General features: G+C 56.9%; 51 protein-coding genes, 1 tRNA gene and 1 riboswitch (2 of these 53 cut by a window edge). Of the genes, 40 read left to right on the top strand and 12 right to left on the bottom strand.

Translation table 11 applies throughout. The features are described 5' to 3' along the window. The 11 genes from tolR to serA all read left to right on the top strand — a co-directional run. Positions 1-140, top strand: the 3' end of a protein-coding gene (gene tolR, locus Q0915_RS27820) for a protein TolR (protein ID WP_299483169.1). It extends 313 nt beyond the left edge of the window; only the last 140 of its 453 coding nucleotides appear in the window; the start codon falls outside the window, past its left edge; it ends in the stop codon at positions 138-140. Positions 141-146: 6 nt separating this feature from the next. Beyond that, the gene (locus Q0915_RS27815) at positions 147-1097 is read left to right on the top strand and encodes a cell envelope integrity protein TolA (RefSeq protein ID WP_299483172.1); all 951 of its coding nucleotides are present in this window, start codon (positions 147-149) and stop codon (positions 1095-1097) included. Between the two features lie 44 nt (positions 1098-1141). Beyond that, complete coding sequence (gene tolB, locus Q0915_RS27810) at positions 1142-2491, top strand: Tol-Pal system beta propeller repeat protein TolB (protein ID WP_299483175.1); 1350 nt, start codon at positions 1142-1144, stop codon at positions 2489-2491. A gap of 155 nt (positions 2492-2646) precedes the next feature. Then, on the top strand, positions 2647-3132 hold the full coding sequence (gene pal / locus Q0915_RS27805; protein ID WP_299483178.1) for a peptidoglycan-associated lipoprotein Pal: 486 nt from the start codon (positions 2647-2649) through the stop codon (positions 3130-3132). 264 nt (positions 3133-3396) lie between these two features. Next, positions 3397-4368: a tol-pal system protein YbgF gene (gene ybgF / locus Q0915_RS27800; protein WP_299483181.1), complete on the top strand. Its 972-nt coding sequence runs from the start codon at positions 3397-3399 to the stop codon at positions 4366-4368. After that, entirely contained in the window at positions 4352-5728 is a 1377-nt protein-coding gene (tilS, locus tag Q0915_RS27795) for a tRNA lysidine(34) synthetase TilS (RefSeq protein WP_299483185.1), read from the top strand. Before ybgF ends, tilS begins: the two co-directional genes overlap by 17 nt. A 169-nt stretch (positions 5729-5897) precedes the next feature. Further along, the gene (gene ftsH / locus Q0915_RS27790) at positions 5898-7817 is read left to right on the top strand and encodes an ATP-dependent zinc metalloprotease FtsH (RefSeq protein ID WP_299483189.1); all 1920 of its coding nucleotides are present in this window, start codon (positions 5898-5900) and stop codon (positions 7815-7817) included. A 173-nt stretch (positions 7818-7990) separates the two neighbouring features. Beyond that, a complete protein-coding gene (gene glmM / locus Q0915_RS27785) occupies positions 7991-9334 on the top strand; it encodes a phosphoglucosamine mutase (protein WP_299483191.1) in 1344 nt (447 codons plus the stop codon). Positions 9335-9554: 220 nt separating this feature from the next. Next, the gene (locus Q0915_RS27780) at positions 9555-10370 is read left to right on the top strand and encodes an outer membrane protein (RefSeq protein WP_299483194.1); all 816 of its coding nucleotides are present in this window, start codon (positions 9555-9557) and stop codon (positions 10368-10370) included. 155 nt (positions 10371-10525) lie between these two features. Continuing rightward, a complete protein-coding gene (locus tag Q0915_RS27775) occupies positions 10526-11704 on the top strand; it encodes a phosphoserine transaminase (protein ID WP_299483197.1) in 1179 nt (392 codons plus the stop codon). 75 nt (positions 11705-11779) lie between these two features. After that, complete coding sequence (gene serA, locus Q0915_RS27770; protein ID WP_299483200.1) at positions 11780-13366, top strand: phosphoglycerate dehydrogenase; 1587 nt, start codon at positions 11780-11782, stop codon at positions 13364-13366. Between the two features lie 80 nt (positions 13367-13446). Here serA and Q0915_RS27765 read toward each other — a convergent pair whose 3' ends face one another. After that, entirely contained in the window at positions 13447-14322 is an 876-nt protein-coding gene (locus tag Q0915_RS27765; protein ID WP_299483203.1) for a DMT family transporter, read from the bottom strand. A 192-nt stretch (positions 14323-14514) separates the two neighbouring features. Between Q0915_RS27765 and Q0915_RS27760 the strand changes: the two genes are divergently transcribed. The 5 genes from Q0915_RS27760 (at position 14515) to Q0915_RS27740 (ending at position 21473) form a co-directional block, all read left to right on the top strand. Further along, complete coding sequence (locus tag Q0915_RS27760) at positions 14515-15786, top strand: MFS transporter (RefSeq protein ID WP_299483206.1); 1272 nt, start codon at positions 14515-14517, stop codon at positions 15784-15786. 196 nt (positions 15787-15982) lie between these two features. Next, the gene (locus Q0915_RS27755; RefSeq protein WP_299483208.1) at positions 15983-17275 is read left to right on the top strand and encodes an adenylosuccinate synthase; all 1293 of its coding nucleotides are present in this window, start codon (positions 15983-15985) and stop codon (positions 17273-17275) included. Between the two features lie 254 nt (positions 17276-17529). Beyond that, entirely contained in the window at positions 17530-19344 is a 1815-nt protein-coding gene (locus Q0915_RS27750) for a hypothetical protein (RefSeq protein WP_299483211.1), read from the top strand. 80 nt (positions 19345-19424) lie between these two features. Further along, positions 19425-19531, top strand: a riboswitch (TPP riboswitch). A gap of 222 nt (positions 19532-19753) precedes the next feature. Then, positions 19754-20509 carry an ABC transporter permease gene (locus Q0915_RS27745; protein WP_299483214.1) on the top strand — a complete coding sequence of 252 codons (756 nt, stop codon included), beginning with the start codon at positions 19754-19756 and terminating at the stop codon, positions 20507-20509. Between the two features lie 22 nt (positions 20510-20531). After that, complete coding sequence (locus Q0915_RS27740) at positions 20532-21473, top strand: ABC transporter substrate-binding protein (RefSeq protein ID WP_299483217.1); 942 nt, start codon at positions 20532-20534, stop codon at positions 21471-21473. 122 nt (positions 21474-21595) lie between these two features. Here Q0915_RS27740 and rpoH read toward each other — a convergent pair whose 3' ends face one another. Both rpoH and Q0915_RS27730 read right to left on the bottom strand, forming a co-directional pair. After that, the gene (rpoH, locus tag Q0915_RS27735) at positions 21596-22486 is read right to left on the bottom strand and encodes an RNA polymerase sigma factor RpoH (RefSeq protein WP_299483220.1); all 891 of its coding nucleotides are present in this window, start codon (positions 22484-22486) and stop codon (positions 21596-21598) included. Between the two features lie 178 nt (positions 22487-22664). Further along, positions 22665-23690, bottom strand: coding sequence for an RluA family pseudouridine synthase (locus Q0915_RS27730; protein WP_299483223.1), 1026 nt, complete (start codon positions 23688-23690; stop codon positions 22665-22667). On the opposite strand from Q0915_RS27730, the gene Q0915_RS27725 reads away from it, so the two are divergent. After that, a complete protein-coding gene (locus Q0915_RS27725) occupies positions 23689-24045 on the top strand; it encodes a hypothetical protein (protein WP_299483226.1) in 357 nt (118 codons plus the stop codon). The two genes, Q0915_RS27730 and Q0915_RS27725, sit on opposite strands and share 2 nt — an antisense overlap. A 161-nt stretch (positions 24046-24206) precedes the next feature. Further along, positions 24207-24282 (top strand) — tRNA-Glu (locus tag Q0915_RS27720). Between the two features lie 61 nt (positions 24283-24343). Here Q0915_RS27720 and Q0915_RS27715 read toward each other — a convergent pair. From Q0915_RS27715 to Q0915_RS27705, 3 genes are all read right to left on the bottom strand, one after another. Continuing rightward, the gene (locus Q0915_RS27715) at positions 24344-25126 is read right to left on the bottom strand and encodes a DeoR/GlpR family DNA-binding transcription regulator (protein ID WP_299483229.1); all 783 of its coding nucleotides are present in this window, start codon (positions 25124-25126) and stop codon (positions 24344-24346) included. 61 nt (positions 25127-25187) lie between these two features. Beyond that, on the bottom strand, positions 25188-26582 hold the full coding sequence (locus Q0915_RS27710) for a hypothetical protein (protein WP_299483232.1): 1395 nt from the start codon (positions 26580-26582) through the stop codon (positions 25188-25190). Between the two features lie 76 nt (positions 26583-26658). Beyond that, positions 26659-27264, bottom strand: coding sequence for a DUF1134 domain-containing protein (locus Q0915_RS27705; protein WP_299483234.1), 606 nt, complete (start codon positions 27262-27264; stop codon positions 26659-26661). A 125-nt stretch (positions 27265-27389) separates the two neighbouring features. Between Q0915_RS27705 and Q0915_RS27700 the strand changes: the two genes are divergently transcribed. The 7 genes from Q0915_RS27700 to Q0915_RS27670 all read left to right on the top strand — a co-directional run bounded on the left by Q0915_RS27700 (position 27390) and on the right by Q0915_RS27670 (position 34645). Beyond that, entirely contained in the window at positions 27390-27875 is a 486-nt protein-coding gene (locus tag Q0915_RS27700) for a YHS domain-containing (seleno)protein (protein WP_299483237.1), read from the top strand. A 181-nt stretch (positions 27876-28056) separates the two neighbouring features. Then, entirely contained in the window at positions 28057-28701 is a 645-nt protein-coding gene (gene chpT / locus Q0915_RS27695; protein WP_299483239.1) for a histidine phosphotransferase ChpT, read from the top strand. Positions 28702-28833: 132 nt separating this feature from the next. Beyond that, on the top strand, positions 28834-31632 hold the full coding sequence (locus Q0915_RS27690) for a hybrid sensor histidine kinase/response regulator (RefSeq protein WP_299483240.1): 2799 nt from the start codon (positions 28834-28836) through the stop codon (positions 31630-31632). Next, positions 31629-32126 (top strand): chemotaxis protein CheW, encoded by a 498-nt coding sequence (locus Q0915_RS27685; RefSeq protein WP_299483241.1) that lies wholly within the window; start codon positions 31629-31631, stop codon positions 32124-32126. The genes Q0915_RS27690 and Q0915_RS27685 overlap by 4 nt, the downstream gene beginning before the upstream one ends. A gap of 33 nt (positions 32127-32159) precedes the next feature. Next, positions 32160-32525: a response regulator gene (locus tag Q0915_RS27680; protein ID WP_299483244.1), complete on the top strand. Its 366-nt coding sequence runs from the start codon at positions 32160-32162 to the stop codon at positions 32523-32525. A 21-nt stretch (positions 32526-32546) separates the two neighbouring features. Further along, a complete protein-coding gene (locus Q0915_RS27675; protein ID WP_299483246.1) occupies positions 32547-33764 on the top strand; it encodes a chemotaxis response regulator protein-glutamate methylesterase in 1218 nt (405 codons plus the stop codon). Beyond that, the gene (locus Q0915_RS27670) at positions 33761-34645 is read left to right on the top strand and encodes a protein-glutamate O-methyltransferase CheR (RefSeq protein WP_299483249.1); all 885 of its coding nucleotides are present in this window, start codon (positions 33761-33763) and stop codon (positions 34643-34645) included. The genes Q0915_RS27675 and Q0915_RS27670 overlap by 4 nt, the downstream gene beginning before the upstream one ends. A 36-nt stretch (positions 34646-34681) precedes the next feature. Here Q0915_RS27670 and Q0915_RS27665 read toward each other — a convergent pair whose 3' ends face one another. Further along, positions 34682-35608 carry a LytTR family DNA-binding domain-containing protein gene (locus Q0915_RS27665; RefSeq protein ID WP_299483252.1) on the bottom strand — a complete coding sequence of 309 codons (927 nt, stop codon included), beginning with the start codon at positions 35606-35608 and terminating at the stop codon, positions 34682-34684. Positions 35609-35912: 304 nt separating this feature from the next. Between Q0915_RS27665 and Q0915_RS27660 the strand changes: the two genes are divergently transcribed. Both Q0915_RS27660 and Q0915_RS27655 read left to right on the top strand, forming a co-directional pair. After that, on the top strand, positions 35913-36881 hold the full coding sequence (locus Q0915_RS27660) for an MBL fold metallo-hydrolase (protein ID WP_299483256.1): 969 nt from the start codon (positions 35913-35915) through the stop codon (positions 36879-36881). 209 nt (positions 36882-37090) lie between these two features. After that, positions 37091-37456 (top strand): VOC family protein, encoded by a 366-nt coding sequence (locus Q0915_RS27655; protein WP_299483259.1) that lies wholly within the window; start codon positions 37091-37093, stop codon positions 37454-37456. Positions 37457-37546: 90 nt separating this feature from the next. Here Q0915_RS27655 and ctrA read toward each other — a convergent pair whose 3' ends face one another. Further along, positions 37547-38239, bottom strand: coding sequence for a response regulator transcription factor CtrA (ctrA, locus tag Q0915_RS27650; protein ID WP_299483262.1), 693 nt, complete (start codon positions 38237-38239; stop codon positions 37547-37549). Positions 38240-38610: 371 nt separating this feature from the next. Here ctrA and fliI point away from each other — a divergent pair, with 371 nt between their 5' ends. From fliI to Q0915_RS27635, 3 genes are all read left to right on the top strand, one after another. Continuing rightward, positions 38611-39936, top strand: a complete 1326-nt coding sequence (gene fliI / locus Q0915_RS27645) for a flagellar protein export ATPase FliI (protein WP_299483264.1) — start codon at positions 38611-38613, stop codon at positions 39934-39936. 28 nt (positions 39937-39964) lie between these two features. Then, positions 39965-40372, top strand: a complete 408-nt coding sequence (gene fliJ, locus Q0915_RS27640; protein WP_299483266.1) for a flagellar export protein FliJ — start codon at positions 39965-39967, stop codon at positions 40370-40372. 204 nt (positions 40373-40576) lie between these two features. Continuing rightward, a complete protein-coding gene (locus Q0915_RS27635) occupies positions 40577-41011 on the top strand; it encodes a paraquat-inducible protein A (protein ID WP_299483268.1) in 435 nt (144 codons plus the stop codon). 53 nt (positions 41012-41064) lie between these two features. On the opposite strand, the gene Q0915_RS27630 is transcribed toward Q0915_RS27635, so the two are convergent. Further along, positions 41065-42141 carry a DUF2336 domain-containing protein gene (locus Q0915_RS27630; RefSeq protein ID WP_299483270.1) on the bottom strand — a complete coding sequence of 359 codons (1077 nt, stop codon included), beginning with the start codon at positions 42139-42141 and terminating at the stop codon, positions 41065-41067. Positions 42142-42431: 290 nt separating this feature from the next. On the opposite strand from Q0915_RS27630, the gene Q0915_RS27625 reads away from it, so the two are divergent. Next, positions 42432-44717 carry a mechanosensitive ion channel domain-containing protein gene (locus tag Q0915_RS27625; RefSeq protein WP_299483272.1) on the top strand — a complete coding sequence of 762 codons (2286 nt, stop codon included), beginning with the start codon at positions 42432-42434 and terminating at the stop codon, positions 44715-44717. Between the two features lie 203 nt (positions 44718-44920). Here the strand turns inward: Q0915_RS27625 and Q0915_RS27620 are convergent, their stop codons facing one another. Beyond that, positions 44921-45589, bottom strand: coding sequence for a hypothetical protein (locus tag Q0915_RS27620; RefSeq protein ID WP_299483274.1), 669 nt, complete (start codon positions 45587-45589; stop codon positions 44921-44923). A 315-nt stretch (positions 45590-45904) separates the two neighbouring features. Between Q0915_RS27620 and Q0915_RS27615 the strand changes: the two genes are divergently transcribed. After that, positions 45905-46966, top strand: coding sequence for an N-acetylmuramoyl-L-alanine amidase (locus tag Q0915_RS27615; RefSeq protein ID WP_299483276.1), 1062 nt, complete (start codon positions 45905-45907; stop codon positions 46964-46966). A 408-nt stretch (positions 46967-47374) separates the two neighbouring features. Here Q0915_RS27615 and Q0915_RS27610 read toward each other — a convergent pair whose 3' ends face one another. Continuing rightward, positions 47375-47569, bottom strand: coding sequence for a helix-turn-helix transcriptional regulator (locus Q0915_RS27610; RefSeq protein WP_299483278.1), 195 nt, complete (start codon positions 47567-47569; stop codon positions 47375-47377). Beyond that, positions 47569-47967 carry a hypothetical protein gene (locus tag Q0915_RS27605; protein ID WP_299483280.1) on the bottom strand — a complete coding sequence of 133 codons (399 nt, stop codon included), beginning with the start codon at positions 47965-47967 and terminating at the stop codon, positions 47569-47571. Before Q0915_RS27605 ends, Q0915_RS27610 begins: the two co-directional genes overlap by 1 nt. Before the next feature lie 338 nt (positions 47968-48305). Here Q0915_RS27605 and glpD point away from each other — a divergent pair, with 338 nt between their 5' ends. From glpD to Q0915_RS27565, 8 genes are all read left to right on the top strand, one after another. After that, positions 48306-49826 (top strand): glycerol-3-phosphate dehydrogenase, encoded by a 1521-nt coding sequence (gene glpD / locus Q0915_RS27600; protein ID WP_299483282.1) that lies wholly within the window; start codon positions 48306-48308, stop codon positions 49824-49826. Positions 49827-49900: 74 nt separating this feature from the next. Continuing rightward, positions 49901-51394, top strand: a complete 1494-nt coding sequence (gene glpK, locus Q0915_RS27595; protein ID WP_299483284.1) for a glycerol kinase GlpK — start codon at positions 49901-49903, stop codon at positions 51392-51394. Between the two features lie 293 nt (positions 51395-51687). Then, entirely contained in the window at positions 51688-53292 is a 1605-nt protein-coding gene (locus tag Q0915_RS27590; protein WP_299483286.1) for an ABC transporter substrate-binding protein, read from the top strand. Between the two features lie 117 nt (positions 53293-53409). After that, positions 53410-54417: an ABC transporter permease subunit gene (locus Q0915_RS27585; RefSeq protein WP_299483288.1), complete on the top strand. Its 1008-nt coding sequence runs from the start codon at positions 53410-53412 to the stop codon at positions 54415-54417. Between the two features lie 17 nt (positions 54418-54434). Beyond that, positions 54435-55364: an ABC transporter permease subunit gene (locus tag Q0915_RS27580; protein WP_299483290.1), complete on the top strand. Its 930-nt coding sequence runs from the start codon at positions 54435-54437 to the stop codon at positions 55362-55364. A gap of 3 nt (positions 55365-55367) precedes the next feature. Beyond that, complete coding sequence (locus Q0915_RS27575) at positions 55368-56204, top strand: ABC transporter ATP-binding protein (RefSeq protein ID WP_299483292.1); 837 nt, start codon at positions 55368-55370, stop codon at positions 56202-56204. 1 nt (position 56205) lies between these two features. Further along, positions 56206-57036, top strand: coding sequence for a dipeptide ABC transporter ATP-binding protein (locus Q0915_RS27570; protein WP_299483294.1), 831 nt, complete (start codon positions 56206-56208; stop codon positions 57034-57036). A 75-nt stretch (positions 57037-57111) separates the two neighbouring features. Continuing rightward, positions 57112-57671, top strand: the 5' portion of a protein-coding gene (locus tag Q0915_RS27565; RefSeq protein WP_299483296.1) for an MFS transporter. It continues 781 nt past the right edge of the window; 560 of the gene's 1341 nt are visible here — the first part of the coding sequence; it begins with the start codon at positions 57112-57114; its stop codon lies beyond the right edge, outside the window.

Here is a 57671-nt window from a genome sequence, read left to right as displayed (position 1 = left end):
CCAACGGGTACGAAGAGCGCATTTACGTGCGCGGCGATCAGGATGCCGACTACGGAACGATGATGAAACTTATGGGCCGCATCAATGCGGCCGGCTTCAAACGCCTAGGACTTGTCACTCTGGAAGAACGGGACTCGTAACGCGTCATGCGCGCAGGTCTCATCGCGTCTCTGGCCGGTCATTCGGTCATTCTGGTCTGGGGGTTGATCGCCCTTCCGGACGCGGAGAGCTTTTCTGTGCCTCAGGTGGAGTCTCTTCCGGTGGATCTGATCCCCGTGGAGGAGTTCACGCAGCTTCGGCTCGGTGAGAGAACCGCCGAAATCAGGGATGTTGCAGCGCTGCAGCCGAGCGAAACCGAGGCGGAAGAGCCGCCGCAACCAGCCGACAAACCGGGTGAGAGCAACGTGCAACAGCCTACGCCGCCAACTCCTTCGCCTGCACCGACACCTGCGCCGGAACCCGAACCTGTTCCGGTTGCCGAGCCGGAGCCAGCGACAGAACCCGAACCTGCTCCGGCCCCGGAACCTGTGCCTGCCGAAACAGCCGAGCCCGCCCCCGCGCCTGAACCGGAACCGCAACAGGAGGCTGCGCCGGAACCGCAGCCGATCGTGACCAGCGCAACGCCCAAATCGAAGCCGAAACCACCGCAGCGCGCGCCGGAACCGCCGAAGGACGATTTCGATTCAACGCAGATCGCTGCCTTGCTCAACAAGGTCGAGCCGGCGGAACAGGAAGGCAATGCGTCTCAGCAGGACGCAGCGCTCGGATCGCGGCAGGGCGCTCAGAACGTGCGCATGAGCCAGTCGGAACTTGATGCGCTGCGCGGCCAGGTCGCGCAATGCTGGAACCCGCCTGTCGGTGCAGTCGGCGCGGAAGACCTGAAGGTCCGCGTGCGTTTCAACCTGTCCCAGAACGGCGAAGTGGCGGGCAGTCCGGAAGTCTTGAATTCCAACGGCAATCCGGCATTCGGTGCCGCCTCGAGCAGCGCGGTGCGCGCCGTCATGCGGTGTCAGCCTTATTCTCTGCCAATTGCCAAGTATGAAGCTTGGCAGGAAGTGATCATCAATTTCGACCCCAGGGAAATGCTCGGGGGCTAGCCGGGTCCTGTTCTAGGACTTTTCGAAAAGGGAGCAGAGCGCTCATGCATGGACTACTGAAAACGCTTTTCGTTCCGCAAGGTCTCAAGGCCTTCGGACTTGCCGTTCTTGTGACCATTGCCGCTATATCCGCTCCGCAACCTGCATCCGCCCTTGTCGAGATCGACATCACGCAAGGCAATATCGAGCCATTGCCCATCGCGCTCCCCTCGTTTTCGGCTGAAGGCGGCGACGGCAAACTTGCCGCCGACATGACGTCCGTGATCGCGGCAGACCTGAAGCGCTCCGGTCTTTTCAATCCGCTGGATCCGGCAAGCTTCATCCAGAAGAACATGAGTGTGAATTCCACGCCGCGCTTTGGCGACTGGCGCCAGATCAGCGCGCAGGCCCTGGTGACGGGGACGGTTACGAAACAGCCGGACGGACGCCTGCGTGCCGAATTCCGGCTCTGGGACGTCTTTGCCCAGGAGCAGATGCTCGGCCAGCAATTTTATACGACGCCGGAAAACTGGCGCCGGCTCGCCCATATCATCTCAGACGCGATCTATGAGCGCCTCACAGGTGAGAAGGGTTACTTCGACACGCGCATCGTCTTTGTCGACGAGACCGGCACGAAGGACAAACGGGTCAAACGCCTGGCAATCATGGACCAGGACGGCGCGAATGTGCGCTATCTCACGCGCGGCGATGACCTTGTGCTGACGCCCCGGTTCTCGCCGACCAGCCAGGAAATCACATACATGTCCTACGGCGGTACGGACCCGAGCGTCTATCTGCTGAATATCGAAACCGGCCAGCGCGAGATTGTAGGGAATTTTCCCGGCATGACCTTCGCGCCGCGCTTTTCTCCCGATGGCCAGAGCGTCGTCATGAGCCTGCAGCAGGGCGGCAACGCGAATATCTTCAAGATGGATTTGCGGTCGCGGAGTACAACGCGTCTGACCAATGGTGCTGCAATCGATACCAGCCCGTCCTTTTCTCCGGACGGCCGCCAGATCGTTTTCGAATCCGACAGGGGCGGCAGTCAGCAGCTCTATGTCATGAGCGCCAATGGCGGGGAAGCGCGGCGCATTTCGTTTGGTCCAGGCCGCTATTCGACGCCGGTCTGGTCGCCTCGCGGAGATTTGATCGCATTTACCAAGCAGCACCAGGGACGGTTCATGATCGGTGTCATGAAGCCGGACGGCAAAGGCGAGCGCATTCTGACCGAAGGGTATCACAATGAGGGGCCGGCATGGTCGCCGAACGGCAGAGTTCTGGTGTTCTTCCGCGATACACCAGGTGCAAACGGCGGCCCGCAGGTATGGACCGTGGATCTTACCGGATACAACGAGCAGCGGGTGGACACCCCGGCATTTGCGTCGGACCCGTCCTGGTCGCCGCTCATCAACTGAATCGGACCCGGCTGCTCCGCCGGTCGCGGACGCCGGTCATGTCCTGTTAACCAAGTTTGAAAAGACCGCCTTAACCAGGTTTGGCTACAAAGCATTTACCTAAAACCAGGCGAAGCGGATGTCAGGTTGACGGGCTGGGGATGTAGGAGACGGGAATGTTGAAAAAAGAATTTGCCGGGCAGGGGGCACGATGGATCGTCGTCTGTTTTGCGCTCTTGTTCGCGGCGGCATGTGCCCAGACAAAGCCGGATGGGCTTTCCAGTAACGTGAAGCCGGGCACGGGCCAGGATTTTGTCGTCAATGTCGGTGACCGAGTGTTCTTTGAAGAGGATCAGTCGGTTCTGAACTCTCAAGGGCAGACGACCCTCGCCGGACAGGCCAAATGGCTCAACCGGTATTCGCAATACACGATCACGGTTGAAGGGCACGCCGACGAACGCGGGACGCGCCAGTACAACATCGCACTCGGAGCAAGGCGGGCGCAGGCCGCGAGGGACTACCTGGTTTCACAGGGTGTAAGTGCATCGCGGGTCAAGACGATTTCCTATGGCAAGGAACGTCCCGTGGCCGTGTGTAACGATAGCAGCTGCTGGTCGCAGAACAGACGTGCCGTCACGGTGCTGAACAACGCGACCAACTGATTTTCGGACATCTTCTGCCGAAAGCTGAACCAGGCCGGGGTTTCCCCGGCCTTCTTGCATTTTGGATCCAAATTCAAGCTTTCTTCCGGCTGGAACGTCAATCGTCAAAATTTAGCCGAAGTCCGGGCGCTCTGTGCCCTTGAGTGCAGAGCCGGGCATGTCTAAGACTTTTATGTGCAAAGGCAGTATTGCAAGAGTGCGTATTGCCCCATTTGGGCGCGTTCCAAGTCAATGCGTTACTGGATCTGTGAACCGGAGGACTGAATGCAGACATACAAGGCACTTGCGGGAATTTTTCTGGCGTTTGTTCTGATCGCCACTGCGAGCCCTTCCGAAGCCCAGTTGTTCGGGCGGAAAAAAGACGATTCCTCGGTTAGGATCGGCCAGCTGGAAGAACGGATCCGGACACTGACCGGGCAGATCGAACAGTTGTCGTTCCAATTGCGTGAGATGCAGGACCAGATGCGCCGCATGCAGGAGGACAACGAGTATCGTTTCCAGCAGCTTGAAGGCGGCACGCCGGGCAAGAGGTCGGACTTGACGCCAGGAGGCGTTCCTGGAAGCACTGCGCCGGGGCTTGAGGCGGATGGAACGCCGCGCGGAGGCACGCTCTCTCTGCCAAGCGGCGGCACGGCAACGATCCCGGCAGACGGTTCCGGCGATGGCACGTGGGCGCAATCGGGCGGATACGAACAAGGAAACGCCCCATCAGGGCTGCCGTCCGATGGTCCGATCAATCTGGGGGACCTGGCGAGAGGGCTGCAAACCCTTCCTGGGACCGGGCAGGACATTGCCCCGGATCCCGGGTTGGCAACCGATGACGATGCGATTGCGGGCATCATTGGCAGCGGTGACCCGCGTAGCGACTACGATCAGGCCTATTCGCTCGCCGTCAACGGGGATTATGCGGGGGCGGAGCGCGGGTTCCGCAACTTCATCGAATCCTATCCGGACAGCGACCTGACCGCGAACGCCCAGTACTGGCTCGGCGAGAGCCTGCTCGCACAACAGAACTACCGCGGGGCAGCCGATGCGTTCCTGAAGACCTATACGGATCATCCGGGCAATGCAAAAAGCCCCGACAGCCTTCTCAAACTCGGTGTGTCGCTGCGGGGCCTCGGAGAAGCCGATGCAGCCTGCGCGACATTCTCAGAACTTTTGAACAAATTTCCCAATGCAGCACCGGCGGTGTTGTCACAAGCACGGGATGAACGTCTGCGTGCACAGTGTTCCTGACAAACCGGCTGAGCCCCAGGGGCTTTCCGCCGACGAAGTCGATACGCTCTTTTCTTGCCTGACGCCGTTTTCAAATCTGGCGCTCGGCGTTTCCGGCGGCGCGGATTCCCTTTGTCTTCTCGTTCTATTCAGTGAATGGCGTCTCAGAACGTCCTGGCCCGGACATGCGGAGGTTCTCGTCGTTGATCACGGCTTGAGAGCCGAAAGTGCCGAAGAGGCACGGTTTGTGTCCGGAACCGCAAGCACGCACGGGCTTTGCGCACACGTTTTGACCTGGCACGGCGAAAAACCCCTTAGAAACATCCAGGAAGCGGCCCGAAGCGCACGGTACCGCCTGATTGCCGACCACATGAAAAGCTCGGGAGCACAGGCGCTGCTGTTAGGCCATCATCTGGATGATCAGGCCGAAACGTTTCTGGACAGGCTTACGCGCGGCAGCGGTGTTTCGGGATTGAGCGCCATGTCCGGTGACGAGGCCGACGGTCCGGCCGGACTGCGTTTGTTGCGACCGCTGCTGGGAACGCCCAAGAAGCGACTGGAAGCCTGTTTGCACGCTCGGAGACTCACCTGGTGTGCAGACCCTTCAAATCACGACAGCAAATACAAGCGAAGCCGCTTGAGACGTATCTTGAACCTCCTCGAACAGGAGGGCCTTTCAGCGGAAAAGCTGGCAGCGACCGCCGGGCATATCAGGCGGTCTCGCCTGGCGCTCGAAGACACGATCGTCGAATTCGGTTCCAGGCACCTGGAACTCCACCCGGCCGGGCCGGCAAGACTGAGGCGGGTGGCCTATACCAGATTGCCTGAAGATCTGCGGTTGCGGTTTTTGAAGGAACTTGCGGGCATCGTCACAGGGAAGCGCCTGCGGCCCCGGATTTTGAAATTGCAAGCTCTGGACGCTGCCCTGAAACACCAAGACACGGTTCATCAAACGCTTTCCGGTGCGGTCTTCGAAGCTGACGATACGTTTTTGTGGTGCTGGCGCGAGCCGGGCCGCGTCCCGCCCGAAACCTTGACCGGTATTTCGGGTGACGGTGTCTGGGATGATCGCTACCGGTTCGGACCTGTTGCAGAAGGCAACACTGCTCCGGAAGTTGAGAGGTTGAACCTCGGACCGCTTATGAACGCCCCGAAAAACGCGCAGGAGATTGACTGGCCCAAGGGATGGCCCAAAGCCGCGTTCGACTGTGCGCCAGTTGTTTGGTCGGAGGATGGGCGGATTTTCGACCAATCTGTCTCAGTTAAATCAAAACTGGACAAAAATAACCATAGATCCACCTTCAGTTTGGAGAGATTGCCTATCCGGGGTAGATTGTCAGGCAGTTGGGAGTGCGATGGGGACGATTGCAGCGAAATCTAGAGTTTTCCTCGTCTCAATCTTCTGATAGAGGTCCCGGCTTAACAAATTAGTTAGCGCATATGCGCAATATGGCGCACCGCCTTGGCAGCGGGCCTCGGGCGACCTATCTACGCTCAAAGGAAATGTAACCGCGTGCAGTTAAGTCGCGTCGGGCGGTTAAGGGAACGAAATGAACGCACATTTTCGCAACTTTGCTCTTTGGGTGATCATCGCCCTTCTTCTGATCGCATTGTTTCAGCTGTTTCAAAGCCCTGCACAACAGGGTGCGACCAACGACATTGCCTACTCTGATTTCATGAGACAGGTGGACAATGGCGAAGTCAGGTCAGTGACCATACAGGAACAGAAGATCACCGGTCTCTACAACAGCGGTGGCGCTTTCCAGACATATGCGCCGGACGGCGCGCAGTATGTCGATGAGCTCCGCGGCAAGGATGTGCTGATCAAAGCCAATCCGCCGGCTGAGAACTCGCCGCTTCTCGGAGCGCTGTTCTCCTGGCTGCCGATGCTGATTATCCTGGGTATCTGGATCTTCGTGATGCGTCAGATGCAGGGTTCCGGCGGCAAGGCCATGGGTTTCGGCAAATCCAAGGCGAAACTGCTGACCGAGGCGCATGGCCGTGTGACGTTTGAAGACGTTGCCGGGATCGACGAAGCCAAGGAAGACCTTCAGGAAATCGTTGAATTCCTGCGTGACCCGCAGAAGTTCCAGCGCCTGGGTGGCCGTATTCCGCGCGGCGTGCTGCTGGTGGGCCCTCCGGGCACCGGTAAAACGCTGACTGCACGTGCGGTTGCCGGCGAAGCGAACGTCCCGTTCTTCACGATTTCAGGCTCGGACTTTGTCGAGATGTTCGTAGGTGTCGGTGCCTCCCGTGTCCGTGACATGTTCGAGCAGGCCAAGAAAAATGCGCCGTGCATCATCTTCATCGATGAAATCGACGCGGTTGGCCGTCATCGTGGCGCCGGCCTCGGCGGCGGAAACGATGAACGCGAGCAGACCCTCAACCAGCTGCTCGTCGAGATGGACGGCTTTGAGCCGAACGAAGGCATCATCATCATCGCGGCAACCAACCGTCCGGACGTTCTCGATCCGGCCCTGCTACGTCCCGGCCGTTTCGACCGGCAGATTGTCGTGCCGAACCCGGACATCACCGGCCGCGAGAAGATCCTCAAGGTGCATATGCGCAAGGTTCCCCTGGCGCCGGATGTCGACGTCAGAACGCTGGCGCGCGGAACGCCCGGCTTCTCGGGTGCGGATCTGATGAACCTCGTCAACGAGGCCGCTCTCCTTGCAGCCCGACGGTCCAAGCGCCTCGTCACAATGTCCGAGTTCGAAGACGCCAAGGACAAGGTGATGATGGGTGCCGAACGCCGCACGCTTGTGATGACGGAAGAGGAAAAGAAACTCACCGCCTACCACGAAGCCGGTCATGCGCTGGTAGCATTGCATCAGGAAGCCTCGGACCCGATCCACAAGGCGACCATTATTCCGCGCGGCCGTGCGCTGGGCATGGTGATGCGCCTGCCGGAAAAAGACCAGGTGTCGCTCACACGCGCCAAGTGCAAGGCCGATCTTGCCGTTGCGATGGGCGGGCGTGTCGCTGAAGAAATGATCTTCGGCTACGAAAAGGTCACCTCCGGTGCTTCCGGCGATATCCAGATGGCGACAAAACTTGCAAGGGCCATGGCGACCCAGTTCGGCATGTCCGACAAGCTTGGGCCGCTGCTCTACGGCGAGAACCAGGAAGAAGTGTTCCTCGGTCACTCCGTTGCCAAGAACCAGAATGTGGCCGACGAAACTCAGAAGATCGTTGATGCGGAAATCAAGTCCTTCGTCAATCAGGGCTACGAGACCGCAAACAAGATCCTGCGCGATCACGAAGATCAGCTTCACACGATTGCCAAGGGTCTCCTCGAATACGAAACGCTTTCCGGGGACGAGATCAAGGATCTTTTGGACGGCAAGCCTCCGGTTCGCGATACGGATGACGATCAACCTATCGGGCGCTCTTCGGCGGTTCCGACCGCGGGGGCAAAGCGCGGCGGGGATGAGCCGAGCGGCGGTATGGAGCCTCAGCCACAGTCCTGATTGGGTTTTGGTACAGGAAAAAATTGAAAAGCCCGGCATTGCCGGGCTTTTTTCTTGCAATGACGGTTGTGGATCGTCAGTGAATAGTAATATTTGCTCACATATTTTGAACGTCACTTCATGTCGTTTGCGCTAAAAGAGCGCAGCACAACAGTTTAGACAGGCACTTTTAGATGCGTAAGTTTTTCGGCACCGACGGCATTCGCGGCAAAGCCAATCTCTATCCCATGACTGCTGAGATGGCGCTGAAAGTGGGTATGGCAGCCGGGCTCGTGTTCAAGAACGGAGGCCATCGCCATCGTGTCGTGATCGGCAAGGACACACGTTTGTCCGGCTACATGCTCGAAACAGCGCTTGTCGCAGGCTTTACCTCCGTGGGGATGGATGTCTTTCTGCTGGGGCCGATGCCGACGCCGGCAGTTGCCATGTTGACCAGATCGCTCAGAACCGACCTCGGGGTGATGATCTCAGCGTCCCACAATGCCTATCATGACAACGGCATCAAGTTCTTCGGCCCTGACGGTTTCAAGCTCAGCGACGAGATCGAACGGCGTATTGAAGAGCTGATTGAAGGAGATCTGACGTCGAGGCTTGCCAATGCCGGTGATCTTGGCAGGGCAAAACGCATCGACGGGGCGCAGCAACGGTATATCGAATTCGCGAAACGTACCTTGCCGCGCGAAATGAGCCTCGAAGGGTTGCGCGTCGTGATCGACTGCGCGAACGGTGCAGCCTACAAGGTGGCGCCCGAGGCGCTGTGGGAGCTGGGTGCCGATGTGATTTCCATGGGCGTGACGCCGGACGGTTACAACATCAACAAGGAATGCGGTTCGACGTCAACGGACGCATTGTCCAGAAAAGTGCATGAAGTCCGGGCGGATATCGGCATTGCCCTCGACGGCGACGCGGACCGGGTGATCATCGTTGATGAAAACGGTATGGAAGTCGATGGCGATCAGCTGATGGCCGTTGTTGCGCAATCGTGGCATGCCAGCGACCGTCTGTCGGGCTCCGGCATTGTGGCGACGGTCATGTCTAACCTGGGTCTTGAGCGCTATCTTGGAAGCATCGGTCTTGACCTTGCCCGTACCAAGGTCGGCGACAGATATGTCGTCGAGCACATGCGCGCCAACGGTTTCAATGTCGGGGGTGAGCAGTCCGGCCACATCGTTCTTTCCGATTTCGCGACGACAGGTGACGGCTTGATCGCGGCCCTTCAGGTTCTCGCCTGCGTCAAGGACCAGGACAGGCCCGTATCCGAAGTGTGCCGCCGTTTCGAGCCGGTTCCGCAGATCCTCAAGAACGTGCGTTACAGCGGCGGAGAGCCGTTGAAACAAAATCAGGTCATGTCTGCAATCGAGGACGGGGAAGCACGCCTGGGCACTTCCGGACGCTTGGTCATTCGCGCCTCCGGCACGGAACCTCTCATTCGTGTCATGGCCGAAGGGGACGACGCGGACCTGGTCAAACAGGTCGTGAATGACATCGCCGGGGTTGTTGCGTCGGTCGCAGCCTGATCAGACTTTTTCCGTAGAAAAGACAAGCTGAATTCGTTCCGTAAGGTGCGGATTTGCATCAGCTTGGCATGTTCTTTTCGCGTTAAGGATCTCTTAAGGTAAAAAAACACGGTTAAAGAACAGAGTTAAGCCACCTTTAATGAATTCCCGTCAATATGCTTTCAAGTTTGATGTGTCCGGCACTCGAAAACGCGGACGCTCACTGGAAGAGGACGAGGACATGAACACATTTTTCAAGCGTTTGTCTTTGACCGGCTTTGCAGTCGCGCTTTCATCCGCTGGCTTTGCAGCGGATTTGCCGGCTCCGGTCATTGAACACATCCCCGAGGTGCCGGCCGTCGGCGGTTTTTATCTTCGCGGTGACATTGGTTACAAGATCTACGGTGATCCGACCGGGTCCTTCCAGGAGCCAGGTGCCACCGACTTGCGGTTCGATGGCGAAAGCATGGACAATGCATGGATGATCGGTGTCGGTGTTGGTTACCAGTTCAATCAGTACCTGCGCGCCGACATTACGCTCGACTATGAAACGCCGGCCGAAGCATTTGGTTATGCGGATTGCGGAACCTGTACGAACCTGCAGTCTGAAGAATTTGCTGACATCGATGTCTGGACCACAATGGTGAACGCCTACATCGATATTGGAACCTGGAACCGGATTACGCCGTATGTGGGCGCCGGTATCGGTGCAGCCTATGTCCGCACGGATAACGCTGCATCCATCAACCCGGGTCAGGCGGACGGTGTCTACCGTGGCACGAACGGGGAATGGAACTTTGCATGGGCGCTGATGGCAGGTGCCGAATATGCGGTCAACAACAACTTCTCCATTGATGCTGGGTACCGCTACAAGGATCTCGGCGACGCGAAAACCGTGCTTTACGACAATGTTCGTACTGGGCAGGGCCGGGTTCACTGGGAAGACCTCACCGCTCACGAGTTCCGGCTGGGTGCCAGGTACACCTTCAATTCCGGATTTGCTTCGCCGGCCCCGGTAATCTACCAGCCGCAAGGACCGATCAGCAGCAACTTCTAATCTGATCAGCACATATTGAAAAAAGGCCGGTCCGTAAAACCGGCCTTTTTGCATTTGAAGCGGAATTGAATTGACCGGAGCAGCCGAAAGTCATATCCCCATAGGTGGGCCACCCCTCCCCAACGAGGGGCAACTATCTGCGAGGGTAGACAGATATGACGTCACTCACTGCCATGCCGGACGTGCGTCCGGCCAATCCCAATTTTTCATCCGGACCCTGTTCCAAGCGCCCAGGCTGGTCGCTTGACGGTCTTTCAGGTGCGCCGCTCGGCCGCTCGCACCGCGCCAAGCCCGGCAAGTCGAAGCTTGCCGAGGCAATCGATCTGACTCGCAAGGTTCTAAACGTTCCCGAAGATTATCGGATCGGCATCGTGCCCGCATCCGATACGGGTGCCGTGGAAATGGCCCTTTGGTCGCTTCTGGGCGCACGCGGCGTCGATATGCTTGCATGGGAAAGTTTTGGCAAAGGCTGGGTCACCGATGTTGTGAAGCAGCTGAAACTCGATAATGCCCGGGTTCTCGACGCGCCATACGGTGCACTCCCGGATTTGTCCGCCGTCGACTTTACAAGCGATGTCGTCTTCACCTGGAACGGGACAACCTCCGGCGTGCGCGTTCCGAACGGCGACTGGATTCCGGCGAACCGCGAAGGGCTAACCATCTGCGATGCGACGTCGGCCGCCTTTGCGCAGGAACTGCCGTTCGACAAGCTCGATGTCGTAACCTTCTCATGGCAGAAAGTTCTTGGTGGCGAGGCCGCCCACGGTGTCCTGATCCTAAGCCCGCGCGCGGTTGAACGTCTCGAAAGCTACACGCCTTTATGGCCGCTGCCGAAAATCTTCCGGCTCACGAAGAGCGGTAAGTTGATTGAGGGAATTTTCCGGGGTGAAACAATCAACACGCCGTCAATGCTGTGTGTTGAGGATTATTTAGACGCGTTGAAATGGGCAGATCGGGTTGGTGGTCTCGACGGACTGCGCGCCCGTGCGGATGCCAATCTGCAGGTCCTTGCCGACTGGGTCGACCGCAGCAGCTGGACAGGATTTCTGGCCATCGATCCGCAGACACGCTCCAACACCTCCGTTTGTCTGAAGGTCACTGACCAGGACGTACTGGCTCTTGACGACAAGGCACAGGCCGCATTCGCCAAAGCCATTGCGGCGCGCCTCGATCAGGAAGGTGTGGCTTATGATATCGGCGCTTACCGCGATGCGCCGTCGGGGTTGCGAATCTGGGCAGGTGCAACGGTCGAAACGTCCGACCTTAAAGCGTTGACGGCCTGGCTGGACTGGGCCTACGCCATCGAAAAAGCGAACCTTGCTCAGGCCGCCTGAGCAGTTTCTCCTCCCGCGACATTCCCCCGGGCGGCGCACTGCCCGGACCTTATCTGCTTTTAAGGAGAAGCTGACATGGCTCCCAAGGTACTCATTTCCGACAAGCTGTCTCCCGCTGCCGTCCAGATCTTCAAGGATCGCGGGATTGAGGCGGATTTTCTGCCTGAAGTTGGCAAAGACAAGGACAAGCTTCTTGAAATCATCGGCCAGTATGACGGGCTGGCGATCCGTTCCGCAACAAAGGTTACGGAAAAGATCATTGCGGCGGCAGACAATCTGAAAGTTGTCGGCCGTGCCGGTATCGGTGTCGATAACGTCGACATTCCGAAAGCGACCGCGCGCGGTATCATCGTTATGAATACGCCCTTCGGCAACGCGATCACGACAGCAGAACATGCCATCTCGATGATGATGGCCGTTGCCCGGCAAATTCCGGCCGCTGACGCCTCCACGCAATCCGGCAAGTGGGAGAAATCCCGTTTCATGGGCCGCGAATTGACCGGCAAGACGCTTGGTCTGGTCGGGTGCGGCAATATCGGCTCCATCGTCGCAGACCGGGCGATCGGCCTGAAGATGCGGGTTCTTGCCTATGATCCGTTCCTGACGCCGGAGCGCGCGCTCGGTCTCGGAGTGGAAAAGGTTGAGTTGGACGATCTTTTTGGCCGCTCGGATTTCATCACGCTCCATACGCCGCTCACCGACAAGACCCGCAATATCATCAATGCGGGTTCAATCGCGAAGATGAGAACCGGCGCTTATCTGGTCAATTGCGCCAGAGGCGGTCTGGCCGATGAGGCGGCTGTGCGGGCTGCTCTCGACTCGGGAAAACTTGCAGGCGCGGCTTTTGACGTGTTCGTCGAAGAACCTGCAAAGGACAACGTCTTGTTCGGCGCCCCGAATTTCGTTTCCACGCCGCATCTGGGTGCGTCCACGTCAGAAGCCCAGGAAAACGTTGCCCTGCAGGTTGCTGAGCAAATGTGCGACTATCTGCTCGAAGGTGCTGTTCGCAACGCGCTCAACATGCCGTCGATCACCGCTGAAGAAGCGCCCAAGCTCGCACCGTTCGTCCGGCTGGCGGAACAGCTTGGTTCCTTTGCAGGGCAACTTACGGAAACCGGTATCGAGGGCGTCAAGATCGAATATGCCGGCGCGGTTGCGGAGATGAATGTCCAGGCCCTGACGGCCGCTGCGATCACCGGCCTGCTGACGCCATTGCTCCAGACAGTCAACATGGTTTCCGCGCCGATCCTGGCAAAGGAGCGAGGCATCAAGGTGGAGGAAATCCGCCGCGAGAAACAGGGCGCTTATGAAACCTACATCCGTCTGACGGTCATCACGGAACGTCAGGAACGCTCTGTTGCCGGAACCGTCTTTGCCGACGGGAAGCCGCGGATCATCCAGGTGAAGGGCATCAACATGGAGGCCGAGCTGGGCGAGCATATGCTTTACATCACCAACGAGGACAAGCCCGGTTTCATCGGACACCTGGGAATGGAACTCGGCGACAGCGGCGTCAATATCGCAACGTTTAACCTGGGCCGTCTGGCACCGGGAGCCGATGCGATATGCCTTGTTGAAATTGATGGTGAGGTGGAGTCTGGGACGATGCAGCGGCTTGAAGCCGTTTCGCATGTCAAGCAGGTGAAGGCACTGAAGTTCTAGGCCGGAATGCGACGCTTTGGATCGCAATGTTCAAGCAGCGCGGATGAGTTGGAGATGTGCCTTCAAGGCGTCCGCGCAACCTAGGCCGCGCGCATTCCCTTGCGCCGCAGAACGCGCCCGTCCAACACGACCAGTCCAATGAGCAGAATCCCGAATCCGCCAAGCTGCAACGCGCTGAGATTTTCACCCAGGATCAGCCAGCCGAACAAAAGCGCGCTTGCCGGCACAATCAGCGTAACCAGTGAGGCGTTGGTCGCACCCGCCTCTCCCAGCAGCTGGAAATAGATCAGGTAGGCAAGCGCCGTCGCTACAATCCCGAGCGCGGCGACATTCATCCAGGCTGTCATGCTGGTTTCGGAAAAAGACCAACTGGTTCCCGTGTAGATCGCGATCGGTAGCATGATCAGGCTTGAGCCCAAGAGCTGCCCTGTGGCTGCGACCTGGGGCCGAACGTCTTTGAAGCGCCTGGCATAGGTTGCTGCAAAGGCATAGGAAACAGCGGCCCCAAGGCAACACATTTGGGCCCACAAAGGATCGTTGGCGAGCCCGGAAAGGCTGCTGGACAACATGATCGCCACGCCGGCGACACCCAAAAGAACGCCGGCGATCTTGTTGGCACTCAAGGTCTCCTGTTTTGCAAGCAATCCGGCAACGATCACCGTGAACACAGGTGTCGTAGCATTCAGGATGGACGCCAGACCGGCACCGAGTTCAGTCTGTCCGAGAAACAGCAGGGAAAATGGAATTGCATTGTTCAAGAGCCCCATAATGAGGAACGGAACTGCGAGAGAAAGGTCAAGTCTGTCGAGCAATTTCTGATGCCAGAGCACAATTAGCAGGACAGCGCAGGCGCTCGATACACGAAAGAAAACCAGCACAAAGGGTGGAATCTCTGCGACGGCAACCTTGGCGAACAGGAAGGACCCGCCCCAGATTGCGCCCAATACGATCAGCATTATCCAATTCCGGAGAGGCATGGCCTTGTCCCGCGTCTAGAGCGACTAGACACCGGTTATCACGCCCGATCTCTGGTAAACACCCGAAAAACGAGCGAGAACAGGATTAGTCCCTTGCGCTCGATCTCCAGTTCGGCAAACTGGGCTGACGACTCTCCGCCTGCCCCAGCGGATCCAGGACCCGCACTTCCCATGACACAGACAGAACAGTTATCCGAAAGTCCCGCTCAAACCGGGCGACTTTATCCGCTTTTGATCGCGGCAGCCTGCCTCTTGGGGGCCAATGGTCTTTCCATGACCATGATTGCGGTGCGCGCAAGGGCGGAGGGGCTTCCCGATACAAGTATCGGCCTGCTCGGTTCGCTCTATTTCGCAGGGCTGATTTCAGGTGTGCTGCTGGCGCCGCACTTGATCGCGAGGGCTGGTCACATTCGTGTCTTTGCGGCGCTGGCCTCCATTAGCGCGATTGCCGTTCTTTCGATTGCCTTTGCACCGGCGGGCTGGCCTTGGATGCTGTCCAGATTTGTCAGTGGAGCCGCGTTTTGCGGCACGGCCATGGTGCTTGAGAGCTGGCTGAATTCCATCGCCTCCAATACGTCTCGGGGCCGCATTCTCTCGATCTACCGGATTGTGGATCTCGGCGCCGTCATGGGCGGACAGTTCATGTTGCCGGTCTTCGGCGCATCGGGTTCCGATATTCTCATGGTTCTTGCGGTGCTGTTCTGTTTTGCAGTCGTGCCGATTTCGCTTGCGCGGGGAGGAAACCCACCCGCGCCTCCGGCACGGCTCGTCAACCCGCTGATGCTCTGGCATGTGTCACCGGTTGCGATTGTCGGGATTTTCACGATAGGCCTGACAAATGGTGCGTTCCGCATGATTGGACCGATCTATGCGGAAAGCATCGGACTGGGCCTGGAGACGGTTGCGGCGTTCATCGCGATCTGGGTTTTTGCCGGCGCGATCTTTCAGTACCCCGCCGGATGGCTTTCGGACCGGATCGACCGCAGGATCATTCTAATTGCCTTCACCGTGGGAGCGGGTGCTGCCTGCCTCTTCATTGCGCGCTCCATGACGCAGACCGACCTGTTTCTGGGTGTCTTTTTCTTCGGTGGTTTCGCGCTTCCGCTTTATTCGCTTTCTGCAGCTCACGGCAACGATCATGCGAAACCCGGGCAGTTTATCGACGTCGCCGCAGGGATCATGCTCGCATTTGGCACTGGCGCGATGATTGGGCCATTTGTGGCGTCTCTTTTGATGGAAACCTTCGGACCTGCTTCATTCTTCGTCTATACCGCGACGTTGCACCTGATGCTGGTCTTTTTCATCATCGTCCGTATGTTCCGCCGCGAAGCGGTGCCTGTTGACAAGCGCCGCCGGTTTGTCTGGCTGCTGCGAACTTCACCGATGATTTACAGGCTGGCGCGGGGGGAAAAATCCGACGAGAACACACCTGCGCCCAAATAAGGCCAAAGACGAGCCTATAAGCGGTGCTTAAATACGCTCCGGCACGTCATAATCTGTTCTCGGAGACTCGCGTGCGCCGGGAAACCTGTCTATAGTCCGCGCCGTTTGCCCCGGTCGACTTGCCGGGGCTTGTCGTGTTTGCACACCGGATACATGCCGGTGCAACAGAATCTGCTTTCAGGAGAGCAAAAAATAGATGGCGAATGTGGTTGTTGTCGGTTCGCAATGGGGTGACGAAGGCAAAGGCAAGATTGTCGACTGGCTGTCGGAACAGGCCGATGTCATCGTAAGGTTCCAGGGCGGGCACAACGCCGGACACACGCTCGTCATTGACGGTGTGAGTTACAAGCTTTCGCTCTTGCCCTCGGGTGTGGCACGACCGGGAAAACTTTCCGTGATCGGCAACGGTGTCGTTCTGGATCCGCATGCTTTGGCAGAGGAAGTGGAACGCCTTGCCGGACAGGGCGTTGTGGTGACACCGGAAACGCTGCGTGTTGCTGAAAACGCCACTCTTATCCTGTCCCTTCACCGCGAACTGGACGCCCTGCGTGAAAACTCCAACAGCGGGACACGGATCGGGACCACGAAGCGGGGCATCGGCCCGGCCTACGAGGACAAGGTCGGCCGCCGCGCGATCCGCCTTATGGACCTAAAGAACCTGACTACGCTGCCGGCGAAAATCGACCGTCTACTCACGCACCACAATGCGCTTCGACGGGGCCTTGGCCAGGACGAGATTTCCGCTCAGGCGATCTATGACGAACTCGCAAGCGTTGCGGACAAGGTGCTGCCCTATATGGACAAGGTCTGGTATATGCTTGACGATTTGCGCCGCCAGGGAAAACGGATCCTCTTTGAAGGCGCGCAAGGTGCATTGCTGGACATCGATCACGGTACCTATCCGTTCGTGACCTCTTCGAACACCGTTGCCGGCCAGGCGACGACGGGCTGCGGCCTGGGACCGGGTTCAGTCGATTTTGTTCTCGGTATTACAAAGGCTTACACGACCCGTGTCGGCGAGGGGCCGTTTCCGACGGAACAGGAAAACGAAGTCGGAGAGTTTCTGGGAACGCGCGGACACGAATTCGGTACGGTAACCGGGCGCCGCAGACGTTGTGGCTGGTTTGACGCGGTTCTGGTACGACAGACCGTCTGCACATCCGGCATCAACGGTATCGCGCTGACCAAGCTGGATGTTCTCGACGGGCTGGATGAAATCAAGATCTGCATCGGCTACGAACTCGATGGCGAACGGATCGACTACCTTCCGGCGTCCCAGGGTGCGCAAGAGCGTGTCGTGCCGATCTACGAATCCTTGCCCGGCTGGAAAGAATCCACTGAAGGTGCCCGCACCTGGGGTGAACTGCCGGCACAGGCGATCAAATATGTGCGTCACGTTGAAGAACTCATTGGTGCGCCGGTAGCGTTGTTGTCGACGAGCCCGGAACGTGATGACACAATTCTTGTGCAGAATCCTTTCCAGGATTGAGATCTGCAGCTGAAAAAGCTCAATATTACGGGGGCAGGGGCGGTTCGCGAATCACGATTCGCCATATGCGTGTTCTTGGACGCAACTTTGCAGTTCGTCCGATTGACTGTGGTAAACATAAGCTGTGCAGGGATTTCTGTTTGGGCAAGCGTGAAGAATTGGCATCTTTCTTCAAAAACTTGCTATAAGCCTGATGTGATTACAAACTTCAGGCCTGCAGACAGATCCCATGCAATTGGCCGGTAGGCAGGAAGATGGCTGATTACTATTCAATCTTGAAGAAAACAATCGCGTCTTTGCCCGAAAGCAATGGTGCTGCCCGTCGAAGTGTTTACAGCCGTGCGCGCAACGCGATCGTCAATCAGCTCAAAGCATATGAACCGCCTCTTTCTCCGTCAGAGATCACTGCGGAGCAGCTCCGGCTCGAAGAAGCTATTCGGAAGGTCGAAGCCGAGGCCGCGCGCGAAAGCCTCGGACTGACACCTGCAGCTGTCGCCGCTGCGCCAGCGGTCGAGGCACCTGATCCGGCTCCGCAGCCGGATGAGCCGCCTGTTGCCGAAGCTTCGGTTGCCGCTGATCCGGTTCCTGATGACACCGCTGTTGACGAAAGCCGCGATTTGCGGCCAACGGATGAAGTGACGCCGGAACCCGCGCCAGAGTCCGCAAGCGAATTTCCCGACGACATCCCTTCGCCCCTTCAGGAAACCCTGACAGAGGCAGAGTCGCTTGGGTCTGCCGCCAATCAGGCCGTTCAACAGGCCAAGGAAGCCGTTGAGCCCGCGGCAAGTGCGGCGCAGGTTGGCTCAGAGCCACGCCAGGAGCCGGTATTCGGTCAGACTGCGCCTTCGGATGACGGATTGTTCGAGGACGAAAACAAGACGGGTGCAGGTGAGGAAGTGCCGGGCTCTGCTCAGGACGCCGCCCCGTCCACCCCGGCGAAAATGCGGGCGAAACGCGAGCGCCCCTCGGCGTCAGACGCTCTGCGCAGCTCTTCTTCCTCAAGTCGCATTGTACCGATCGCGCTCGCGCTCATACTCGTCGTCGCTCTTCTTGGAGCCGGAGCTTACTATTTCCTGCCTTTGGACGACCTGGTCTCCATAAATCGTCAGGACACCGAGCCCGGAACCCCACAAGCCGAGAATACAGTCCCGTCCAACGCTCCGGTAGCGACACCCGACACCGGGCAGGTTTCAGACGATGATTCGAGCTCAAAGAATACGGATCGGCTTCTGGACGACGGAGAAAACGAGGTCATCGCTCCCGATGCACGAACCGTCACCACGACGACAATCAATCCTGAAACAAATGAGCCTGTAACGGCCCCTGCACAGCCGCCGATTACGCCCAATGCTCAGGAGGTTCCGGCCCTCATCCAGCCTGAGACCCCGCAACCCGGTGAGGCCGCGCCGCCTTCGGGTGCGGAAACCAACGCACCGGCTGCAGTGCCGCAGGACAATCTGGCTGCGATTGAGCCTGAAACTGCCACGCAGGAAGACCAGCCTGCAGGGTTGTCAGGTGGTGATGGAGTTGCACAGAGGTCAATCCTCTACGAAGAAGGTGAAGACGCAGGCGGAGCCGGTACCGCTTCCCAGGGAGCCGTTGTCTGGGGTGTTGCTGAAGAAACCAATCTGGACGGACGGCAACAATCCGTTTTGACGGCATCGATCGACATTCCCGAAAGGGATGTCAAAGTCGATATTCGCATCAAGCCGAACGACGATACATCTCTGCCGGCCAGCCATCTCGTCGAGATCAAGTACAATTTCCCCGACAGTTTTGCCGCAGGGGACGTTGTCAATGTTCCCGGCCTGGTCATGAAGCCGACAGAAGAGGCGCGGGGCGACGCACTGATCGGCGCTTCGGTAAAAGTGCAGCCGGGGTTTTTCTGGATCGCCTTGTCCAGCCTGCCGAACGAGCAACAACGCAATCTGGCGCTGTTGAGAGAGCGCGGCTGGATAGACATTCCAATGCTCTACGAGAATGGCAAGCGCGGTATCCTCACGCTCGAAAAGGGTGCTGTCGGAGCGGACGCTGTTGAAAGGGCGGTTTCTGCCTGGCAAGCCGGCTAATTTCCGGGCCCGTGTCGCGTTTGACCAAAAAAGTTGTCGTCGCACAACTTGCCTTTTCTGACCAACCAAGGCATCTTCCGCCTTGGTCCGAGGGGTGTTCCGAATTCCGGAACTGAGATGGCGAACAGCCGAACCCTTAGAACCTGATCCGGGTCATGCCGGCGAAGGGACGGAATCCTTAGCCTATTCCCGGATCTCCATTGTCATTTTCGGCAAGATCAACCGTTGAGCGTTGATTGCGCCAATGGTGCGGTGCATCTGCGTGTATCTGAAAGTGCATGTGATGCTCCGGTCCGGGGACGGGAGATCCTATGCGTTCTGGTCTGCCATGGCGGCAGTCTTTGCAATTGCGAAGACAGTATGCCTCAAAAAGATGTATTTGGGTGCCGTATGCGGCCGGGGGACGTGCATGAAAGCACTGCTCTCCGTTGCATCGAAGTTTCTTTTTTCAGTGCTTGTGGTCTTTGGCGTATGGGCGCTTCTGGTCGCGTTGTTGCAACCGCCCTCGTTCATGCTGCCCGGTCCTCTTGAGGTGATACGGGCTTTCCCGGACAACGCATCCTTTTTGTTGCATCACGCCGGCATTACCGCGTCGGAGACAATTATCGGATTTGCACTTGGGGTCTTGTGCGGCTCGATGCTGGCCGTTGCGGTCTGGCTGTTCCCGCTTGCCGGACGCGTCGTGATGCCAACGATACTGGTGACGCAGGCACTTCCGGTCTTTGCCATCGCACCTGTCCTGGTTTTGTGGCTCGGCTTTGGAATGTCTTCCAAAATCGTCATGACAATTCTGGTGATCTTTTTCACCGTTACCTCTACCGTTTATGACGGACTGCGACGCCTCGATCCCGGCCTGTCCGATCTTGCAAGGCTCTATCGGGTCTCGCGCTTTCAGGAGCTCATAGTCTTTAGGCTTCCCGCAGCGCTGCCGGCGTTCGCCTCTGGCATTCGTGTTGCCGCGGTTTTTGCGCCTATCGGAGCCGTGGTGGGCGAGTGGGCAGGCGCCAAGGGCGGGCTCGCCTTCATCATGCTGCAGGCGAATGCCCGCGGCAACGCCGACGTCCTTTTTGCCGCAGTCATCCTGCTGGCGCTGATGGTGCTGGCCATGCGCTATGCCGTCGAACATCTCACCCGAATTCTTGTTCCCTGGCAGGTCGAAGACTGACCGCCAAATTCTGGAGGATTGAATGAAGAAGACCCTGTTGTCCCTATCCGTTGCAGCCGCATTGATCGCGGGGACACCGGCACATGCCGCCGAAAAACTCACGGTGTTGCTGGACTGGTTCACAAATCCCGACCATGCACCGGTGATCACCGCTCAAACCAAGGGTTTTTTTGAAGCGGAAGGCCTGGAAGTGGAACTGATCGAGCCGGCTGATCCCGCGATGCCGCCAAAGCTGGTTGCGGCCGGCCAGGGGGACATTGCGATTTCCTATCAACCGACACTTCATGCGCATATCGAAGAGGGGCTGCCAGTTGCCTGGATCGGGACACTGGTCGAAACACCGCTGAACTCTCTGATCGTTCTGAAAGACGGGCCGATCAAGGAGTTGAAGGATCTGAAGGGCAAGACAATCGGCTTTTCCGTCTCCGGTTTTGAAGACGCCATGCTTGGCCAGATGCTGCGGTCCGTCGACCTGACGATTGACGACGTGGAACTGATCAATGTGAATTTTGCCTTGTCTCCCGCACTCATGTCGGGCCAGGTGGATGCGGTTATCGGGGCGTATCGCAATTTCGAACTGACCCAGATCGAGATTGAAGGCAAGGAAGGAACCGCATTCTTTCCGGAAGAAAACGGTGTTCCGATTTTCGATGAGTTGATCTACGTCGTGAACAAGGACCAGACCGGTGATCCGCGGTTTGCAAAATTCCTGGCGGCTGTCGAAGCCGCGACGATCTACCTGACCAATCATCCGGACGAAGCCTGGAACGCATTTATCGAGGCGTATCCGCATCTGAATGACGAACTCAACAAACGCGCCTGGACGGACACGCTGCCCCGTTTTGCCAAGCGTCCGGGTGCGCTGGATGAAGGACGTTATCAACGGTTCGCCGAATTCATGGCAGAGGCGGGACTGATCAGCAAAACTGTGCCCGTTGAAACCTATGCTGTCGAAATACGGTAAGAGGTGTGAAGCAGACTGAACACGCAGGTCTTAGTGCCTGAAGATCATTTGCCACCCTTTGAAACCAAAAACGCCGGAGAGGTCTCCGGCGTTTTTTGTTTCAAGCTTTCGCGTTACTGACCTCAGGCTACCGGTTGCTGGTGCTCCTGGGCACGCGCATTGTTGCGAACAGCCTTTTGAACCTTTTCAAAGGCTCGCACTTCGATCTGGCGGACGCGTTCGCGGCTTACGCCGAATTCACCAGACAGATCTTCCAGTGTCATCGGATCTTCCGCCAACCGGCGCGCTTCGAAAATGCGGCGCTCGCGGTCATTGAGAACACTCATCGCGTCGCTCAACAGCTTGCGGCGCATGTCCAGTTCTTCCTGGTTGGCCAGAAGCGTTTCCTGGCTGTCGCTTTCATCGACGAGCCAGTCCTGCCATTCGCCCGCATCGGCTTCGGCCCGCACAGGTGCGTTTAGGCTGGCATCACCGCCAAGACGACGGTTCATGGATATCACTTCTTCTTCGGAAACACCCAGGCGTGTGGCGATCTCCTTGACCTGGTGAGGCTTCAGATCGCCCTCGTCCAGAGCCTGGATCTTGCCTTTGAGGCGACGCAGGTTGAAGAACAGACGTTTCTGGTTTGCCGTGGTCCCCATTTTCACGAGGGACCAGGAACGCAGAATGTATTCCTGAATGGCGGCCTTGATCCACCACATCGCATATGTGGCAAGCCGGAAACCCTTGTCGGGTTCGAAGCGCTTCACGGCCTGCATGAGGCCGACATTTCCTTCCGACACGACTTCGCCGATCGGCAGACCATAGCCGCGGTAACCCATCGCGATTTTCGCGACGAGACGAAGGTGAGAATTTACGAGGCGTTCGGCAGCTGCAGGGTCCTCATGCTCCTTGTAGCGCTTGGCGAGCATGTACTCTTCCTGCGGCTGCAGCATGGGAAACTTACGAATCTCGTCCAGGTATCGGCTAAGTCCGCCTTCCCCGGCTGTGAGAGTAGGTACGTTTTGGGCCATAGCATGCACCCCCTTTCGTTATGTTCACATCCCCCATTCTCCCGTTGCTCCGAAGATTTACGCAAGCAAGTCGTTTGAGAGAAGAGGCGGACGCGGAATCGTGTCCGTTAAGGCACACAAGAAATTCTAATATAGGTTGGAAATTGCCGATTGCATGGCAAGTTTTCAGAAAACCATCCTAAAAAATTTGTAATGCAGACAAAAGATTTGCAAAATCAGCTGGATAGGGGCTTTCGAAACGCAAAGTCTTCCCATTTGCAGGGTGTTCGAAAGCAAGCAATCCGGCGTGAAGTGCCTGTCGGTCGAAGCTGCCGACGACACTTTTCAAAGGCTCTTCAAGACGGTTAATCTTGGTTTTGAAACCTGAGCCATAGTCCCCGTCACCGATCAACGGATGTCCGAAATGGGCCATGTGTACGCGAATTTGATGCGTCCGCCCGGTTTCCAGCCTGCACTCCATCAAAGATGCAAGGGCGGGCTCATCCGCTGGCCCGAACCTGTCCTTGACCTGCCAGTGTGTCACCGCATGTCGCCCACTTGTCTTGACCACAGCCATTTTCTGTCTGTTCGTCTGTGATCTTGCAAGGTTTGCGTCAATTGTCCCCTTCAAATTGGAAGGTGCTCCCCAGACGAGCGCGGCGTATGCGCGCTCCAGCGGTCCGGTGCGGCCGTGGTCGGCAAATTGCGCGGCAAGCCCCTGATGCGCCTGATCCGACTTTGCGACCACCAGCAAGCCGGATGTGTCCTTGTCGATTCTATGCACGATGCCCGGACGTCTGACGCCTCCGATCCCGGACAGGCTGTCGCCGCAATGATGGATAAGGGCGTTCACAAGAGTGCCGGTCCAGTTGCCAGCGCCGGGATGCACCACCAGGCCGGCTGGTTTGTCGACTACAATAAGGTGTTCGTCTTCGTAGACCACCGAAATGGGAATGTCTTCACCCAGGGGTTCAGGGTCTTCCGGTTCAGGAAGAATCAAAACGACGGCATTCCCTTCATTGACCCGGAATTTCGGTTCCACTATTTTCGCGCCGCCGACGGTGACGTCTCCGGCTTTGATGAGGGACTGGATCCTGTTGCGACTAAGCGCATCAACATGCGCCGCCAACACCGCATCGAGCCGCTTTCCGGAATCGCTTGCGTCAATTGTCAATCTGAAATCCGCGTCCAGGTCGGCCGGATATTCATGGGAACTGTTTGTCATGTCACACCCTAATTTCCGGGATGAGGACCAGAATGAACCGCCGCTCGATCCAATGGCAGAGCGTCTTCAGTCAAAGCTGCGCCGTTTGCTGCTCGGATCGTTTCTGATCATGTTTGCCGGTCTGATCGCTGTCTTTGCAGCAATTCTCTACAAGATCAACTCCGGTTCGTCAGAAGTGTCTGCCGACGATTTCGCTTCTACGATCGTCGTTGGCCCCGAAGCGGAGGTGCTGCAGGCAACCGTTTCGGACGGTATCGTTTATGTTCTCGTGCGTGAGGGAAGCAAAACTGCCTTGCTGCGTATCGATCCTTCAACCGGAGTAGAAATCGGCCGGACCGATTTTGTTGCCAGGTAAGGGAGGCCGGCTATCGGTTTCGCCGGATGTTGCGGCCGGTCGTTCCAATCCTGGCGTTGCGAACGCTTGCGCGCCAAATAATGAAAAAAACGCTTGCGTCTTTATCTGTGCGGTTTTATACGCACCATCCTTGGCTTGGAGCAAAGGCCTCCAGGCAGTGCGCGCCCATCGTCTAGCGGTCTAGGACGCCGCCCTTTCACGGCGGAAACACGGGTTCGAGTCCCGTTGGGCGTGCCAATCCAGTTTCATCGATATCACCCCTGGTAACCTGCAGCGCAGCCGTTTGACCATCAATGGATCAAAGGGATGTTATGCCGGCCTGCAATCCCGTTTCGATCAGCTCGACTTCCGCTTCCTTGGCAATTCGGGCAAAACCGGGATCCGGACAATGGTCGGTCACGAAGGTCGTGACCTGAGACAGATGTCCCACCCGGACCGGTGCCGTGCGTTCGAATTTTGTGCTGTCGGCCGCAAGAATGACGTGGCGGGCATTGTCCATGATGGTTTTGGTGACTTTGACTTCACGGTAGTCGTAGTCAAGAAGCGAGCCGTCGGGATCAACCGCCGAAGCGCCGACCACGGCAAAATCAACCTTGAACTGACGCATGAAGTCGACGGCTGCTTCTCCGACAATTCCACCGTCTGAATGCCTTAGCACACCACCCGCTATGACCACTTCTATCTGGGTGTAGCCACGCATCAGGCTTGCGACGTTGATATTGTTCGTGATCACCATCAGGCCCCGATGTTGCAGCAGCGCCTGGGCGACCGCTTCCGTTGTCGTGCCGATGTTTATGAAAATCGACGTGTTGTCGGGGATAAGCGAGGCGACACGAGCGCCGATGTCGGCCTTTTCCTTGCTCGAGATGATCCTGCGGGCTTCGTAGCCGACGTTTTCAATACCCGAAGACAGAAGCGCGCCACCATGTGTTCTGGCGAGCAGACGCCTGTCACAAAGTTCATTCAGGTCTTTTCGGATCGTTTGCGGACTGACATCGAAGCGCTTGGCCAGATCGTCGACACTGACACGTCCCATCTGACGAGCGAGTTCCAGAATGGAATTGTGGCGTTCAATCAGCATCTACAGCAAGCTCGTCAGGTGTCGTTTCATTCACCTAAGTGACCGATCTCTTTTGTTAAGATCAAGCCACATCTTTCTTTTTTTGTTTGCTGGACTTTGTTTTCGCATTGGTCCCAGGGTCAGATCCGGCCTCTGTCTCCGCGGCCGTCTGCTTGGATTCAGCGGGCTTTTCTTCCGGCACACTTTTGCGATTTGAGGCGACGATTCTGCTGACGAGAGCTTCAGCGGCAGATGCAATCTCCGCGGATTTCGGAGCGGCCTCTTCTTTTGGCGTCGCCCTGATTTTGGTGGCTTTCACTCTGATTGAGGCTGGCTTCTTGGGTTTGTCCGCCTGAACCATCACGCGTTGGGTCCGTTTTTTGACCTTGTCGTTGTCAGATGCCGTGTTTGCCAACGGCTCAGTTGCTTTGACCTCATCGCCCGGAGCAGATCCCGGGCCGGCGAGCTTTTCAGCAAGGGCGCGGAATTCCTGCCGCAATTGGACGAGGGCTGGAGTTCCCGCGAGATCCTTCTGAAGTTTTTCGATTTGACCGGCGAACCGGTCCAATGCGCGGTCCTTGCTTGTCAGTTCAGCTTTCTGCTGAACGTTTTCTCTTTTCAGCTCATCGAGTTGCTCTGTCAGAGTGTCATCCTGACTATCAGCCTGACTTTCTGCCTTCAGCCCATCGTTTTCGAGCATAAGCGACAAGCGAGTAACTTCCGCCTGTGCGGTTACGTATTTCGATTCGGTATCGACGAGCTGGGCTTCGAGCCGGGACAGACGCGTCTTTTTTCCGTCCCTTTGATCGGCATCGATTTCGCTGGCAACGGTTGGATCGTACTTCGCCAGCCGCGCCTTCAGCGTGGCGACTTCCGCCTCCAGACCTGTGATGGTTGCAAGTGCCATTGTGTCCGCCGCCGGCAGCCAGTCGTCGTCGCCGTCTTTTTTGGCATCCGTCCCGACGTCCGCGTTGGTGTCAGCCGGTGTTTTCCAGCTTTCAGCGAGCGCTTTTTCGGTTTCCGCGAGTTTTTCTTTCAGGACTTTCACTTCGGCTGTGAGAAGGTCGACCGCTTTTTGATCGCCATGCAAGGAGCCCAGTTTGGATTCCAGATCCGATACCTGCGATTTGTGGGTGCGGCTTATCACGTCGATTTCCGTGCGCAGCCGGGATGCTTCCAGATGATGTTTTGCGGCTTTGGCGCGCTCATCGTCGAGCTGACGTTCCACGCGCCTTAACTCAATTGCGTGACGGGCTCTCGCCTGGTCTTGCGCCGCCCTGACTTCAGCGTAGCTGGACGGGTTCACCGCGCGAAGGGCTTCTTCGGTCAGCCGGGCGGCCCTGCGGTAAAAGGCAGGCAGAATTGCAAGGCCGATCAGACCCGCCGTGCAAAACCCCAGTGCAACATACATTACCGCTTCAATCACATCATGTTCCCGGTCGTTCTCCCAAGTCCATTCATAATCATTAGACGACACAAGGCTTCCCGCCAAGAGCGGTCACCCCTCGTGTTCCCACGGACATTGCGCCGCGGGTCGCGGCAACGGGTCGGGATCAGAACGGATTCCAGGTCGGTTTGGACGTGAACTTCAGGTAACCCATGTTCAGACCGAGACGTGCGCCAACGCCAGCTTTCACGGGAACGAGGACCGTTTCGTTTCTGAGAAGAACAGTCATCCCGGCACCGCCAACCAGATAGGCAGACCCGTTGACACCCGCAAAGCGATCGTAAATCGAGTCAACGTTCGGCAGGCTGTAGACCAGCATCATCACCCGTGCGCCATCCGCGCCAAAATCCCATCCAAGGGACGGACCCTGCCAGAAGACCTTATGGTTGCCTGCGTTGCGCGTGTAGAGGTGACCTTCGCCATAACGCGCACCCGCAACGAATGCACCCGATCCCTCCTCTCCCAGAATATAGCCGTTCGGTTCGCCGTATCTGGAAAAGGCGCGTTCGATGACGGAGGCAAGGCCGCCGGAGACAGAACCGAAAAACTCGTGCCCGGTTTTCAGTATCTCGTCTTCATCGTAGGTCTGGGCACTGTCGATCGGCGCCGCACCGGATGTTTGAGCCACGGCGAAATGCGGTACGGCAATCAGACAAAAGCAAAAAAACGCAGCTTTCAACAGGGATGCTACTCGCCAGTCTCTTTTTGCCATTAATTGGGACTCCTCATCATCTGCCGGATGAGGCGCATTGTTTTAAAGTGCCTCAGCCCGTACGCTGGAACGCAATAGAATCAAACTGATTCGTGCAAGCCTCGGTACTCTACATAGCCGAATCGATGAAAAGCTGGCCCGAAAAAAAGACCTGGATGTGGCTTTCCGTAACGTTGTCCGCACTTCTGTGTGTTTTTGCAGGTGTTGGGAACGCGCGTCCCCAGCTTTTTGTCCCTGATCCGATCACTGGCTATGCAATCGGAGGGAACGACCCGGTCAGCTACTTCGTGGACCGGCGACCGCGCAAAGGCGATCGGCGGCACGAGCTTACATGGGGCGGTGCGGAATGGGTCTTCGTCAATGAAGGCAACCGGGCCGCATTCGAGCGCAATCCCGAGACCTACGCACCGATGTTTGCAGGCTGCGGCGGCTTTGCGCTGTCGGAAGGATTTGCCACCGCCGGCAGTCCCTTCATCTACGCGGTGGTGGAGGGACGGCTTGTGTTCTTCCATTCCCTCGTGAACCGGTTTTTGTTTGTGGTCAACGGAAGCCAACTCGTCAAAGATGCGAAAGCCAATGCATCGGGAGTCGGCTGTATCCCGGAGTCCTAGGGTCCGTTTGTCCGAAACGCGCCCAATCCCGCCAATTATTCCAAAAAATAGCAACTTTCATCTGGATGATTTGGATTGCGCCCCGGCCCGATCTTGGCAGCGCCTTGGAGGATGTGTAACGGTTTTACAAATTTCTGCGAATCAGATCCTTGCTTAGACCCATAGAAGAGCCTGCACCGCCATGTCTGCACTTAAAGAGCTTTCCTCCATGGACCTCGCCGCCTTGGTTGCCAGCCGTGTCTGCCATGACATCATCAGTCCGGTGGGCGCAATCACGAACGGCCTTGAAGTCCTCGACGAAGAAGGTTCGGAGGACATGCGCGACTTCGCCATGGATCTCATCCGCAAGAGCGCACGGCAGGCATCAGCCAAGCTTCAATTCGCACGTCTGGCTTTCGGAGCTGCCGGATCCGCGGGCGCAGAGATAGATCTCGGCGATGCGCAAATTGTTGCCGCCGGATTTATGGAAAACGAAAAATCCGATTTAATTTGGCAAGTTTCCCGGCATCTGATGCCGAAAAACTATGTAAAGCTTCTTCTTAATCTTATTCTCATTGCCAATCAGTGCGTCCCGCGCGGCGGCGAAATCAAGGTCGAGATGGAAGGAGATCCGCAGTCTCCGTCCTTTACACTCGCTGCAAGCGGTCTCAATCCGCGCATCCCCTTGGGAATGAAGGAAACTCTGGACGGTGAAGAGCCTGAAAGGGTTGATGCGCACTCGGTTCAGCCGATCTACACGTTGCTTTTGGCGCGTGAATCCAACATGGTATTAACAATAGATAAACAAGATGAATTGGTAAAAATTACGGCCCTTCCCAAGGTCTAATCCGGCAAAATAAAAGTCTCTCTCCGTTTCAGCGTATCTTAACTCTTTGAGGTCAACCTACTCTCATGGACTTTCGGTCCAGACATCCGTTTCAGGATGCGGAACCAGTAACAAGTCGGGTGAGAGCAGGCCATGGACGACCTCCTCAGGGAATTCATTACCGAGACGAATGAGAGTCTCGATGTTGTTGACGTTGAACTTGTAAAGTTCGAGCAGGAACCCAACAACGCCACCATTTTGGATAATATCTTCCGTTTGGTGCATACGATTAAAGGGACTTGCGGCTTTTTGGGCCTTCCCCGGCTTGAAGGCATTGCGCATGCGGCCGAAACCCTTATGGGCAAGTTCCGGGACGGAGCACCCGTCACGCAGGAAGCGGTTTCGCTCATCCTTATTTCCATCGATCAGATCAAGGACATCCTTGGCGAACTCGAGGCTGCCGAAGGTGAGGAACCTGAGGGCGACGACAGCGAGTTGATCGGCAATCTTGAAGAAATGTCCGCCAAAGCCGATGTTGCGATGGCCGGCGGTGGTGCCGAAGAGGCTGAAGCGCCGCAGGAAGAGCCCGAGGCAGCGGAAGCCGAAGCAGAAGAAGACGATGGTCAGACGCTGGAGCGTCCGTTGAGACCCGGCGAAGTCTCCCTCGATGAACTGGAGCGAGCGTTCCAGGAAACCGAGATCGAGGTGGAGATCGCAGACGAAGCCGTTGCGGAAGTCGAAGAGGCTGCCGAGGAAGCGGAAGAACCCGTTTCGGCACCGGCAGCAGCCAAAGCCGAAGCCAAGCCCGAGCCGAAAAAAGCTGCAGCTGCAAAGAAAGCAGGCGGCGATGGCGGTGAGAAGAAGGCCGCGGGCGGCGGGGTCTCCAACCAGAGCATCCGCGTTGCAGTCGACACGCTCGAGCATCTTATGACCATGGTGTCCGAGCTTGTGCTGACGCGCAACCAGCTCCTGGAGATCGTCCGGCGCCACGAAGACAGCGAATTCAAGGTTCCGCTGCAACGCCTGTCCAACGTGACTGCAGAGCTGCAGGAAGGTGTCATGGCGACCCGGATGCAGCCGATCGGCAACGCCTGGCAGAAGCTGCCGCGTATTGTTCGTGACCTTAGCCAGGAACTCGAGAAGCCGATTGATCTGGAAATGATCGGCGCCGATACCGAACTAGACCGTCAGGTCCTTGAGATGATCAAGGATCCGCTGACGCACATGGTTCGCAACTCCGCCGACCATGGCCTCGAACGGCCTGAAGAGCGGCGCGCTGCCGGTAAACCTGAAAAAGGCATTATCACCCTCGCTGCTTACCATGAGGGTGGCCATATCATCATCGAAGTCCGCGACGACGGTAAGGGCATCGATGTCGAGAAGGTGAAGGCCAAGGTTCTCGAGCGCGGTCTTGCGACGGAAGCCGAATTCGAGAAGATGACGGATTCCCAGATCCACAAGTTCATTTTCGCCGCCGGGTTCTCTACTGCTGCCGAAGTCACCAGCGTTTCCGGACGCGGCGTCGGCATGGACGTTGTGCGCAACAACATCGAATTGATCGGCGGTACCGTCGACTTGCGCTCTACGACCGGCAAAGGCTCCAGCTTCATCATCAAGATACCGTTGACGCTTGCCATCGTATCGACCCTGATCGTTGAAGCGGGCGGTGACCGGTTTGCCATTCCGCAGTTGTCAGTTGTGGAACTTGTCCGCGTCCAGAAGAACTCCGAACACCGCATCGAGCGGATCAAGGACACGCCTGTCCTCAGATTGCGCAACAAACTGTTGCCGCTGGTGCATTTGTCCCAGTTGCTCGGGATCTATGAAGGCGAAGATGCCGACCAGGCAATCGATGCCGACAATGGATTTATTGTCGTCATGCAGGTGGGTAGCCAGACATTCGGTGTCGTGGTCGACGGCGTCTTCCATACGGAAGAAATTGTGGTCAAGCCGATGTCGACCATGTTGCGCAACCTCAACATGTTCTCCGGCAACACCATCCTGGGCGACGGCTCGGTCATCATGATCATCGATCCGAACGGAATCGCGGGTGCAATGGCAAGCCATGCATCCAGCTCGGTTGCAGAGTCCGAGGAAGACGAGCGGGAGGATGTGCAGCGCAAGGCAATGTCCGGACAAGATTCGATTTCCCTCCTGCTTTTCCGCGCCGGTGCACCGGAACCGAAGGCAGTGCCGCTTTCGCTGGTCACCCGCCTGGAAGAATTCGAAGTCTCCAAGATCGAACGTTCGAACGGCAGGGATCTCGTCCAGTATCGCGGTGCACTTATGCCGTTGGTCTACGTCAACGACGGCGATTGCCACAAGTCGGAAGGAACCCAGCCAATGCTGGTATTCTCCGATGCCGGACGGTCGATGGGTCTCGTGGTCGACGAAATCGTCGATATCGTCGAGGACCGCATGAATATCGAGGTCGGATCGGAGCGTCCCGGCGTTCTCGGATCGGCGGTCGTCAAGGACAAAGCCACCGAAATCATCGATCTCGGATACTATCTCCCGCAAGCCTTTGAAGACTGGTTCATGCGCAAGGAGATGGATATCGAAGCCTTGACGAAGAAAGTGCTCTTTGTCGACGACAGTGCCTTCTTCCGGAACATGCTGACGCCGGTCCTCAAGGCCGCAGGCTATGACGTCACAACCTGCACCGGACCTCAACAGGCGTTCGAACTGCTGGAAAACGGCGACAAGTTCCACGCTGTCGTCAGTGATATCGAAATGCCGGAAATCAACGGGTTCGAGTTCTGCGAATCATTGCGGCGCGATCCGCGCTTCCGCAATACGCCGATACTCGCCCTGTCGTCGCTGGTGACCCCGGCTTCGATCGAGCGCGGGCGTCAAGCCGGCTTCGACGACTATGTCGCCAAGTTTGACCGCCCAGGCCTGATCGCAGCCCTGAAAGATGTCTTCTCCAATGAACTGGGAGCAGCAGCATGAGTGTGTTGGAACACAATCTCAATGCGGAGGCCGACGCGAATTCCGCCAGCGACATGATCCAGTATGTGACCGTCGTTATCGGAGGACAGCTTTTCGGGCTGCCCATCTCGCAAGTCCATGATGTTTTCGTTCCCGAAAGCGTCACTCGGGTGCCCATGTCTGCTCCGGAAGTTCAGGGCGTGTTGAACCTGCGCGGACGCATCGTAACGGCGATCAACATGCGCCGGCGGCTGCATCTTCCGCCGCTCGAAGACGAGCAGATGATGGCTGTCGGGATCGAGTACAAGCAGGAAAGCTACGGGCTTGTCATCGACACCGTCGGTGAAGTGCTGACGTTGACTGCTGCTTCCGCAGAAACGAACCCGTCGAACCTGGATCGCCGCTGGGCTGAAATCTCCGGCGGTGTTCACCGCCTTGACGGCCAGTTGATGGTCATTCTGGATGTCGACCGGCTCCTCGGATCTTTGTTCACCGAACCGATGGCAGCAGCGTAACGGCCATATGGCCAACGAGTGGAGTAACAGGTGATGAAACAGTGCCTTGTAGTCGATGACTCGAGCGTCATTCGTAAGGTGGCACGCCGGATCCTCGAGGACATGAGCTTCGAAATCACGGAAGCCGAGGACGGGCAGCAGGCACTGGATGCCTGCCGGAAGACGATGCCGGACGCCATTCTTCTCGATTGGAACATGCCGGTCATGGATGGTCTGGAATTTCTGACCAGCCTCAGGGCAGAAGAAGGCGGAGAAAATCCGATCGTGGTGTTCTGCACGACGGAAAATGACGTCGCTCATATAGCGCGGGCCATCCGCGCCGGCGCAAACGAATACATCATGAAACCGTTCGACAGGGAAATCGTCGAAGCCAAGTTTCAGGAAGTCGGTCTTATCTAGTTTCGAGTTGGACAGTCTTTAATGGCACTAGCACAACGAAGTGTTGCTGCGGGCACCAATCCCGGCAGCGACCCGATCAAAGTCATGGTCGTTGACGATGCCGTCGTGATACGAGGCCTTCTTACCCGCTGGCTCGGGGAAGATAAGAGCCTGAAGGTCGTCAGCTCGCAGCGGAATGGCAAACTCGCTGTCGAGGACATAGAAAAAAGCAATCCGGACGTCGTCGTTCTCGATATCGAGATGCCAGAAATGGATGGCATGACGGCATTGCCGCTGATGCTCGCCAAGAAGCGCGACCTTGTGGTCATCATGGCTTCGACCCTTACCAGACGCAACGCGGAAATAAGCTTGAAAGCGCTTTCTCTAGGCGCTGCCGACTATGTTCCCAAGCCGGAATCGAGTTCGGAGGTGACCACGTCGGTCGATTTTCGACGTGAGCTGATCGAGAAGGTGAAGGCCCTTGGCGCACGAGCCATCCGGATGCGTGGCCCGGCCAGGACCATGCGGGCGGAAACGCGTGCCGGGAAGACCGCGCAGCCGGTCAGACCTGTCTCTGCGCGTCCTGCGGCCGATACGCGCGCAAGCTTTAGAGGAGCTGCGCAACCTGCTGCTGCCGCTGCGCCAAAGTTCCAGACACGCCCTTATTCGTCGGCCAGGCCGCGTATTCTGGCGATCGGTTCTTCCACCGGCGGGCCCCAGGCTCTTCAGGAGGTGATGAAGGAAGCCGGAACGGCGATTAACGACGTACCTGTCGTCATCACGCAGCACATGCCGCCGACTTTCACGTCAATCCTTGCCGAGCATCTCGGCAAAGCGGCCCTGCGCCCATCGAAAGAAGGTGAGGACGGCGAGATACTGAAGCCCGGCAATATCTATGTTGCCCCCGGCGGCAAGCATATGATCCTCGAGAAGGATGCAGGGGCAGTGAAAATCCGCTTGACGGACGATGCTCCGGTCAACTTCTGCAAACCTGCGGTCGATCCGCTTTTCGACAGCGTCGCCAAAGCGTACGGTTCAGCAAGCCTTGCGGTCATCCTTACGGGGATGGGACATGATGGCGCGGAAGGGATCAAAACGATCGCCTCTGGTGGCGGTAGCATTATCACGCAAGACGAGGCCACCAGCGTTGTCTGGGGGATGCCTGGTGCGGCCGCAGCGACCGGTGTTTGCAGCGAAATCTTGCCGTTGAACCAGATCGGTCCGAAAATCTCGCGCGTTTTGAAGGGGAACACACGATGACTCCAGGCGAGTTCGAATTCCTCAAAAACTTTCTCAAGACGCGTTCCGGTCTGGTCCTGTCGAACGACAAGCAGTATCTCGTAGAAAGCCGCCTGCTGCCGATTGCGAGAAGCTCAAAGCTTGAGACCCTGAGCGCGGTCATCCAGACCTTGCAGCGCGGCTCCGACCGCGCTCTTGAAACCGAAGTCATCGAAGCGATGACGACGAACGAGTCGTTTTTCTTTCGGGACAAGACGCCGTTCGATCATTTCAAGGACACGATGCTGCCCGCATTGCTGGAATCGCGTTCCTCCCGCCGGCAGCTGAAGATCTGGTGCGCGGCTGCGTCAACGGGCCAGGAACCTTATTCTCTCGGCATTTGTCTGAAAGAAGAAGCGTCGAAGATGCCAGGATGGCGCACGCGGGTGCTTGGAACCGACCTGTCGCAGGAAGTGCTCGAAAAGGCAAAAACGGGCATATACAGCCAGTTTGAGGTCCAGCGCGGTCTCCCGATCCAGTTGCTCTTGAAGTATTTCGATCAAAAGGGCGACATGTGGCAGATCAATTCGGGCATGCGTGCCATGATCGAGTGGAAGAAGCTCAACCTGCTTGAAAGCTTTACCCATCTTGGTGAGTTCGACATCGTCTTTTGCCGGAACGTTCTGATCTATTTTGATCAGGCAACAAAGTCAGAGATCCTTGGCCGGCTTTCCAAGACACTCCCGGATGATGGCTTCCTGGTTCTTGGCGCTGCTGAAACAGTCGTCGGACTGACAGATGCCTTCAAACCGGTGCCGGGAAAACGCGGCCTGTTCCAGAAGAAGCAGGCTGTACAGGCTGCAACCGGCACAACGACGGCGCCCAGGCTCGCCGTTGGCGGAGGCTCCGGTTTCGCCCGGTAAGCCACCAGCTTCGCAGCATGAATTCAAAAAAGGCGGTCAGGTGGCCGCCTTTTTCATTTGTCCAACGCCAGACTGGATTTTTTGCCGGACATCCTCGGCATATTTCCGGCTCACCGGAACGCGCACTCCACTGGTGAGATCGAGCCAAAGCCGGCCTTCTTCCCTGACGAGCCTGTCCATGATTTCAAAAGCAACCCAGTGACTGCGATGTACCTGCATGCCTCTGTCGTAGGGAAGTTCCGCCACGATATCGTTGAAACGATAGAGAACCATTCGATTCTCGGTGCCGCTTATGAGGCGCACATAGTGTTCCTGCGCCTCGACACGCAGAACCGGTTCTTGAAGAGGCGGATCAAGGTGCCTTTGGTAGCCCGTATCGGCAGGCGCACCGGCTGTATCTGAATCGTGTGGCGCCAGACCTTCAAGCGCGTTCGAATGATCTTCACTCGCATCGACCTGATGGTTCAAACGGTGTGCACTTTGCCTGCCTTCAACGTTCTTTGTTGCCGCAGCACGGAAAAACAGCGGGATCGACAATAGAAAACAGAGAACGAAATGGTTGTCGGAAAGATAGACCAGTTCAAGCAGAAAGGACCCGATGTGCGTTTGTCCGGTGGCAGCACTGCTGGATCCAGCCGGACCTTGTACACCAGACACGAGTTCGTCCAACTCCGGCAAGCCGAGTATGAGATCCAGAGCGGTAACGGCGAGCGCAAAGGGGACAAGACTGACCAGTGCGGCAACGCTTGCCACCAAGCTGAGCTGTCCCTTAAGTCCCTGCAACCGGCCCAGCAATTCCAGGAAGGCCGCGAACAGTCCTGCCTCCAGAAGAATACGGACACTCCAATAGGCATAGAGCCCCGCCACCGGCCAGCCCTCAGGGCGTTGAATTTGCGTAGACGCGAGGAGCCAGGCGGCGGCCAGGGCAAGCAGAAAGAACTGAGCTGTTTGGTTGCGGATCATTTCAAATGTCGCGATTGAGCATCGTCCAAGTATGGCCGAATGTGTGTGTCATTCAAGAAGCATGAAATTTTCTTAACTTAACTATCTGATAAAAATCAAGTAATTGCCTTGAGACCTAAGTTGAAGAAGTGGCGAAATAACAGGTCTTTGAAGAAGAAGCGGGTTTCCTTTCAAACGCTATGCGCCAAGTTGTCAGCAAGGGTGATACGGCAGGCGCGGGGCGTTCCAGGGTTTCCTTGACCTCACGGGCCTGACCAATTGTTGAACCTTCCTTGACATCAACGAAGCTGCCGGAGTGAGCGAAATGGGACTGAAAGTGGAACTGACGCGCAGAACTGCTCTTCTTGGAGCAGGTGGCGCTGTGGCGGGAGCGAGCCTGGGCTCTGTCAACCTGGCGCACGCCGCTGCCGAGAAACAAGGGGCAATGACTGCTCCAGTCGCGCGATATGCGGTTGGCGATTTTGAGGTGAACACGCTGCTCGACGGTGCTGTGACTGTTGGCGAGCCGCAAAAGACCTTCGGAATGAACGTGGAACCGGATGCCTTTGTCGCGCATTCCGACGAAAACTTCATTCCCACTGATTCGTTCAGGGCCTATTTCACGCCGACGCTGGTGAACACCGGCAGCGAACTCATCCTGTTCGACACAGGTGTCGGGGAAGGTGGACGTCCCGCGCGCGGTAATATGCGTGCCGCGCTTGAAAGCGCCGGCTACACGCCGGAACAGGTCGATATCGTCGTTATTACCCATATGCACCCTGACCATATCGGCGGACTGATGGAAGGCGGTGCTCCGGCATTCGCCAATGCTCGCTATGTCACGGGCCAGAAAGAGTACGATTTCTGGGCTGCGATGGATCCTGAGGCGAATGGCGTCACCAAACTGATGACAAAGAATGTGAAGCCGCTTGGCGAGAAAATGACCTTCCTTGGCGATGGCGGCTCAGTGGCATCCGGCGTGACTGCCGTAGACGCCCACGGACACACGCCCGGACACACGGTTTACATGCTGGAAAGCGGCGGACAGCAGCTTCTTCTGATGGCGGACACTGCGAATCACTACGTCTGGTCGCTCGCCCGACCGGATTGGGAGGTCCGATTCGACATGGACAAGGAGGCAGCTGCCGCAACCCGCAAATCACTCCTTGGCATGCTTGCGGCCGACAAGGTTCCGTTTGTCGGTTACCACATGCCGTTCCCGGCTGTCGGCTATGTCGCGGTCGACGGAAGCGGCTACCGCTACGTACCGGCTTCCTATCAAATGCATCTTTAAAAAACAAAATGTGCACGTGGAAAACGGAAGGGCCGGCAATGCCGGCCCTTTTCAGTTTCAGTCCCGACAGCATTTTCCGCAGGTTTTGCAACGATCAATGTTTCCCCTGCAGTGCGTTTTGCGCGCTGGTCAAACCTCAAAACGCAGACCTGGAGCGTTCGTCGTGGCAAGATGGCAGCCTAGGCAAAGTCATCTAACGGGAGTGCGCTATGAGAAGTGTTGTGGGAGTTGGCGGCGTGTTTTTCCGCGCAAAGGATCCCGAAGCGCTGTCGCTTTGGTATGAGACGCATCTGGGCATTAACCGGGTCCCGAAAGATATGGAGCAGGCGCCCTGGGTTTCCGAAGGCGGGGTTACGGTTTTCGCACCCTTTGCCGAGGATACCGACTATTTTCCTAACGACAGGCAATTCATGTTGAATTTTCGCGTCGCGGATCTGGACGCTGTCTTGTCCTACCTGCGCGAGCAGGACATCACGGTATCGCGCGAGGAAACGATGGACGGTATCGGCCGCTTTGCCAGGATCCATGATCCGGAGGGCAATCCGGTGGAATTGTGGGAACCGGAAAATCGCTGACAGCGGCTAATTGGGTAAAAGGCCTTCCAGCGGATGCCAAACAAAAAGCCCCGGAATACCGGGGCTTTTCAAAACTATCGGTTCGGCCAATCAGGCGGCGGCTTCAACATCCGGTTCGCGAAGAACATATCCACGGCCCCAGACCGTTTCGATGTAGTTCTTCCCGGACGTCGCAGAAGCGAGCTTCTTGCGGAGCTTACAGATGAAGACGTCGATAATCTTCAGTTCCGGCTCATCCATTCCGCCGTAAAGATGGTTCAGGAACATTTCCTTGGTGAGCGTTGTGCCCTTGCGCAGTGAGAGCAGCTCGAGCATCTGGTACTCCTTGCCGGTCAGGTGAACGCGCTGACCGCCAACCTCCACCGTCTTGGTATCCAGGTTCACCTTCAGGTCGCCGGTGACGATCACCGACTGAGCATGTCCCTTGGAGCGGCGAACGATCGCGTGAATACGCGCAACCAGCTCATCCTTGTGGAATGGCTTGGTCATGTAGTCGTCCGCGCCGAAGCCAAGACCGCGAACCTTGTCTTCAATGCCCGCGTTGCCGGACAAGATCAGGATCGGTGTCTTGACCTTGGAGACGCGGAGCGTCCTGAGAACCTCGTAACCGGACATGTCCGGCAGGTTCAAATCCAACATGATGATGTCGTAATCGTACAGTTTGCCGAGGTCGATGCCTTCCTCGCCAAGATCTGTCGTGTAGACGTTGAAGTTCTCGGACTTCAGCATCAACTCGATGCTCTGCGCTGTGGCGCTGTCATCCTCAATCAACAATACACGCATGCCAATCCCCTTGTTCTGCCTTTCCTGGGCAAGTCGCAACGGCTATGTCGGCGCCTGCTACGAAGGACTGTGTTAACCCCGACTCAAAGCTATCGGTTAATGGTTAACAAAATATGATTCGCAGCGGCAAGCTCCGAAGAAATGAATCTGTGAACAACGAGCAACTTGTTGAATCCCCAAAAAAAACGCGAATTCACAAAGCTTAATGTTGAACATTAAGAAATCGATCTAACCGACTCCGTTCAGATTCCTTTCAACAAAACCGTTTTGACTTCGAAATGGCTCTCGCTTGTCAGCCTTCCAAAGGTTAAGATTAACCAGAGTAGTAAACGATCGGTTACCAAATCCGTTAACTGAGAAAGGAATTTTCCTTGAAGGCGCTTTTCGCCGAGATTGATTCGCTCATGCAGACCGAAATCTACGGGCGCGTCACTGCGGTTCAGGGGCTCCTTGTCGAGATCGCGGGGCCGATTCACGAGATGAGTGTCGGGTCGCGGCTTTTGATCGAAAACGGTGAGGATAACCCGAAAGTTCCGGCGGAAGTGGTCGGCTTTCGCGAGGAACACGCGTTGTGCATGCCATTTTCGGGCCTTGAAGGGGTCAGAATGGGGTGCAAGGCGGTCATCAGTTCCCGCGAAAGTGTCGTACATCCAGGAGACGCGTGGCTGGGCAGGGTTGTGAACGCCCACGGTGAGCCCATCGACGGGAAGGGGCCTATTCAATATGGAGCAGTGCCCCGCAAACTTCGCAGTACGCCGCCACCGGCGTCTGAGCGCAAACGTGTCGGCGGTCCGCTCGATCTTGGCGTGCGGGCTCTGAATACCTTCGTTACATGCTGCGAAGGACAGCGCATGGGGATATTCGCCGGCTCTGGTGTCGGAAAATCCGTACTTATGTCCATGCTTGCGCGCAACACCAGTTGCGATGTCGCGGTGATCGGCCTGATCGGCGAACGCGGCAGGGAAGTTCAGGAATTCATCGAGGACGATCTGGGCGAGGACGGACTTGCGCGGTCGGTCGTTGTGGTTGCGACATCGGACGAAAGCGTTCTGATGCGCCGACAGGCGGCCTACCTGTCGATGACCGTTGCCGAGCATTTTCGCGACGAAGGCAAAAACGTCCTTTGCATGATGGATTCAATTACCCGGTTTGCCATGGCACAACGCGAGATCGGGCTGTCCATCGGTGAGCCGCCGACCTCCAAGGGCTATACGCCGACTGTTTTTACTGAATTGCCGCGTCTTCTGGAACGGGCCGGTCCGGGGAAGAACGGCTCAGGATCGATTACCGGTCTTTTTACAGTGCTTGTGGAAGGCGACAATCATAATGAACCGGTTGCGGACGCGGTTCGCGGCATATTGGACGGGCATGTCGTGATGGAAAGGGCGATTGCCGAGCGCGGAAGGTATCCGGCCATCAATGTTTTGAAGTCCGTCTCACGGACCATGCCGCGCTGTGTGCCTCCCGAGCAGCTTCCTGTGCTGAGGAAGGCCAGGCAATTGCTGTCGACATATACTGACATGGAAGAACTCATCCGGTTGGGCGCTTACCGGAAGGGGTCCGACCCTACTGTGGATGAAGCGATTCACCGTTTCGAACTGATCGACGACTTCCTGAATCAGGGAAAAGACGAATCAACATCACTTTCCGACGGATATTTTCAACTCGCCAACCTTTTGGAAATGACTCCGGAGTAGACTGCCCATGTTAGGGGAGTATTGAGTTATGAAAACCCGCGACAGTTTGATCCGTTTGAAGCGGTTCCAGGTCGATGAAAAACGTCGGCAACTCGCGCAGATTGAAAGCATGATTGCCGAGTTCAATCGGATGGCCGATGAGCTGGATGACCAGATTCGTTCCGAGCAGGAGCGGGTCGGCATCACGGATGTTACCCATTTTGCCTATCCGACGTTTGCAAAAGCTGCTGCTGACCGGCGCGACAATCTTCGCAATTCCGCGCATGAACTGGATGACCAGTTGCAGCGCGCGCAGGATGAACTCAGTGCCGCCATTGAAGAGCTGAAAAAGTTCGAGCAACTGGAAGAGCGCGATCATCAGCGTGAGCGGACTGCACAGGAAATTGCCGAACAGGAGCAGCTTGACGAAGTTGCTGCACGAGCACGCCTGCGTTAGAAGCAAAGACGCATCGTGTGGGTTTCGCTCAAATGAGCCCCGGTCGTATTTTGAAAGAGATGCCTGGTCGTCTGGCAAGACGGGCAGGTTTTATCTTTTGGAGCATCCCATCAACGTATTCAGTATGTTGGGGCGTTTGAATGTGGCACTCAAATAATCATATGTCTGAAGTCCATTTGTCCTGACCTGCGGGGAGCAATTTTCATGCGAACGTTTCTGGCATTGCTCTTGCCGCTATCGGCTTTCTCTTTCGCACTCGGTCTCACGCAACCGCTTATGCGCTTTGAAAAATTGTACTTCCTGGAAGAGCGCCCCAACCTCATTGAGATGATCACGGAGCTTTGGCGGCAGGGAGATGTTGCACTCGCAGCGATTGTTGGTCTGTTTTCGATCGGTTTTCCCGGGGTCAAAATACTCCTTATCCATATAGCGGCCATGACCGGAGGCAATTCGCGTTCCCTTGCGCTTTTGTCGACAGTCAGCAAGTGGTCGATGCTTGACGTGATGCTGGTCGCTCTCGTGTTGTTCGCGGCCAAGACCAGCGGCTTGGCTGCTGCCGCCATCCTGCCGGGCCTTTGGTTCTATGCGGCGGCAACCATCACGACGGCGGCCGCCGCAAGCTTGTGCAGAAGGGCCTAGGCCCGCTTTCAGACACGTACGGTGCTATGGTGAGTGGTATCTGGCTGGAAGATTTAAGCCGACTTTTCGCGGCGGCGTGCCTGAAAATCGTCACACCGGGACTGCCTGGCCTTTGCCGCCTCTGCGACGTGCTTGACGTAAGCTGAAGTCCATTCTGCACCTTGCGCTGCAGGGAGTTTCAGGTTCGCGCACCGGGACTTGGCCAATAGCGCGAATGCCGGCATTTCCAGGCCGGCCTTGGCCGCAGTCCTGAGAACCACATCCCGCTTCCCGTTGAAGACAGCGTCTTTCAAGGCGGACAGTGCGATCCTGCCGCGTGCACTGAGCAATTCAATAGCGTGGTTGAAACGACCGTCCTGCAAGAGCAGGATCATGAGTTCATCCAGCGTCACCGCCGAGCGTTCGGCCTCACGCCAGAGAGACCCGATATCCTGAGTGTTAAGGGCTTCGCCAAAGGTCTTGCGCAACACCTTCAGCCGAGCGATCTGGTCGCGCTGTTCCTGCGAAAACGAGCCTTCGATAATATTGCGCAACCGCTTCTTGATGTCGTCGTTCACAAGCGGGAGCAGTTCCTGGCAGACAGCCGGCGAGAGATCCGGGCGAAGCACGAGATCGTCACAGAGGGCGCTGTCTTCGAGGGCCAGCTTTCCAAGTTTGTGCATGGTCTCACGCGAAAGCTTTGCAGCCTGGTTGCCGGCAAGTGCCCGAAGCACAGCTGAGCCACCCCTTTGCGCAAGTGCATCCGAAACCTCGGTCGGCAGGTCCTTTCGGCTTGCCAGAACGACCATATGGGCTTCGCCGGCTTGCGCCACGAGGTCCAGCAAATCGTCTAGGGTGAACAGTTTGCACTCGGCCAGCACCGGCATGGCAACCTTGACGTCGTCCTTTGCGATCCGCAATACGAGATCTGCCGGGCTCTGCGCGCTGGGTGCGAGTTTTTGGGCAAGGTGGAGCCGATCGTCCAGGTCGCTGTTGCCATAGAGCATCAGCATGACTTCGGCGAATAAATCGAGCTCCTTGGAGGAACGTTCGTTGAGGTCCGCGATGACAAGCTTGCTGACTTCGGCAAACAGTTTTTGCCGACCCTCAAGGGTCTCATCTTTTGCAAGACTGATAAGCGAACTTGCCATTTTTCCTCCGTAGCGGGAAAGAATGATGCAATATTGTTATTTTTACGTTACCGAAAAGTGGGTCTCAGTTAATTGACCTTAGGTTAGTTTGTATCTTTTTCCTCTGAAATTGTATTGTTCGAAGATTATTTGACCAAATGAAATAAAGTTGCGTTTTTTTGCCCGCACTACTTGGCAAGTCGTTAAATCCGTTGACTGTTTTTGTGAATGGCTTTTCATCCGGCACAGTTCCTTTCTATTGTCGTTGGAGGAAGGGTTCGGTTCCCACTCTCAACCGAAGCGGATTTGGCATGAAACCTCTGCATTTATGTGTTGCAGCCTTGATGGGCATCGCCCTCTTGTTCGCGGTTCCGGCAATCGGGCAAACCGACACCGGTGCACCGGATGAAAGTGCTGATCTGAAGCAGGCAAGCGAAGCGCTCATAAAGGTTCTGAACGATCCAGACAGCCGCAAAGAGCTCATCGAACTTTTGAAAAAAAACGCAGGTGAAGAGCAGCCGGCTCCCGAAACCGGCGGCGAAGCATCAACTGAAACAGCGGACGGCGCTGAGGAGCCCGTCTCGGCGGGACAGGGGTTTGTCATTCGTGTTGGCGAATACACGCGGGCTATCGCCGATGAAATCGGCGTGGTGCTGGACAGGTCCCGTCACTCCCTGAGGGGATTGCTGCTGGTCTTGCGCGGGGACATTCCCATCAAATGGGATCGTGTAAACGAAGTCGTGCTGCAGGTCGCAATCGTCCTGGCGACTGCCTACGCTGCGTTCTGGGTGGCACAGTTTGCCGCCCGTCGGCTCTACCCCAAGATGGCTGTGCGCGCTCGATATGGGGGCGGTCTGATGCGGGCGACGATCCTGATTGTCACGACGCTTATCGATGCTCTCACGGTCGCTATAGGGCTCGGGGTCGGTTACTTCGTTGCGCTCACCGGGTTCGGCGGTCTCGACACAGGCGTGACAATCCAGGAAAGCCTCGCGCTGAATGCCTTTTTCATAACCGGTATGGCGAACGTTGCGTTGCGGTTCGTGTTTGCACCGAAGCGTCCCGAACTCAGACTGCTGCCGTTTTCCGACGATGCGTCTGATTACTGGTACGCGCGGTTGCGTATCTACATGTACTGGAACAATTTTGGTGTCTTTCTGGCCGTCCCGGCAGCAAACCTGGCCGTTTCCTTCGTTCTGGGAAATGCGCTGAGGTTCCTCATCGTGCTTTTGGGCATGCTCTATCTGATGGTTCTCATCAAACAGAACCGCGTCAAAGTCCGAGAGGGCGCCAAGGCCTATGCCGAGACGATGCACAGCGTCCTGGCGCAAAGGGCACTCTCCAATCTCGGCAATCTCTGGCATATCGGCGCATACGGCTACATCCTTGCCGTTTTCCTGGTCTGGGTGACACGTCCTTTCGACGCGACAACAATTATTCTGAGGGCAACCGGGTTTTCGATCATCACAATCATGGCCGGCATGCTCATTTCGCTGGTGATGACCCGCGCCATCAAGGGCGGTATCCGGTTGCCTGATGACATTCATCAGAAACTGCCAGCGCTGCAATATCGTCTCAACGCCTTCGTTCCCCGCCTTTTGAAAATCATCCGCTTTGTCGTTTTCCTCGCCACGATCCTCTTGCTGATGGATATCTGGGGCCTTCTGAGCGTCATCGACTGGATTTACAGTGAGGCCGGTTTCTCGCTGGTAAGCAGCTATGGGGCTGCCATCATGGTGCTGCTCGTCGCCTTCGTCGTTTGGCTGGCGGTCATGTCCTGGGTCGATCTGCGTCTTCAGTCGCGTGCCGGGTATATTGTCAGCGCGCGCGAGCGGACCCTCTTCCAATTGTTCCGCAATGCCTTCACTGTTGTGATTATCGTCATGGCAGCGCTGTTGGCGCTCTCAGAGATCGGCGTCAATATCGGTCCCCTGATCGCCGGTGCAGGTGTCGTCGGTCTGGCGATTTCCTTCGGCGCGCAGACCCTGGTGAAAGACATCATTACCGGCGCCTTCATTCAGATCGAAAATGCCATCAACGAGGGCGATGTCGTAACTGTTGCCGGTGTTACCGGCACGGTGGAAGGGATCACGATCCGTTCCGTGCGCATGCGGGACCTGGATGGAACGACCCATATCATTCCGTTTTCTTCTGTCGACATGGTCTCGAATTTCATGCGTGGCTTCTCGTATCATGTCGCGCTTATCGGTGTTTCCTACGATACCGATATTGCCTTTGCCAAGGAGGCCATGGAGGAAGCCTTCCGGCGCCTGCAGGAGACGGATTTCAAATCAAAAATCTTCGGCGATCTGGAAATGCACGGCGTGACCGCCTTCGGTGCCAGCTCGATCGACCTTAGGGCGCGGATCAAGACGACGCCTGGCGATCAATGGGGTGTCGGACGCGCCTACAACGAATACATCAAGCAAGTGTTCGACGAACGCGGCATTGAAATTCCATTCCCGCAAGTCACCTACCATGCCGCGACACCGCCCTATGCGGAGCAAGAACAAGAGGTTCCAAAGCAGGCCGGCAAGAAGAAGGTCAAGGCTTCAGAACCTGAGGACGACGCTCCACCGGAAAGTGAAGAGCACTGAGGAGTCGGGCGGTAGCCGACCAAAGAATGCGGTTTCGTCGTATCTGTCAGAAATGTCCAACAGCAAGACGGGACATAAATTGAGGCCCGATCACTGAGGACTACTAGTCAAAACATAAACTGTTCCCTGTCCTGGACCGGCAAAAGATGGTGTTGAGATGCCTACGAGGCAAAGTGCAAATAAAGCGACAGCGAACAGGTTGTTCATTTTTTTGGCTCCGCGTACTTGATGTCGATTTCGTTTGTGATCGGGGCATACACTTTGGAGAAAAAAGCATCGCCGACAGGCCCGATTGCAATGTCCCATCCTTCTGCCTCGCGGGCTTTGAATAGGCCTACTGCCGCGAGGTCGCCCAAGAAGCGATCCCGCACCTTCGCCGGTTTCGTGTTCTTGCCATTTCCAAAGAGCTTGCTGAGCTCCTTCAAGGACACCCCGTCAGGAACACCTTCCGCATGGCACTTCATGGCCAGTTGGTTCAGAACGACCGGAGTCATGGATTCAACAACCAGATCTATGATCCGATCATTGAGTTTTTGAATAACGCCACAGGCTTCCAAACGCCTCAGGAAGTTCAGGATCCCATGCTCATATGCGCGGTCCAAGAGCATGCGCTCGCGTCCGCATTTGAAGATAATGGAGTTTGTAACCGGCAGATCCGGCCACCACGGCTCATACCGCAGGTCGCCTGAGCCAGAGTAGCTTTGCGTACCTTCTTGCATCCATAGCAAGGTAGCTTCAGCCTCTACTTCAATTTTCGCAATAACATCTGACCTCGTGAAGTAGTCACCAGACCCTTTCACAAATCCAGGGAGATAGTCTCCACCCGCCCAACGGGTGTCAGAAATCTCGGGACGACCCTCATCGTCGAACATGCGTTTTCCTCACCATTGTTTTCGACACTACACCGTGTAGACAACAAGACAGATATGGGGACAAAGCAGGTGAATAGAAGCTGAACAGGGAAAACTGGGGGTCCGACGGGCCCCGTCCCGACGGAATCGCCAGCAGGCCGTCTCCTCCCCGGATTGATCCTTCATCCATACTTCTTGAGCCATGAGCTGACGCAACCAACCGCGGCTCATCACATCTGAAGACAGGTTGTTCAGCGGATGTGTCTTTCATGGAATGCCGATCGATGCACGAAGCATTGAGAGGTTCCGACCAACAACGTGGAAGGGATTGGTCAGATGAAAAGTTTAGCAAAAGCTATAGTCGCCTCAACTCGTCTCACGGACGCGGCTAAAACCATTGCTATGGCCCAAGCATTGCTGGAATCGGGCCGCGGCACATCACGGCTTTACATCGATCACAAGAATCCGTTTGGGATGAAGTACCGTCCCCGTATCGCCGCGCATGCGACACCGGTGCAGTACGTTGCCAGTGACGGTGAAGATACTTATGCCCTGTTCGCCACGCTGGAAGACACGGTTGATGGGTATGCGACATTCATCGAGACAGGTCCGTATAAAAAACCGGCGGACAGCTCGGTCGAGACTTATCTCGATGCTTTGGTCGAGGGAGGGTATGCCGTCGACCCCGCTTACCGATCAAAGGTGCTCTCTCTGATCGAGGAAGCAAACAACCTGCTCGCGGAGGCGACCGATACCACCACCGATACCGTGGTGCCAATTACTCCCCGGAGAAACGCGCGCTTGCGTGTCGGCATAGTCGTTGGTCACAACAGCCACGGTCAGGGCGCTTATGCGACTTCGCCGATTGACGAGAGTGAATACCCATTCAATACGGCTGTTGCCGAGCTTATGGCAGAATACGCATCTGAGTACGAAATCGAAACGGCGATTTTCTATCGCCAGTACGCAGGCTCGTATTCCAAGGAAATTGACGCCGTTTACGCCGAAACAGATGCTTGGGGCGCTGAAGTGACGATCGAGCTTCACTTTAACAGCGTTGGTAACTCCAGCGTACGCGGCAGCGAAGTGCTCGCGAGTCGATCAACCGCATCACAAAGCCTTGCAGAGTTTGCACAGGACGAACTGGTGGGTTTGTTTGGTCGAACTGGCAAAGCCGATCGTGGTGTGAAGGTCCGCCAGCCTGGTGGCGAACGCGGTTGGCGCTCGCTTTATGCAGGTCGAGCACCAGCCATTCTGGTCGAACCTTTCTTCGGCTCGAACAAAGACGATCGCAATTTGATGGCACAAATTGGCAAACCCGCACTTGCTGAAGCCTATCTGTCCGCGTTGGCGAGCTACGCGGGTCAGAACCGCTCGGCACTCGATCTTGTCGCGTGAGCTCACTTATTGAAACTTCAAGCCCCCGGTGGAGAACTTCATCGGGGGCGAAATGTCAAAATCCGATATGAGCAGCCAGACATTCCAAGTTGCATTTGACACGAGCGGCTGCATAACCGGCCCGATTTTCTGTCCGGGAGCCTTTGGCATATGTCCAGGTGAAAACTAAAAGCCAGGGGGCCGTGTTCCACGATGCGGTTGGTCATCCCTGGCAACTCCCTCGTCAGAATGGAAGGCAATTAAAAATTCTGTCCGTGCAGCCCATTCGACCCAAGGACATTCCTTTTGATATTTGAGAGGTGGCCCGGGTTGATTTCAATTTTCAATCCCGCACACTTAAGAATGACAATCGAAGCGCTACAGCTCTCGTCCGGCAGTTTCGCCATTCGTAAACGAAAGCGTGTCCGGTCACTTCTCATCTTCAAAAATGTCTTCGATCTTTCGGTCGAACAAACGCGCGATCTTGAAGGCCAGGGGCAGGGAGGGATCGTATCGGCCAGCTTCAATAGCGTTGATTGTTTGCCGGGAGACATTGAGGTGATCCCCGAGCACGGCCTGGGACCAGCCTCTTTCCGCACGCAACGCCCTAAGGCGGTTCTTCATCAAAAGACGCCTTCACGTTTTGAGATGAATGTGGTGGCAAGGCCCTGGATCGTCCAGAAAATCGGTAGAAGCCAGAATACCGGCAGCCTTGGTGCATCCGCCAGTCTTTCAAGCTGCCCCCATCCGGATGCGATGATCATGATGCAGGCGATGCCGATCAAAGTTCCCTTGATCTGAATGAGCCGAAGAAACTCGTCAAGTTCCATGGCGAAGCGCCACTGTGCCCAAAAGGCGAGAAAAATCGCGCCAATCGGAACGAGCGTCAGACCGTACAGGGCGAAGGGTGGAAGAGCACCGCCGTCCGAGAACCACACTATTCCGGCGGTAGCTGCAACATAAGCAACCATCGCAGGGACAAAGACCTTGAAAAAGCGGTATGTCGCTTGTTCGACCGTCATGTTCGAACCTCCAATATGGAAAGTACCCTTTACATAACGCGGCTTGATGAAATGTAAAGGACATTTTACATATCACGCGTGCTGCACCTGATTTTCTTGATGGCTTTGGTGTGTCTTCTCTCAATCTCCGGGCGGTTTCGGATGACGCTTCTGTGCGTCGTAACCGAAATCAAGTTCGAAAAATCACTTGCTCGCGAAACGTGTCCTCCTGGCGTCTCAAGAGCCGTGAAATCAAAGAAAGTCGTCTCGCGTGAATCATTGATTGAATTTCGCTGAGTTTCGTTTTATTTTCATTTTGACCTTCAAAGCGCAGATGCGCACTAGCCGGAGACAGGCCAATGACGGCTGACTATGACCTTCTGGTAATCGGTGGCGGGATCAACGGAACGGGCATTGCGCGGGACGCTGTCGGGCGCGGGGCGCGTGTCCTGCTGGCTGAAATGGGAGACTTGGCGAGCGCCACCTCCTCTGCATCGACCAAGCTGATTCATGGCGGGTTGCGGTACCTGGAATACTACGAGTTCGATCTTGTCAGAAAGGCGCTTAAGGAGCGTGAGGTTCTGTGGGGGATCGCGCCGCATATCGCCTGGCCGCTCCGTTTCATCCTGCCGCACCATAAGGACCTGCGCCCGGCCTGGCTGCTGCGCCTTGGGTTGTTCATGTATGACCATCTCGGCGGCAGAAAGCTGCTGCCCTCCACCAAGACTGTGCGGCTGGACGAAGCGCCTTTTTCGCAAGGACTGAAAAAGCTCTTCCAAAAGGGGTTTGAGTACTCGGATTGCTGGGTGGACGATGCGCGCCTTGTCGTGCTCAACGCAAGGGACGCGGCAGACCGCGGGGCTGACGTTCTGACGCGGACCAAGTGCATCAGCGCGCGCCGGGACGGTAAGATCTGGTCCGTGGTCCTGAGGGATCTTGCCACCGGCGAAGACCGGACGGTCACAGCGAGCGTACTCGTCAACGCTGCCGGCCCCTGGGTTGCAGAGTTCCTGCACGGCGTGATCGGCGAAAACGAAACCTCGGGCATCCGGCTGGTCAAGGGCAGCCATATTATCGTGCCGCGCCAGTTCGACCACGACCGCTGCTTTATTTTCCAGAACGGTGACGGCCGCATCGTCTTTGCCATTCCTTATGAACAGGACTTCACACTGATCGGAACGACAGACGTCGATTATCAGGAAGACCTTGGGGATGTCCGGATCTCTCCGGACGAAGTGACATATCTGTGCGCTGCGGCCAGCGAGTATCTGGAAAAGGACATTACGCCGGACGACGTCGTCCACACGTATTCGGGTGTCCGCCCGCTTTATGATGACGGTGCCAAGGACGCGAAGGCAGCCACCCGCGACTATGTCCTGGAGCTGGACGGAGGCGGTGACCGGGCGGCGGTGCTGTCGGTGTTCGGCGGGAAAATCACCACGTACCGCAAGCTCGCGGAACAGGTGCTTGCCAAGCTTGAAGACCATCTGCCGTTCAAGACAGGGCTTTGGACAGGAACTGCGCCGTTGCCTGGCGGTGACTTCAAGGTCGATGCCTTCGATGAGGAAGTTGCCGGGCTTGAGCGGGACTATCCGTTCCTTGACAAGGCATTTGCAACGCGTCTGGTCCGTCTATACGGGACGGATGGCAGGAAGATCCTCGGCGATGCCAAGGGTATTGGCGATCTCGGACGGTCTTTCGGCTTCAATCTCTACGAAAATGAAGTGAAATGGTTGATGACACGGGAATGGGCGCGCACTGCAGACGATGTGCTGTGGCGGCGGACGAAACTGGGTCTGCGACTTAACAAGCAAGAAGCGGCTGACCTTGACAGCTACATGTCCGGCCACCTTGCGGACCAGACCGGCGCTGCTGCATAGTCTGGACGAATTCGAACTGCCGGCACTGCCGCCGGCAGCTTTCATGAACAAACAAGAATTTCGGGAGGTGCGCCATGGCCGGATGTGTTTTGGCGATAGACCAGGGCACGACGTCAAGTCGCGCAATCGTTTTCGACAGTGGCTTCAGTCCAATCAGTGTGGGCCAACAGGAGTTCCCTCAACATTTTCCGAAATCAGGTTGGGTTGAGCACTCACCTTCGGACATCTGGACAAGCACGCTTCGTGTCTGCCGGGAGGCGATGGAAAAGGCTCCCGACGGCGGCAGCGGGGTCGAAGCCATCGGGATCACCAACCAGCGTGAGACAACGTTGATCTGGGACCGCTCGACCGGAGAACCCGTTTACAATGCCATCGTCTGGCAAGACCGTCGCACCTCGGATTTCTGCGCAACGCTGCGTGGCCAGGGGTTGGAAGAAACCTTCACGGCCAAGACCGGATTGTTGCTCGATCCCTATTTTTCCGGAACGAAGATCGCCTGGCTTCTCGACAATGTCGAAGGCGTGCGTGACAGAGCGGAACGGGGCGAACTGGTTTTCGGAACCGTCGACACCTGGCTCATCTGGCATCTGACGGGTGGAAGCGTTCACGTGACGGACGCGACCAATGCCGCGCGCACGCTGATCTACAATATTCATGAAAACCGCTGGGACGAAGATCTCTGCAAGGTGCTCAACATTCCGATGAGCATGCTGCCGGAGGTCAAGGACAGTGCCGACGAGTTCGGCGTAACCGACGCCGAGCTCTTCGGACGGTCTCTTCCGATCCTCGGGGTCGCCGGTGACCAGCAGGCGGCGACGGTCGGACAGGCCTGCTTCAAGCCGGGAATGGTGAAGTCCACCTATGGCACCGGGTGTTTTGCGCTGATGAATACGGGCGACACCGCGGTTCGTTCGCATAACCGGATGCTGACCACCATTGCCTACCGACTGAACGGGAAGACCACCTACGCACTCGAAGGTTCGATTTTTGTCGCCGGCGCGGCTGTGCAATGGCTGCGCGACGGTCTCGGAATGATCGAAAGTGCCGGGGATACGCAGGCTCTCGCAGAGCAGGCGGATCCGAACCACGACGTTTATCTGGTGCCGGCTTTCGTCGGACTGGGCGCGCCCTATTGGGATGCGGATGCGCGCGGGGCGATGTTCGGGCTGACGCGGAACACAGGGCCGAAGGAAATTGCCCGTGCGGTGCTGCAAAGCGTCGGTTATCAGACCAGCGACCTCGTTGAGGCGATGCGCGCCGATTGGCCCGGAGCCGAAAAGCCGGTCCTCCGGGTCGACGGGGGCATGACCGCGTCCGACTGGACGATGCAGTTTCTTGCCGACATTCTAGGCGCACCAGTCGACCGGCCGACCGTTGCGGAAACAACCGCGCTGGGGTCAGCCTGGCTGGCGGGATCGAAAGCGGGCATCTGGCCGGGCGAGGATGCTTTTTCTGCGGAATGGAAGCTGGAGAAACGTTTCGAACCCCAACTTGCCGCTACCGACAGAACGCGCCTGCTTGCCGGCTGGCAGGATGCGGTCAAACGAACACGCACCCGTCAGGATTGAACATTTCCAGGGCTCTTGTATTTTCGAGAGCCTTTCTTTTTGCGCGTTCGTAGTCCGGTTCGGGTGCTTACGTTGCGGTATCACATTTCCGTGTGCGGGGGTGGATGCGTTAAAAATTACGGCAGCAAGGCTTACCTAGCAAAAAAATTTCAAAACAGGGGCAAAATTAGAAATATGTTGGCAGTTGATTTCCTGCCGAAAAAAAGCCTTAGTTTGCGCTGGCTTGGGCTTAACTCCTTTGCACACGTCAATGATGCAAGGCCCTTGCTCTTCATCAAGGGGAGAACAGATTGATGAATTTCCAAAAAACCTTGAAGGCAACCCTTCTTGGCGCCAGCCTTGCCGTGATCGCGGCAACGGGCGCATCCGCAAAGACCCTGGTTTATTGCTCCGAGGGGTCTCCTGAAGGCTTCGATACGGCGCTCTACACCGCAGGCACCACGTTCGACGCTTCTTCCAAGCCTCTCTATAATCGGCTTGTTGAATTCAAGCGCGGCACGACGGAAGTGCTTCCGGGTCTCGCAGAAAGCTGGGAAGTCTCCGAAGACGGTTTGGAATACACCTTTAACCTTCGCAAAGGCGTAAAGTTCCACACCACCAGCTTCTTCACGCCGTCGCGCGACTTTAATGCCGACGATGTGGTCTTTTCCTTTGAGCGTCAGCTGAAGAAGGACCATCCGTGGCATGAATATACACCGGGCACAGCCTGGGAATATTTCAACGGCATGTCCATGCCGGACCTGATCAAGGAAATCGTCAAGGTTGACGATCACACGGTCAAGTTCGTGCTGAACCGTCCGGAAGCGCCAATGATTGCGAACCTTGCGATGGACTTCGCCTCCATCGTCTCGGCTGAATACGCAGATTCGCTGGCGTCCGCCGGAACCAAGGAACAGTTCAACCAGCAGCCGGTCGGCACCGGCCCGTTTGCTTTCGTCGGTTACCAGAAAGACGCCGTGATCCGCTATGGGGCTCATGCGGACTACTGGAACGGCAAGGAAAAGATCGACAACCTGATATTCGCCATCACGCCGGACGCTGCCGTACGTCTGCAGAAGCTGAAAGCAGGCGAATGTCACGTCATGCCTTATCCGGCACCGGCCGACATTGCCGATATCCGCGCTGACAGCAACCTCACGCTGATGGAACAGCAGGGCCTGAACGTCGGGTACCTTGCCTACAACACCAAAGTGGCTCCGTTCGACAAGAAGGAAGTCCGCAAGGCGCTGAACCACGCGGTCAACAAGCAGGCAATCCTCGACGCCGTCTTCCAGGGCTCCGGACAGGCTGCCAAGAACCCGATCCCGCCGACCATGTGGTCCTATAACGAGGCGACTGAGGACGACGACTACAACCCTGACCTGGCCAAGGAAATGCTGGCGGCCGCCGGCGTTGAAAACCTGTCCATGAAAGTCTGGGCGATGCCGGTACAGCGTCCGTACAACCCGAATGCGCGCCGCATGGCGGAAGTCATTCAGGCGGACTTTGCAAAAGTCGGTGTCAATGTCGAGATCGTTTCCTACGAATGGGGTGAGTATCTGTCCCGTTCCAAGGATGTCGACCGTGACGGTGCTGTGCTGCTCGGCTGGACTGGCGACAACGGCGATCCGGACAACTTCCTGGCCGTTCTGCTCGGCTGCGACGGTGTCGGTGGTTCGAACCGTGCACAGTGGTGCAACGACGACTTCGAGGCTCTCATTCAAAAAGCCAAGACCGTGACCGACAAGGCAGAGCGGACCAAGCTTTATGAAGAGGCACAGGCCGTCTTCAAGGACGAAGCTCCGTGGGCAACCATCGCGCACTCCGTCGTCTTCATGCCGATGTCCTCCAAAGTGACCGGCTACGTCATGGATCCGCTCGGCGGTCATTGGTTTGACGGCGTGGACATTGCGGAGTAAATCCGCTTGACTCTGGAAGGCGCCGGCAGGAATGCCGGCGCCTTCTGGTTTTTTGACCGGCGGAGATTTGCATGACTTGCGTCAGCTCCCGCAGGTCCTTCGTATCTGGAACCTGACATGCTCCGCTTTCTTCTAGGCCGTCTCGGCCTGTTGATCCCGACATTCTTCGGTGTCACGCTCGTCGCCTTCTCGTTCATACGCCTTCTGCCTGGCGATCCACTGGATCTTCTGGCCGGTGAGCGCGGCATCGATCCGGAACGCAAGGCAGAGCTCATGGCTCAGATGGGCTTCGACAAGCCGCTCTGGCAGCAATATATCGACTACGTTATCGGCATCTTTCACGGTGATCTCGGCACATCCTTTGCCTCGAAAAAACCCGTCCTCGATGAATTCCTGACGCTCTTTCCCGCAACCGCGGAACTTGCGCTCTGTGCCATCATCCTCGCGGTCTGCCTGGGAATTCCCGCCGGTATTTTCGCGGCGGTCAAACGCGGAACGATCGCGGACCAGGCCATCATGGGAACGGCGCTTGTCGGTTATTCCATGCCCATTTTCTGGTGGGGCCTGCTTCTGATCATCTTTTTCTCTGGCATCCTTCAATGGACGCCTGTATCCGGCAGGATCTCATTGCTTTACTTCTTTCCGCAGGTGACCGGCTTCATGCTGATCGACAGCCTGCTCTCAGGAGAAAAAGGCGCTTTCATATCCGCGGTCCGGCACCTGATCCTGCCATCCATCGTGCTTGCGACCATTCCGCTTGCGGTCATCGCACGGCAGACCCGGTCGGCAATGCTGGAGGTGCTGGGAGAAGACTATGTCAGGACCGCGCGGGCAAAAGGTCTAACTCCAAGTTCGGTTATCGGTTTGCACGCGTTGCGCAATGCGCTCATTCCCGTGGTCACCACCATCGGCTTGCAGGTCGGCGTGCTACTCGCCGGCGCGATCCTGACCGAGACAATCTTTTCCTGGCCGGGTATCGGCAAGTGGCTTGTCGACAGCATTGCGCGCCGTGATTACTTCGTGGTGCAGGGCGGCCTTCTCCTGATCGCCGGGATCATCATGCTGGTCAACCTGATCGTGGACGTGCTTTACGGCCTGATCAATCCGCGTATCCGACACCACTGAGCCGAGGGACCAAGAAAATGTCAGAGACCTCCCCGGCCGCCAAGGCCGATACCACCAAACTGGAAGCTGAAAGCCGCAGCGCAACCAAGGCTCAGCTTGCCGAATTCTGGTACTATTTCTCACAAAACAAGGGCGCCGTTGCAGGGCTTGTCGTCTTTGTTCTGCTTGTGCTGATGGCGGTATTTGCCGCGTTCATCGCGCCGCATAACCCCGATTTCCAGTATCGTGACAGTTTTCTGGTTCCACCGGTCTGGCAGGAAGGCGGCAAGGCGGAGTTCCTTCTTGGTACCGATGCGGTCGGCCGGGACATCCTCTCGCGCCTGATCTACGGGGCGCAGTTTTCCCTCTTTATCGGCGTCGTTGTCGTCACCATCGCGCTTGTCGGCGGCATCACCATCGGATTGGTTGCCGGGTATATGCGTGGTGCGGTTGATACGTTCATCATGCGTGTGATGGACATTATCCTTGCCTTTCCCTCGCTGCTGCTCGCGCTGGTCCTCGTTGCTATTCTGGGGCCGGGCCTGATCAACGCCATGATCGCGATTGCCATCGTCCTGCAACCCCATTTCGTGCGCCTGACCCGTGCTGCCGTGCTCGCGGAACGCTCGCGCGACTATGTCGTTGCTGCGCGCGTTGCAGGTGCCGGTCACATCCGGCTGATGTTCAAGACGATCCTTCCGAACTGTCTGGCACCTTTGATCGTTCAGGCGACGCTCTCTTTTTCCAATGCCATTCTGGATGCGGCCGCGCTCGGCTTTCTCGGCATGGGCGCGCAGCCACCGACACCTGAATGGGGCACGATGCTGGCGGAAGCACGTGAATTCATTCTGAGGGCCTGGTGGGTCGTCACGTTCCCGGGACTGGCTATCCTGATCACTGTTCTGGCCATCAACCTGGTCGGCGACGGATTGCGCGATGCACTCGATCCGAAACTGAAGAGGAGCTGACCCATGTCTCTTCTTGAAATCAGAAACCTGAAGGTAGAATTCGATACGGCCAAGGGTCCGTTCAAGGCCCTCGACGGGGTCGATTACACCGTTGATCCGGGCGAAGTGCTGGCAATCGTCGGCGAGTCGGGATCGGGCAAGTCCGTCGCAATGCTGGCCACGATGGGTCTGTTGCCGAGCAGTGCAACAATCACGGCCGACAAGATGGACTTTGAAGGGCTGGACCTGAGGACGCTTTCGCAGAAAGAAAAGCGCAAGGTCATCGGCAAAGACATTTCCATGATCTTCCAGGAACCGATCGCCAGCCTCAATCCCTGTTTCACGGTTGGCTTCCAGCTCGGTGAAACGCTGAAAGCGCACACGGAGCTGAAGGGACGGCAGATCAAGGAACGCGTGGTCGAATTGATGACCTCTGTTGGTATTCCGGATCCCGCCGGCCGGCTCAATGCGTTCCCGCACCAGATGTCGGGCGGCCAGTGCCAGCGCGTGATGATCGCGATGGCGATTGCCTGCGCGCCGAAGCTCCTGATCGCCGATGAGCCGACGACAGCGCTCGATGTGACCATCCAGAAGCAGATCCTCGATCTTCTGGTCAAGCTGCAGCAGGACAGCGGAATGGGGCTTATCATGATCACCCACGACATGGGTGTGGTGGCCGAAACCGCCGACCGGGTGATCGTTCAATACAAGGGGCGCAAGATGGAGGAAGCGGGCGTGCTGTCCCTCTTTGAAAGCCCGCAAAATCCTTACACGAAGGCTTTGCTGTCAGCGTTGCCGGAAAACGCGACCGGAGATCGGCTGCCGACCGTGAGCGATTTCGCCGAAGCAGGAGGGTTCTGATATGTCCGAAGATGTGATCCTCAAAGTGCGCGATGTCTACAGGACCTACGACATCAAGGGAGGCCTTTTCAAGAAGGCTTCGACGCTGACCGCAGTCAAGGGAGTGAGCCTCGACGTGGAACGCGGGACGACGCTTGCCGTGGTGGGTGAAAGCGGTTGCGGCAAGTCGACACTTGCGCGCATGCTTACCATGATCGACGCGCAGACCTCCGGCTCGATCGAAATCGACGGCTTGCCGATCGACATTTCGAAGACCGGCATCTCCAAGGAAATGCGGCAGAAGGTTCAGATCGTCTTCCAGAACCCCTATGGCTCTCTGAATCCGAGGCAGAAGATCGGGCACGTTCTGGAAGAACCGCTCCTCTTGAACACCGATATGGCACCGGCTGAGCGTCAGGATCTTGCCTTGCAGATGCTTCAGAAGGTCGGGCTGCAACCGGAGCATTATGGCCGCTACCCGCATATGTTTTCCGGTGGCCAGCGACAGCGCATTGCGATTGCTCGGGCGATCATGATGAAGCCGAGGCTGCTGGTGCTCGACGAACCGGTTTCGGCGCTCGATTTGTCCGTCCAGGCGCAGATCCTCAATCTTCTGGCAGATCTGCAGGACGAGATGGGGCTGACCTATGTGTTTATCTCACACGACCTTTCGGTTGTGCGCTACATCGCGGACAAGGTCATGGTGATGTATTTTGGTGAGGTCGTGGAATACGGGACACGCGACGAGGTGTTCAACAATCCGCAGCATGACTACACCAAGACCCTGTTTGCGGCGACGCCGCGCGCAGATGTCGACAGCATCCGCAAGCGCTTGGCGGCCAAGGCTGCCTGACGCAGCATCCTGGAGCGACGCATTCACGACACTGGCAAAGTCGGATAGGCTCCCCGGGTGGACCTGGGGAACCCGATGCATTTCATCACGGAATCAAACCGAAAGACGTGGCTGTTGTGGTCGGTCAGTTGCGTTCTGGGTCTTGTTCTGCTGGATGAAACCGTTGTCGGGATTGCTTTGCCGACCATCCAGAAAGACTTCGGTCTGGACGATAATGACGCGCATTGGGTGGTGAACGCCTATCTGGTGACGTTTGCCTGTTTTGTCGCTGTCGGTGGCAAGCTGGCGGATCTCTTCGGCACCTTGCGGGTCTTCCTGCTCGGTCTGACCGTCTTTACGGTTTTCTCCATTGCGTGCGGTTTTGCACCGAGCGGCAGCGCCCTGATCCTGTTTCGCGCGCTGCAGGGGCTCGGAGCGGCAATCATTTTTCCGCTGTTTCTCGCCATGATCACGATGACCTTTCCGAAGGAAGTGCGCGGTGCCGCGCTTGCCACCAGCGGTGCTGTAGGGACGACATTCCTGGCGCTCGGGCCACTTGTCGGAGGTCTTTTCACCGACTTTATTTCGTGGCGCTGGATTTTCTGGATCAACCCTTTTGTTGCGCTTGCCGTCGGCGTCATCGTGACGATGACATG

It is taken from the genome of uncultured Roseibium sp. (assembly GCF_947494555.1).
Classification (GTDB): Bacteria; Pseudomonadota; Alphaproteobacteria; order Rhizobiales; family Stappiaceae; genus Roseibium.
This window is presented reverse-complemented; position numbering and strand designations above follow the sequence as displayed.

What these genes read in the sequence shown, in the direction of transcription:
- Q0915_RS27740 (WP_299483217.1), top strand. Translation starts at nt 20,532, where the DNA reads ATGAAGAAGACCCTGTTGTCCCTATCCGTTGCAGCCGCATTGATCGCG.
- serA (WP_299483200.1), top strand. Translation starts at nt 11,780, where the DNA reads ATGGCTCCCAAGGTACTCATTTCCGACAAGCTGTCTCCCGCTGCCGTC.
- Q0915_RS27630 (WP_299483270.1), bottom strand. Translation starts at nt 42,141, where the DNA reads ATGGCAAGTTCGCTTATCAGTCTTGCAAAAGATGAGACCCTTGAGGGT.
- ybgF (WP_299483181.1), top strand. Translation starts at nt 3,397, where the DNA reads ATGCAGACATACAAGGCACTTGCGGGAATTTTTCTGGCGTTTGTTCTG.
- Q0915_RS27775 (WP_299483197.1), top strand. Translation starts at nt 10,526, where the DNA reads ATGACGTCACTCACTGCCATGCCGGACGTGCGTCCGGCCAATCCCAAT.
- Q0915_RS27690 (WP_299483240.1), top strand. Translation starts at nt 28,834, where the DNA reads ATGGACGACCTCCTCAGGGAATTCATTACCGAGACGAATGAGAGTCTC.
- Q0915_RS27615 (WP_299483276.1), top strand. Translation starts at nt 45,905, where the DNA reads ATGAAAAGTTTAGCAAAAGCTATAGTCGCCTCAACTCGTCTCACGGAC.
- Q0915_RS27765 (WP_299483203.1), bottom strand. Translation starts at nt 14,322, where the DNA reads ATGCTGATCGTATTGGGCGCAATCTGGGGCGGGTCCTTCCTGTTCGCC.
- Q0915_RS27815 (WP_299483172.1), top strand. Translation starts at nt 147, where the DNA reads ATGCGCGCAGGTCTCATCGCGTCTCTGGCCGGTCATTCGGTCATTCTG.
- Q0915_RS27745 (WP_299483214.1), top strand. Translation starts at nt 19,754, where the DNA reads ATGAAAGCACTGCTCTCCGTTGCATCGAAGTTTCTTTTTTCAGTGCTT.
- rpoH (WP_299483220.1), bottom strand. Translation starts at nt 22,486, where the DNA reads ATGGCCCAAAACGTACCTACTCTCACAGCCGGGGAAGGCGGACTTAGC.
- Q0915_RS27605 (WP_299483280.1), bottom strand. Translation starts at nt 47,967, where the DNA reads ATGACGGTCGAACAAGCGACATACCGCTTTTTCAAGGTCTTTGTCCCT.
- tolB (WP_299483175.1), top strand. Translation starts at nt 1,142, where the DNA reads ATGCATGGACTACTGAAAACGCTTTTCGTTCCGCAAGGTCTCAAGGCC.
- Q0915_RS27760 (WP_299483206.1), top strand. Translation starts at nt 14,515, where the DNA reads ATGACACAGACAGAACAGTTATCCGAAAGTCCCGCTCAAACCGGGCGA.
- Q0915_RS27685 (WP_299483241.1), top strand. Translation starts at nt 31,629, where the DNA reads ATGAGTGTGTTGGAACACAATCTCAATGCGGAGGCCGACGCGAATTCC.
- Q0915_RS27635 (WP_299483268.1), top strand. Translation starts at nt 40,577, where the DNA reads ATGCGAACGTTTCTGGCATTGCTCTTGCCGCTATCGGCTTTCTCTTTC.
- Q0915_RS27670 (WP_299483249.1), top strand. Translation starts at nt 33,761, where the DNA reads ATGACTCCAGGCGAGTTCGAATTCCTCAAAAACTTTCTCAAGACGCGT.
- ctrA (WP_299483262.1), bottom strand. Translation starts at nt 38,239, where the DNA reads ATGCGTGTATTGTTGATTGAGGATGACAGCGCCACAGCGCAGAGCATC.
- Q0915_RS27730 (WP_299483223.1), bottom strand. Translation starts at nt 23,690, where the DNA reads ATGACAAACAGTTCCCATGAATATCCGGCCGACCTGGACGCGGATTTC.
- Q0915_RS27610 (WP_299483278.1), bottom strand. Translation starts at nt 47,569, where the DNA reads ATGAAGAACCGCCTTAGGGCGTTGCGTGCGGAAAGAGGCTGGTCCCAG.
- glmM (WP_299483191.1), top strand. Translation starts at nt 7,991, where the DNA reads ATGCGTAAGTTTTTCGGCACCGACGGCATTCGCGGCAAAGCCAATCTC.
- Q0915_RS27665 (WP_299483252.1), bottom strand. Translation starts at nt 35,608, where the DNA reads ATGATCCGCAACCAAACAGCTCAGTTCTTTCTGCTTGCCCTGGCCGCC.
- Q0915_RS27620 (WP_299483274.1), bottom strand. Translation starts at nt 45,589, where the DNA reads ATGTTCGACGATGAGGGTCGTCCCGAGATTTCTGACACCCGTTGGGCG.
- Q0915_RS27625 (WP_299483272.1), top strand. Translation starts at nt 42,432, where the DNA reads ATGAAACCTCTGCATTTATGTGTTGCAGCCTTGATGGGCATCGCCCTC.
- pal (WP_299483178.1), top strand. Translation starts at nt 2,647, where the DNA reads ATGTTGAAAAAAGAATTTGCCGGGCAGGGGGCACGATGGATCGTCGTC.
- chpT (WP_299483239.1), top strand. Translation starts at nt 28,057, where the DNA reads ATGTCTGCACTTAAAGAGCTTTCCTCCATGGACCTCGCCGCCTTGGTT.
- Q0915_RS27750 (WP_299483211.1), top strand. Translation starts at nt 17,530, where the DNA reads ATGGCTGATTACTATTCAATCTTGAAGAAAACAATCGCGTCTTTGCCC.
- Q0915_RS27585 (WP_299483288.1), top strand. Translation starts at nt 53,410, where the DNA reads ATGCTCCGCTTTCTTCTAGGCCGTCTCGGCCTGTTGATCCCGACATTC.
- Q0915_RS27705 (WP_299483234.1), bottom strand. Translation starts at nt 27,264, where the DNA reads ATGGCAAAAAGAGACTGGCGAGTAGCATCCCTGTTGAAAGCTGCGTTT.
- Q0915_RS27725 (WP_299483226.1), top strand. Translation starts at nt 23,689, where the DNA reads ATGTCACACCCTAATTTCCGGGATGAGGACCAGAATGAACCGCCGCTC.
- Q0915_RS27755 (WP_299483208.1), top strand. Translation starts at nt 15,983, where the DNA reads ATGGCGAATGTGGTTGTTGTCGGTTCGCAATGGGGTGACGAAGGCAAA.
- glpK (WP_299483284.1), top strand. Translation starts at nt 49,901, where the DNA reads ATGGCCGGATGTGTTTTGGCGATAGACCAGGGCACGACGTCAAGTCGC.
- Q0915_RS27575 (WP_299483292.1), top strand. Translation starts at nt 55,368, where the DNA reads ATGTCTCTTCTTGAAATCAGAAACCTGAAGGTAGAATTCGATACGGCC.
- Q0915_RS27680 (WP_299483244.1), top strand. Translation starts at nt 32,160, where the DNA reads ATGAAACAGTGCCTTGTAGTCGATGACTCGAGCGTCATTCGTAAGGTG.
- Q0915_RS27590 (WP_299483286.1), top strand. Translation starts at nt 51,688, where the DNA reads ATGAATTTCCAAAAAACCTTGAAGGCAACCCTTCTTGGCGCCAGCCTT.
- Q0915_RS27580 (WP_299483290.1), top strand. Translation starts at nt 54,435, where the DNA reads ATGTCAGAGACCTCCCCGGCCGCCAAGGCCGATACCACCAAACTGGAA.
- Q0915_RS27715 (WP_299483229.1), bottom strand. Translation starts at nt 25,126, where the DNA reads ATGCTGATTGAACGCCACAATTCCATTCTGGAACTCGCTCGTCAGATG.
- fliJ (WP_299483266.1), top strand. Translation starts at nt 39,965, where the DNA reads ATGAAAACCCGCGACAGTTTGATCCGTTTGAAGCGGTTCCAGGTCGAT.
- Q0915_RS27780 (WP_299483194.1), top strand. Translation starts at nt 9,555, where the DNA reads ATGAACACATTTTTCAAGCGTTTGTCTTTGACCGGCTTTGCAGTCGCG.
- Q0915_RS27660 (WP_299483256.1), top strand. Translation starts at nt 35,913, where the DNA reads ATGGGACTGAAAGTGGAACTGACGCGCAGAACTGCTCTTCTTGGAGCA.
- Q0915_RS27700 (WP_299483237.1), top strand. Translation starts at nt 27,390, where the DNA reads ATGAAAAGCTGGCCCGAAAAAAAGACCTGGATGTGGCTTTCCGTAACG.
- glpD (WP_299483282.1), top strand. Translation starts at nt 48,306, where the DNA reads ATGACGGCTGACTATGACCTTCTGGTAATCGGTGGCGGGATCAACGGA.
- Q0915_RS27655 (WP_299483259.1), top strand. Translation starts at nt 37,091, where the DNA reads ATGAGAAGTGTTGTGGGAGTTGGCGGCGTGTTTTTCCGCGCAAAGGAT.
- Q0915_RS27570 (WP_299483294.1), top strand. Translation starts at nt 56,206, where the DNA reads ATGTCCGAAGATGTGATCCTCAAAGTGCGCGATGTCTACAGGACCTAC.
- ftsH (WP_299483189.1), top strand. Translation starts at nt 5,898, where the DNA reads ATGAACGCACATTTTCGCAACTTTGCTCTTTGGGTGATCATCGCCCTT.
- Q0915_RS27675 (WP_299483246.1), top strand. Translation starts at nt 32,547, where the DNA reads ATGGCACTAGCACAACGAAGTGTTGCTGCGGGCACCAATCCCGGCAGC.